This is a genomic window from Variovorax sp. M-6, assembly GCF_052114385.1.
Taxonomy (GTDB): Bacteria; Pseudomonadota; Gammaproteobacteria; order Burkholderiales; family Burkholderiaceae_C; genus Variovorax.
In genome coordinates this window covers 1-55,060 of sequence record NZ_JBFREQ010000038.1, presented here as the reverse complement: position 1 = coordinate 55,060, position 55,060 = coordinate 1, and the positions used below count along the sequence as shown (strand labels likewise).

Below are 55,060 nucleotides of genomic sequence, written 5' to 3'. Positions count from 1 at the left end.
CCGACGGGGCCGGCGAGGATGCGCGTGAGATCGAGCACGCGCACGCCGGACAGCGGCCGCGCGCCGTCGGCGAGAGGCGGCAGCGCGAGCGGCGGCGCGTCGCCGATGCGCTCGATCGTGAACAGGGGTTGCGCCTGCAGCGCCCTGCCCTGGGGCGTGGCATCCCATTCGTCGAAGCCCCGCAGCGCCGTGGCGACCAGGCCTTTGGCAGCGGCCGCATCCTCGAAGTCGAGCGACTTCCAGGCCAGCATCGCGGCCTCCGCATCGGCGCGCTGGGCGAGCTTCGGGTCCAGCCCCAGCAGCCGCAACGCGCCGTCCCGGTGATGGGCGAAATTGGCGTGGATCCGCACCCAGCCGTCCGCCGCGCGGTAGAGACCCGAGAACGGATCCCACAGGTCCGGCACCCGGCCATCGACGCTGAACCAGGCGGTGCACTCGAGCGCCGCATGCAGCATGTTGACGCCGACCTGCTGGCGCGGCGCGCCCCGCGCATGGCCCAGTTCGCAGGCGGCCAGCGCGGCGGCGGCGATGCTGCTCTGCGCCGCCGCGCCGACCGCGAAAGACGACGGCAGCACCGGATCGGCCCCGGCGAGCTGCGCGAACGCCAATGCCTCGGGCGGCAGCCCCGCGGCCTGCCAGATGCCCTTCAATGCCTCGGTCGCATCCATGTCATGCACTCCCAATGAAAAAGGCAGGGCGCGCTCGCACGGCCCTGCCCTTGGCGCGCGACCTCGCGCGGGCCGTCACTGGATCAGCTTGGCGCCGGTCTTGGACTGCAGCGTCTCGAAACTCACGCCGGGCGCCAGTTCGACGACCTTGAGGCCTTCGGGCACCACGTCCATCACCGCGAGGTCGGTGATGATGCGGTCGACCACGCCCACGCCGGTCAGCGGCAGCGTGCACTGCTCGAGGATCTTGAAGTCCTCGGTGCCGTCCTTCTTCCTGGCCACGTGTTCCATCAGCACGATCACGCGCTTGACGCCGGCCACCAGGTCCATCGCGCCGCCCATGCCCTTCACCATCTTGCCGGGGATCATCCAGTTGGCGAGGTCGCCCTTGGTGCTGACCTGCATGGCGCCGAGGATCGACAGGTTGATCTTGCCGCCGCGGATCATCGCGAAGCTGTCGTGGCTGCCGAAGATGGCCGAGCCCGGCAGGGTCGTCACCGTCTGCTTGCCGGCGTTGATCAGGTCGGCGTCGACCTGGTCCTCGGTCGGGAACGGGCCGATGCCGAGCATGCCGTTCTCGCTCTGCAGCCAGACTTCCTTGTCGCCGACGAAATTGGCGACCAGCGTCGGGATGCCGATGCCGAGGTTGACGTAGAAGCCGTCTTCGAGTTCTTGCGCCGCGCGTGCGGCCATCTGGTCCTGGGTCCAGGGCATGTCAGGCTCCTTTGCTGTTCTTGATGGGCGCGGGGACGTCGCTGCCGACCGCGGCTTGCGCGATCGCGGCCTGGGCCTCGACCTTCGCGGCGGCCGCATCGACCGGCGCCGCGGCGCTCACGGTGCGCTTCTCGATGCGCTTCTCGGGCGTGGCGTTCAGCACGATGCGGTGCACGTAGATGCCCGGCAGGTGGATGTCGTCGGGCGCGAGTTCGCCGACCTCGACGATCTTCTCGACCTCGACGATGCAGATCTTGCCGGCCATCGCGGCGGCCGGGTTGAAGTTGCGCGCCGTCAGACGGAAGCGCAGGTTGCCGGACTTGTCGGCCACGTCGGCCTTGACCAGCGCCACGTCGGGCACCAGCGAACGTTCCATCACGTAGGTCTCGCCGTCGAACTCGCGCAGCTCCTTGCCTTCGGCCACCTGCGTGCCGACACCGGTCTTGGTGAAGAAGGCCGGGATGCCGGCGCCGCCGGCGCGCAGCTTCTCGGCCAGCGTGCCCTGCGGCGTGAATTCGAGTTCGAGTTCGCCCGCCAGGTACTGGCGCTCGAACTCCTTGTTCTCGCCCACGTAGCTGGCGACCATCTTCTTGATCTGGCGCGTGCCGAGCAGCTTGCCGAGACCGAAGCCGTCGACGCCGGCGTTGTTCGAGATACAGGTCAGGTTCTTGACGCCCGAGTCGTGCAGCGCGTCGATCAGCGCCTCGGGAATGCCGCAGAGGCCGAAGCCGCCGACGGCGAGGGTCTGGCCGTCGGCCACGACGCCCTTGAGCGCCGCGTCGGCGGAAGGATAGATCTTGTTCGCCATGGTTCCTCGCTGGGTGATGGTTGAAATCCGAGCCGAGACGATACTACGTACTGGCATACGTAGTATTTCGTAATGGACACCCCCGACGCGCCCCTCCCCGCCATCGACTACCGGCTCGCCTTCGAGCAGGCGCCGGTGGGCATGGTGCTGTCGCGGCATCGCATCATCGTCGACTGCAATACGCGCCTGTGCGAAATGTTCGGCGCCACGCGCGGCGCGCTGGTCGGCCAGTCGTTTCGTGTCCTGTACCCGAGCGTCGCCGAATTCGAGCGCATCGGCAAGCGCATGGAGCCGATTCTGAACGCCAGCGGCCGCTACGCGGACAACCGGATGATGAAGCGGCTGGGCGGCCTGCACGGCGCCTTCGCGGGCGAGACCTTCTGGTGCCATGTGAGCGGCCAGGCGCTCAACCGCGAGGCGCCGCACGAGGCCGGCATCTGGGTCTTCGAGGACCTGGGCTCGCGCCGCGCGGCCAAGGCCGACCTGACGCCGCGCGAGCGCGAGGTGGCGGCGCAGGTGATGAAGGGGCTGACCTCGAAGGAGATCGGCCGCGCGCTGGCCATCAGCCACCGCACGGTCGAGATCCACCGCGCCCGCCTGATGCGCAAGTACGCGGCGGCGACCACGGCCGAGCTGGTGCAGAAACTGATCGCCGGATAGAGTCCGCACCCACCCGATGAACCCGTACCACGATCCCGACAAGCCCCATCACCGCCCGCGCGGCTTCCAGAACAACTACCTCGAGTTCCAGCCCAAGAGCCTCTCGGAGGTGCTGCGCTGGCGCCGCGAAGCCGCACGCCTGCACCTGCCGCCGCCGCCGCTGGCCGCGACGCCGCAGGTCGCGCCCGAGCTGGCCTGGCTGAACGCGAACGCGCGCGCCGGCGCGGCCATGGAACCGGCCGTCACCTGGATCGGCCACGCCACCGCGATGGTGCAACTGGGCGGGCTCACGCTGCTGACCGATCCGATGTTCTCGCAGCGCGCCTCGCCGCTGCCGCTGGTCGGCCCGAGGCGCCATGCGGCCCCGGGACTCACGCTGGCCGAGCTGCCGCATGTCGACCTGGTGCTGGTGTCGCACAACCACTACGACCATCTCGATGCCGCCTCGGTGACGGCGCTGGCCCGCCAGCCCGGCGGCTCGCCGCTGTTCGTGGTGCCGCTGGGCCTCAAGCCCTGGCTGGCGGCGCGCGGCATCGCGCAGGCGGTCGAGCTGGACTGGTGGGACCGCCATCGCGTGGCCGGCCCCCAGGGCGAGGTCGAGGTGGCGCTCGTTCCCGCGCAGCACTGGTCCTCGCGCGGCCCCGGCGATGCCATGGCCACGCTGTGGGGCGGTTTCGCGGTGCTGGCGCCGGACTGCCACCTGCTCTTCACCGGCGACACCGGCTACTCGCGCGATTTCAGCGACATCCGCGCGCACTTCCAGGACGTGCAGACGCCCGAACGCGGCGGCGGCTTCGACCTGGCGCTGATCCCGATCGGCTCCTACGCCCCGCGCTGGTTCATGCGCAACCAGCACGTGGACGTGGAGGAAGCGCTGCGCATCCATGCCGACCTCGGCGCCAAGCGCTCGCTCGGCATCCACTGGGGGGTCTTCCAGCTGACCGACGAGGCGCTGGACGAGCCGCCGCGCAAGCTGGCGGAACTGCGCGGCGCCCAGGGCGTGCTGGAGGAAGAATTTTTTGTGACGGCGATCGGAGAGACGCGCAGGCTCTCGCCCCGCAGCCGGATCAGCCCGCGCGCCGAAACGTCAGATTGAGCCGGCAGCCGCCGAGCAAGGGATGCTCGCCCTCCTTGACGGGGAGCACGCCGTGGAAACGCAATCGGGCCGGCCCGCCCCAGACCACCACGTCGCCGTGGGCGAGCGGCACGCGGCGCGCCTTGTCGTCCCGCTGCGCCCCGCCGAACAGGAACACCGCGGGCAGGCCCAGCGACACCGAGACGATGGGCTGTCCGAAGTCGCGCTCGTTGCGGTCCTGGTGCAGCGACAACCGGGTGCCGGGCGCGTAGCGATTGACCAGACAGGCATCGGGCACGAAGCCCTCGAAGCCCGCCGCGGCCGCAGCCTCGGCGGCCAGCAGCAAGAATGCATCGGGCATGCGCGGCCACCGCCGGCCGCTGTCGGGGTCGATGGCGTCATAGCGATAGCCCGTGCGATCGCTGACCCAGCCCAGCGCTCCGCAGTTGGTCATCGCCACCGACATCCGGAAGCCGCCCGGCGTCACCAGGAAGCGCAGCGGTGCCTGCTCGATCACGCCCTGCACGGCGGCAAGCAGGGCCGTCTCGTGCCGGCACGCGAATCGCCGCAGCACCATCGCGCCGGGCTCCAGCGGCTCCAGCGATGGCGCATCGGGTTCGAACAGGTCCAGGGTCATGGTTCAGGCCGCGTCGTGAAAGATGATGCCCAGCGTATGCCGCCGGCCGGAGCGCACGCGGCTCACGCCATGCCGCAGGTTGACCCGGTAGACCCCGCGCGTGCCCTGCACCGGCCGCTGGTGCACCGCGATCACCGCCGCATCACCCTGGCGCAGCGGCAGCACCATCGGCCTCGACTGCATGCGCGGCCGCTGCTCGGTCATGACGAATTCTCCGCCGGTGAAGTCGCGGCCCGGCTCGGACAGGAGGACCACCAGCTGCAGCGGAAAGACCTGGTCGCCGTAGAGGTCCTGGTGCAGGCAGTTGTAGTCCTGCGGCCCGTACTGCAGCAGCAACGGCGTCGGCCGCAGTTGCCCGGCCGCATGGCAGCGCGCGATGAACTCGGCGTGCTGCGGCGGATAGCGCACGTCGACGCCCATGGCCTGGTTCCATCGGTTGGCGATCGGCGCGAGCTGCGGATACACGGCTTCGCGCAGCCCCGCGACCAAGCCCGGCAAGGGATAGCCGAAGTACTTGTACTCGCCGCGCCCGAAGCCATGCCGCTCCATCACGACGCGGCTGCGGAACGGCGCTTCCTCGGCGTAGAGCGCGGCCATCGCGGCGCACTGCTCCGGCGTCAGCAGTCCCGGGATCAGTGCGCTGCCCTGCTCGTCGAGATCGCCGCCCACGCGCGACCAGTCGACCCTGTCCACTTCCCGTGCGCTCATGCCCGATTCGCCTCCCGCCGCAGCAGCGCCCCCTTGCGCTCCACGCCCCAGCGGTAGCCCGAGAGGCTGCCGTCGCTGCGCACCACGCGATGGCAGGGGATGGCCACCGCCAGCGCATTCGCGCCGCAGGCCTGCGCCACGGCGCGCACCGCCTTCGGCGCGCCGATGCGTTCGGCGATCTCGCCGTAGCTGGCGGTCGCCCCGACGGGGATCTCGCGCAGCGCCTGCCAGACGCGCAACTGGAAGGCCGTGCCGCGCAGGTCCAGCGGCAGATCGAGCCCCAGGCCCGGCGCCTCGACGAAGCCGACCACCTGGGCCACCAGCGCTTCGAAGCCGGCATCGCCCCCGATCAGGCGGGCCTTCGGGAACTGGTCCTGCAGATCGCGCGCCAGGGCGTCGGGATCGTCCCCCAGCGCGATCGCGCAGACACCGCGCGCGCTCCGTGCGACCAGGATGGCGCCGAGCGCGCACTCGCCGATGGCAAAGCGGATCTCGGTGTCGGCCCCGCCGTCGCGCCAGGCGGTGGGCGTCATGCCCAGCATCCCGTCGGCGTTCTCGTAGAAGCGCCCGTTGGAGTTGTAGCCGGCGTTGTAGATCGCGCTCGTCACCGTGTTGCTGCGGCCCAGTTCTTCGCGCACGCGGCTCGCGCGGTGCGCGGCCGCATAGGCCTTCGGCGTGAGCCCCGTGACTTCCTTGAAGAGCCGGTGCAGGTGCGAGCTGCTGAGCCCGGCCCGCTCGGCGAGCGCGTCCAGCGTGGGCGCCTGCTCGGCGCTCTCGATGAAACGGCACACATCGGCGATCCGTGCCGCCTCGCGCTCGGCGCGGGCCGGCTGGTCGGGCTTGCAGCGCATGCAGGGCCTGAACCCGGCGCGCTCGGCCTCGGCCGCGGTGGCGTGGAAGTCCACGTTCTCGGGCCGTGCCGGCCGCGCCGCGCAGGACGGCCGGCAGTACACGCCGGTGGTCCTGACCGAATAGAAGAAGCGGCCGTCCGCTGCCGGATCGCGCGCGGCGACGGCCGCCCAGCGCGGATCGCTCGCCGTGGCGAGCGCCCGCATTTCGTTGGTGTTGCTCATGTTCATCTGCGCCCTCGTGATGTTGCCGTGAATCGATGCGTCCACTGTAGGGAACGGCGAAAGACGACGCACTCCGTGTCTTGCTTTCGAATTCGGGCTGTAGGACACCGCCTGCATCACCGAATATTGTTTCAGGCCCCGGCCTACGGGCCGCGGGCCGGCGCCTCGTTACCATTTGGGCCACATGATCGACCGACGCTCACTCCTCACCGCCGGTGGCGCCTCGCTGGCACTCGCCGCCCTCGGACTGCCCGCCGAAGCCCTCGCGGCCAACGGCCTCAAGCTCAGCCAACCGAGCCCTTTCTCCTTCGAACGCCTGATCGCCCGGGCGAAGTCGCTGGGCGCCGCGCCCTTCGTCGGCGACACCTCGCTGCCGGCCGACGTACTGGAGCGGATCGACTACGACGCCCACGGCAAGATCAGGTTCAACACCGACAACGCGCTGTTCCGCGACGGCCCGGGCCCTTTCCCGGTGACCTTCTTCCATCTGGGGCGCTACTTCCAGGTGCCGGTCCACATGTACGTGCTCGAGAGCGCGAGCGGCGACGGCTTCGCGCGCGAAATCCTCTACGACCCGGCCTACTTCACGATGCCCGACGACAGCCCGGCGAAGAAGCTGCCCGACGGCGCCGGCTTTGCGGGCTTCCGGCTGCAGGAAAGCCGCCTCGGCGACCAGGCCAAGCTACCCTGGCAGAAGAACGACTGGGCGGCCTTCCTCGGCGCTTCGTACTTTCGGGCGATCGGCGAGCTCTACCAGTACGGCCTGTCGGCGCGCGGCATCGCGCTCGACGCCGCGATGCCCGACCGGGCGGAGGAATTCCCGACCTTCACGCGCTTCTACTTCGAGCCGCCGGCCCAGGGCTCGGATGCGATGACGATCTATGCGCTGCTCGAGGGGCCCAGCATCACCGGCGCCTACAAGTTCGTCCTGCAGCGCGGCAAGGGCGTGCTGATGGACATCGAGTGCCGCCTCTTCCTGCGCCGCGACGTCGGCCGCTTCGGGCTCGCGCCGCTGACCTCGATGTACTGGTACTCCGAAACCGTCAAGCCCACCGGCATCGACTGGCGGCCCGAAGTGCACGATTCGGACGGCCTGGCGATGTGGAACGGCGCCGGCGAGCGCATCTGGCGGCCGCTCAACAATCCGACCCAGACCCGCGCCTCGTCCTTCAGCGACAACAACCCGAAGGGCTTCGGCCTGCTGCAGCGCGACCGCGGTTTCGACCACTACCAGGACGGCGTCTACTACGAGAAGCGGCCCAGCCTGTGGGTCGAGCCGCTGGGCGCCTGGGGCGAGGGCTCGGTGCAGCTGATCGAAATTCCGACCGACGACGAGATCCACGACAACGTGCTTGCCTGCTGGGTGCCCAAGGCGCCGGCCACCGCAGGCTCGAGCGTGACGCTCAAGTACCGCCTGCACTGGACCGCGGAGGAGCCCTTCCCGTCGCCGCTGGCGCGCTGTGTCGCCACCCGCCTCGGGCGCGGCGGGCAGCCGGGCCAGCCGCGGCCGGCGGGCGTGCGCAAGTTCATGGTCGAGTTCATCGGCAAGCCGCTGGAGTCGCTGCCCTTCGGCGTCAAGCCCGAGCTGGTGCTGACCGCCTCGCGCGGCAAGTTTTCCTACATCTTCGCGGAAGCCGTGCCGAACGGCGTGCCGGGCCATTGGCGCGCGCAGTTCGACTTCACGGCCGAAGGCAACGAGCCGGTCGACATGCGGCTCTTCCTGAAGAACGGCGACCAGACCCTGTCAGAAACCTGGCTCTACCAGTTCCAGCCCTTCTGATTGTTGCTCGCCCCCAGGTTGGGCTCACTGCGTGTAGCCCGCCCACCCCCTACCGGGGGCAATACCAGCGGCCCGGCGAAGCCGGTTCCGCGGTATTCCTGGAAAGAAGGCCCTTACTTGCCTTTGATTGAGATCAGCTCGATCTCGAAGTTGAGGGTGGCGTTCGGGGGAATCACGCCGCCGGCGCCGCGCGTGCCGTAGGCGATCGCGGGCGGGCATGTGAGCTTGGCCTTGCCGCCCGGCTTCATCAGCTGCACGCCCTCGGTCCAGCACGGAATCACGCCATTGAGCGGGAACTCGGTCGGCTCGCCGCGCTTGTAGGAGCTGTCGAACTCCTTGCCGTCGAGGAAGGTGCCGCGGTAGTGCACCTTGACCACGTCGGTGGCGGCCGGCGAGGCGCCCTTGCCGTCGGTCAGCGACTGGAAAACCAGGCCGCTCGGCTTGGTGACCGGGGCCGATTGCGCGAAGGCGCTCGGCAGGACGAACAACGAAACGACGGCGGCACAAAGAACTGATCGCACGGCAAACCCTTGGTTGAATGGAAGAACGGGTTCATTATTGCCGCGGCGCTGCGCACCCGGCACTGCGCTTGCACACCGTTGCCATCGGCTTCCCTGTCCCATCCTCCACGATGCGCTATCGCACCACGATCGAATCCCAAGTCTTCGAATTCGACGATCTCAAGCAGGTCATGGCCATGGCCAGCCCCGCGCGCTCCGGCGACTACCTGGCCGGGATCGGCGCGGCCACCGCGCAGCAGCGCATGGCGGCGCGCCACGTGTTGGCCGAGACGCCGCTGAAGCAGTTCCTCACCGAGGCACTGATCCCCTACGAGTCGGACAACATCACGCGCCTGACCATCGACGGCCACGATGCGCAGGCCTTCGGGCCCGTGTCGCACCTCACGGTCGGCGACTTCCGCAACTGGCTCCTGTCCGAGCAGGCGAGCACCGACGCGCTGAGCGCGCTGGCGCCCGGCCTCACGCCCGAGATGGCGGCCGCCGTCTCGAAGCTGATGCGCAACCAGGACCTGGTCGCGGTCGCGCGCAGGTGCAGCGTGGTCACGCGCTTCCGGGACACCATCGGCCTGCCGGGCCACCTCTCGGTGCGGCTGCAGCCCAACCACCCGACCGACGACCTGCGCGGCGTCGCGGCCTCCACGCTCGATGGCCTGCTGATGGGCGCGGGCGACGCCGTGATCGGGCTCAATCCGGCGTCCGACAGCATGCCGGTGCTGGGCGAACTGCTGCGCCTGCTCGACGAGGTGATCCAGCGCTTCGAGATCCCGACGCAGAGCTGCGTGCTGACCCATGTCACCAACACGCTGAAGCTGGCCGATTCGGGGGCGCCGATCGACCTGGTGTTCCAGTCCATCGGCGGCAGCGAGAAGACCAACCGCTCCTTCGGCGTCACGCCCGAGCTGCTCGACGAGGCCCACGCCGCGGCGCAGTCGCTGAACCGCGGCACGGTGGGCCGCAACCTGATGTACTTCGAGACCGGCCAGGGCAGCGCGCTGTCGGCCGACGCCAACTTCGGTGTCGACCAGCAGACCTGCGAGGCCCGCGCCTATGCGCTCGCGCGGCGCTACCAGCCGCTCCTGATCAACACCGTGGTCGGCTTCATCGGGCCCGAGTACCTCTATGACGGCAAGCAGATCATCCGCGCCGGCCTCGAGGACCACTTCTGCGGCAAGCTCTTGGGCCTGCCGATCGGCTGCGACATCTGCTACACCAACCACGCCGAGGCCGACCAGGACGACATGGACACGCTGCTGGTGCTGCTCGGCACCGCCGGCGTCAACTTCATCATGGGCGTGCCCGGCGCCGACGACGTGATGCTCAACTACCAGAGCACCTCCTTCCACGACGCGCTGTTCCTGCGCGAGACGCTGGGCCTGAAGCGTGCGCCCGAGTTCGAGGCCTGGCTGCAGCGCATGCAGATCAGCGACGCTGCGGGCCGGCTGCATCCGCCGGCGGCCAACCGCCTGCTGGCGGACATGGGTGCCCTGGCGGCATTGACCCGATGAAGGACATCGTCACCTCCAGCCCCTGGGTCGACTGGCGCAGCGCCACGCCGGCGCGACTGGCGCTCGGCCGCGCCGGCACGGGCATGCCGACCGACGAGGTGCTGCGCTTCGGCTGGGCGCATGCGATGGCGCGCGATGCGATCCATGCGGCGCTCGATGTCCCGGCGCTCGAGTCCGCACTGCGCGACGGCGGCTGGCAGGTCGCGCAGGTGCGCAGCCGAGCGCCCGATCGCACCGCCTATCTGCGCCGCCCCGACCTGGGCCGGCAACTCGATGCCGAAGACGCGCAGCGGCTGCGTGCCGATGCGGGCCCGCCCGCCGACCTGTGCATCGTCATCGGCGACGGCCTGTCCTCGCTGGCGGTGGCCCGCCATGCCGTGCCGCTGCTGGCGGCGCTGCGAGAACAATTGCCCACCGACCTGTCGCTGGCGCCGGTGGTGATCGCCACGCAGGCGCGCGTCGCCCTGGCGGACGAAGTCGGCGAGGCCTTCGGTGCGCGGCTGTCGATCATGCTGATCGGCGAGCGCCCGGGCCTGAGTTCGCCCGACAGCCTGGGGATCTACATCACCCATGCGCCGCGGCGCGGCCGCCACGACGCCGAGCGCAACTGCATCTCGAACGTGCGCCCCGAAGGGCTCGCCTACGCGACGGCCGCCTTCAGGCTCGGATGGCTGCTGCGCGAGGCGCTGCGCCGCGGCTTGACGGGGGTCGAATTGAAGGACGACAGCGAACTCCATCTTCCCCATTCCCTATGATCGGGCCGATGCCCGAGAAACAAGGGAACAAGGAGACTTCATGACCGATCGCTACCCGCTGGCCGAACTCAAGGACCTGCCCGACGACATCCGCGCCGCGGTGCTCGAGGTGCAGGAAAAGGCCGGCTTCGTGCCCAACGTGTTCCTCGGCCTCGCACGCCGGCCGGCCGAGTGGCGAGCCTTCTTCGCCTACCACGACGCCCTGATGCTGAAGGAAGAAGGCTCGCTCACGAAGGGCGACCGCGAGATGATCGTCACCGCCACCAGCGCGGTGAACCAGTGCCTCTATTGCGTGGTGGCGCACGGCGCACTGCTGCGCATCTACGAAAAGAAGCCGTTGGTGGCCGACCAGGTGGCCGTCAACTGGCGCCGCGCCGACATCACGCCGCGCCAGCGTGCAATGCTCGAGTTCGCGATGAAGGTCTGCGAGCGATCGCACGAGATCGACGAGCGCGACTTCGCGCCGCTGCATGCCCACGGCTTCGACGACGAGGACATCTGGGACATCGCCGCCATCACCGCCTTCTTCGGCCTCTCGAACCGATTGGCGAGCTTCAGCGGCATGCAGCCTAACCCGGAGTTCTACCTGATGGGACGGCTGCCGCGCGAGAAGAAGTAGCGACCGCGTCGCGCCCGCGGCAGGCCGCCAGGGCGTCGAGCGCGGGCTGGTAGGTGGGCGTCGCCACGTCCATCACGCCCAGCACCGTGTGATAGAGGTTGTCGTGCGTGAGCGGCGTGTCCAGGCCCGACGCCATGCAGGCGCTCGACAGCTGGCGCCGTGCCTTCATCCCCTCGCTGAACCAGGTCACCATCGGCACGTGCTTCTGCACCTCGGGGGCGAAGCCATAAGGCACGCCGTGCAGGAACAGGCCGTACTCGCCCAGCGATTCGCCGTGGTCGCTCAGGTAGAGCAGCGCAGGATCGAACTGCCCGGACTGGCTCTTGAGCCAGTCGATGGTCTTGCCGAGGAAACGGTCGGTGTAGGCGATCGAGTTGTCGTAGCCGTTCAGCAATTCGGAGTGGCTGCATTCGGCCAGCGCATTGCTCTTGCACTCGGGCAGGAAGCGCTTCGCATCGGGCGAAGAACGCTTGAAGTAGGAGGGACCGTGGCTGCCCATCTGGTGCATCACGAGCACCACGCCCCTGGCGCGTCGCTCGGCCGGCAGCGCGGCCAGACGTTCGTCCAGGCCCTTGAGCATCACGTCGTCGAGGCATTCGTCGCCGTCGCACAGCGCGCTCTTGACGCCTTCGTCCAGGTGATCGAAAGCAGACGCATGGGGGATGCGGTCACACACGCCCTTGCAACCGCCGGCCTGGTTGTCGAGCCAGAACACGGCCAGGCCGGACGCCTGCAGCACATCCATCAGGTTCTCGTGGTCGTCCTTGCGGGCCTCGAAGGCCTGCTTGCCCAGCGGCGAGAACATGCAGGGCACGGATGCCAGCGTGTTGGTGCCGCAGGAGTGCACGTCGCGGTAGCTCAGCACCTGCCGCGCCGCGAGTTCCGGCGTGGTGTCGCGCGCATAGCCGTTGAGCCCGAAATGGTCCGCGCGCGCCGTTTCGCCCACCACCAGAACGAACAACGGCGGCTTCGCCTGTGCCGCGTAGCTGGCGCCCAGCGCGGTGCCCCCGGTCACCGGGATCAGTTTGCGGCTGTGCTGGAACATCGGCCTGACCGTGACCGCGGCCGCCGAGTAGAGGCTGGCCAGCGGATTCATCATGTAGCGCAGGTGAACGTTGTTGCGCATCAGCGGCGCCAGCTGCCGGTTCATCGCCAGCGCACCGCCGGCGGCGATGGCCGCCACCGCGAGCAGCAGCACGGCATTGCGCCAGGCCTGCGAAAGAACCGGCCGCCGCTCCACGCGCACGCGCCACAGCGCCCAGGCCGGCAGCGCGCAGATCAGGCACACCTGGAACGCCAGCCGCCAGCTCAGCAGGTCGCGCACCTCGTTGGCATCGGTCTGCACCGCGTTGGCCAGCATGCTGGGGTCCATGACCACGCGATAGCTCAGCATGTAGTGCTGAACCACGGCGGCCAGCACCACAATGCCGAACCAGATCGGTTTCATCCCGCGCGACCAGGCCGTGAACGACAGCAGTGCCACGGTGCCGCACACCGTGAGCAGCGCCATCGCTGCGATCGACGTCAGATAGACGCTCGGAGCGCCGCCGATGCGGGCGAGTTCGGCCCACAACGGCAGGTTGGCCACGATGGCGAGATAGAGACTCAGGCCGACGATGACCCGGCGCGCCGACCGGGGGCGCGCGAACCAGTCATCGAGGGCCCGCCAGGGCGTTGCGGCGGGGGCCCCGGAAGGCCTGGGGGTGGGGGAGCCTGCAGTGGCGTGGTCGCGAGAAAGGTAGACGGATTGCGTAGGGGAACCAAGCATCCGGCAAGACTAGGCAGCAGGACTTAAGACACCCTGAATGAACTGGTCAGGAATCGTTCACTTTCGCCTAAGCGGTCGGGACGGCACGCCGGGCGGCGCGGCGTGCGGAGACGGAATGCACCAGCGCATCGGTCGCAAAGGCGGCCACCCAGCACAGCCAGGCGGTCCACAGCGTATGGCTCATGTAGTGGGCGCCGCGAAGCTGCTGCGACAGGCCGAGCGCCAACCCGGCAATCAGCGTGCAGACGAGCCAGGCACGCGCCGTGGCAGGCGATGAACGCCGAAACACGAAGTACCCGCCCAGGTACGCGAAGGCGGCCGAGGCATGGCCGGCGGGAAAGCAGTGGCCCGATCCGCCGTCGCTCGTGCGCCACGCCCAGTGCGACACATGCCGTGCCACGCCGCCGAAGGTCTGCAGTTCCCAGGGGCAACTGGTGTTGCTCGTGTATTTGATGAGCGAGATGAGCAGGACGGACAGGAGCGCCGTCGCTGCAAGTTGCGTTCTTTCGCCGGGACTCAATCGGCGCAGCACGCCGAAAGGCCACCGGATGGCGGCGAACAGCGCGATCACCAGCACCCAGCTCAGGGACCTCGCGCCTTCGTGCATCACCTTGACCAGGAACCAGTGGTCGCGCCACGGAAAGCCCATCGGAGTGCCCGCCAGCCTCGCCAGCGCCAGGTCGAGGCCGCTCGCATCCCACAGGAGCAGCAGGGCCAAGGCGAACAGGGTCAGGGCGAGCGGACGGGCGGCAGCGAAGCGGATCATCCGGCGCGAGCCTAGGTTGCGCGGATGAACCCAGCCTGAAGCTGGCACTAGACTCCTTCTTTTCAAAAGGACGGAGCCCGTGCGCATTTTGCTGGTCGAAGACGATGCCGCCTTGGCGAGCGCGGTGTGCAGCTATCTCGAGGCGAAGGCCTTCGTGGTCGACGTGGCGCCCGGCCTGGCCGAAGCGCGTGCCGCGCTGGCCGCGGTTCAGTACGCCGCCGTGCTGCTCGACCTGCACCTCGGCGACGGCGACGGCCTCTTGCTGCTGCCCATCGTGCGCGCCCTGCGCGACCGCCCGATCGTGATCGTGCTCACCGCCCGCGACCAGGTGACGGACCGCATCCGCGGCCTCGACGCAGGCGCCGACGACTACCTGATCAAGCCCTACGACCCGGCCGAACTGCTGGCCCGGCTGCGCGCGGTCGAGCGCCGGCGCAGCACCAGCAGCGCCCCGGTGCTGCAACTCGGAACGCTGGAGATCGACCTGGCGCGCGACCTGGTGCGCAAGGACGGCTTCCCGGTCACGCTGACCCAGAAGGAATGGGCGCTGCTGCGCGTGATGGCGACCCGCCCCGACCGCATCCACACCCGCGAGAACCTGGCCGACGCGCTCTACGGCTTCGGCGACGAGGCCGACAGCAACACGCTGGAGGTCTTCATCAGCCGGCTGCGGCGCAAGCTCGGGCGCAACCACATCCAGACCCTGCGCGGCCTGGGCTACCGGCTCTCGTTCACGCCGGAAGAAGAAGAATGAATCTCAACCTGTTGCAGCAGGCCGGGCTCGAACAACTGGGCAGGAACGACTCGCTCGCGGGCCGGCTCACGCGCACCCTGATCGTCTGGGTCGGCGGCGTCTGGCTCCTGTGCGTGCTCGGCGTCGTCTGGTATGTGGACCGCGAGATCAACCACAACTTCGACAGCGAACTGATCGAGGTCTCGCACCGCATGTTCGACATGGCGGTGCAGGAACTCGACAAGCTGCAGCATGAACACCCCGATGCGCGAAGCCCGCTGACCGCCCCGCCGCAGTTGTTCCCGACCGACGCCGTCATCTACCAGGTGGTCAACCTGCATGAGCGCGTGCTGCTGCGCTCCGCCGAGGCGCCGATGAACGTCTTCGACGTGCCGCTGGCGCCCGGCTTCGCCAATTCCGACACATGGCGCATCTACACCTTGCGGCATCCCACGCTCGAACTGTTCCTGCAGGTCGCCGATCCGCTGGACGAGCGCCGCACCGCGCTCAACCGCACCCTGTTCGGCCTCATCATCCCGCTCGGCGCGGTGCTGCCCGTGCTGGCGCTGGTGCTGCGCAACGTGGCGCGCACCGAGTTGCGGGTACTGCAACAGCTGGCCGGGGAAATCGAGCAACGCAGCGGCGCCGACCTGCGGCCGATCCGGCTGCCAGGTCTGCCCAAGGAGCTGCAGTCGGTGGGAGACCACGTCAACCAGTTGCTGGAGCGCTTGTCGCAGTCGCTGGACGTCGAACGGGCGCTGGCAGCCAATGCGGCGCACGAACTGCGCACGCCGCTGGCCGCCGCACGGCTGCGACTGCAGACCGCGCTCGAACACGATCTCAGGCGCGCCGATGTGCTGGCCGCGCTCGAGGCGCTCCAGACGCTCGGCCACCGCGCCGAGAAGCTGCTGCAGTTGTCCCGGGCCGAATCCGGCGCCTCGCTCACGCGCGCCCCGATCGACCTGGTGCAACTGGCCGGCACGGTCGCGCAGGAGTTCTGGCAGGACCCGCGCGTGAATGCGCGCCTGACGCTCAAGGTGCCGGACAGCGCGGCGCCGATCGCGCTCGGCGATGTCGATGCCCTGGCGATCGCGCTGCGCAACCTGGTGGAGAACGCGCTGCGCTACGGCCGCGGCCGCGTCGTGGTCGAGGTGATGGCGCCCTGCACCCTGGCGGTGCGCGACTTCGGTCCCGGCGTCAGCCCGGATCAATTGAGCACGCTGCAGAACCGCCATGTGCGCCATGGCGCCGACCGCGCCGGCTACGGCCTCGGGATGTCGATCGTCGGCACCATCGTCGAGAAGCTCGGCGCCCGGCTCGACCTGGCCTCGCCGCCCCCGGGTGCCGCGACCGGCTTCGAGGCGCGCATCGTGCTGCGCCCGGCTTGAAATCAAACACCCCCGAAGCGCCTGCGGCGCCCGCGTCCATGTCGCCCGAGCGGATCGGGGCCGACATCCCGGACACGAGCTTTTTCTCTTCGGGGAGCTCGATCCTCACCGGTGTGCCCTGATGGAGGCCAGGATGCCGAGGACGAACAGCAGCGCGGCGGCCCATTCGCTCGCCACCGGCCAGCGGCCGTCCCACAGAAAAGAATAGAGCAAGGCGAACAGCGTCTCGCTCACGATCAGCTGGCCGCAGAGACTGGGGGAAAGTCGCTGGCTGGCGAGATTCCACAGCACCGTGGCCAGCCAGGAGGAGCCGATGCCGCCGGCCAGCGCCAGCAGCAGGAACAGCCCACCGTTCGGCTGGGCGCGCAGGGTCTGGGCATCGGAACCCGCGAGCAGCCACAGTGCGGCGGCGCCAACCCCGGTTGCGATGCCCAGCCAGTTCGCCCAGTCGGCGGCATGGACCTCGGGGTGGCGCTTCAGCCACGCGGCATTGAGAAGACCGAAGGCAGTCCAGCTGGCCATCGCCAGCAGCGCCAGCGACAGGCCCCAGCCGAAGCGGGCATCGGACGCGCCCTCGGCGCCGGCCTCGGGCCAGGCGTCCGCAACCATCAGCGCGATCCCCGCGGCGGTCAACGCCAGGCCCGGCAGCAGGGCCCGCATGCGCAAGCCCGCGGGCCGGCCCAGGAGCATCATCCAGACCGGGATGGTGCCGATGACCAGGCTCGGCACCGCGGTGCCCGCGGCTTCGATCGCAAAGGCCAGCAGCAGGTAGTAGCCCGTGAACCCCAGCACGCTGAGGCCGAGCGCCGAGGCGGCCTGGCGCGCACTCGGCCAGCGCCGCCCGGGCGGCCGCGTCGCGACGGCCAGCGCCGCGACCGCGCCGAAGACGACGAAGCGCGCGGCCGCGACGTCGACCATGCCGAAATGTCCCACCATGCGCGGCGCCACGAACACCAGGCCCCAAAGCGCACCCGCGCCCAGGCCGGCCGCGATGCCGACGACCGATTGCGGCGTCAGAGCGCGAATCCGTCGTCGGCCGCGATCACGGCACCGTTGACGAAATGGCTCTGCCCGCTGGCGAGCAGCACGATCAGGYCGTCGAGGTCCTCGGGCTTGCCGACACGCTTGCGCGGCAGCATTCCGACCAGCTTCTGGCCGCCATCGGTCACCCAGTGCTCCTCGTTGAGCTCGGTGGCGATATAGCCGGGGCACAGGGCGTTGACGTTGATGCCGAAGCGGCCCCATTCGAGGGCCATCGCCTTGGTCATCTGCACCACCGCGGCCTTGCTCATGCAGTAGACGCCGATCTGCGGCAGCACCTTGAGCGCCGCCACCGACGCGATGTTGATGATGCGCCCGCCCACGTAGGTGCCCGGCGCCGCGCCCCTGGCGCGCGCCAGCATGCGCTTGCCGACCTCCTGCGCGACGAAGAACGAGCCCTTGACGTTGGTATCGAAGATGAAGTCGTAGTCGTCGCCCGAGACGTCCTGCAGCCGCCGGGTGCTGCTGACACCGGAGTTGTTGACCAGCACATCGATGGCCCCGACCTCGGTCTCGGCGCGCGCCACGGCGGCCTTGATGCTGCCCAGGTCGGTGACGTCGAGCTCGACCACGTGGGCATCGCCGCCCTCGCCTTCGATGCGCGCGCGCAGTTCCTTGAGCCGGTCAGTGTTTCGGCTGGCCAGCACCACCGCGGCGCCGGCGCGAGCCAGCGTCCTGGCGAACTGCGCGCCGAGGCCGCTCGACGCCCCCGTGACGAAGGCCACGCGCCCCGAAAGATCGATGCTGTAAGCCATGGAAAGAGGTCCTGTTGGAGTCTCCGAGGCGACGGCCCGGAACGCATGCGGGCGACGCATAAAATGGCCCGGCCCGCCGCGGTGCCTCGCACCTTCAAAACATTATCGACGAGACCCACATGACGCATGACGAAATACTCGCCCAGTTCGGCCCCCGCGAAGCCATGGAATACGACGTGGTCGTGGTCGGCGCCGGCCCGGGCGGCCTCGCGACCGCCATCCGCCTGAAGCAGCTGGCCGCTTCGCACGGCAAGGACATCTCTGTGGTCGTGCTCGAGAAGGGTTCGGAGCCCGGCGCACACATTCTTTCGGGCGCGATCATGGATCCGCGCGCGCTGTACGAACTGCTGCCCGACTGGGAGGAACTCGGTGCGCCGCTGAACCAGCCGGTCACCCGCGACACCTTCCTGATGATGACCGAGACCGGCGCCACCCGGACGCCGAACTTCCTATTGCCGAAGAACTTCCACAACGAAGGCAACTACATCGTGAGCCTGGGCAACGTGGTGCGCTGGCTGGCGCAACAGGCCGAGGCGCTCGGCGTCGAGATCTTCGCGGGCTTCCCGGCCGCCGAGGTGCTCTACACCGAGGACGGCAAGGTGCGCGGCGTCGCCACCGGCAACCTCGGCATCGGCAAGGACGGCGAGCCGACCGAGAACTTCCAGCTCGGCATGGAGTTGCACGCCAAGTACACCATCTTCGCCGAAGGCGCACGCGGCCACCTGGGCCGCCAGCTGATCGCGAAGTACAAGCTCGACGCCGGCAAGGACCCGCAGAGCTACGGCATCGGCATCAAGGAGCTGTGGGAGATCGACCCGGCGCGCCACGAGCCGGGCCTGGCGGTCCACACGGCCGGCTGGCCCCTGCCCTCGGACACCTATGGCGGCTCGTTCCTGTACCACGCCGAGAACAACCAGCTGATCATCGGCTACGTGGTGGGCCTGGACTACCAGAACCCGTACATGAGCCCGTTCGAGGAGTTCCAGCGCTTCAAGACCCACCCCAACATCCGCTGGTACTTCGAAGGTCAGGACAAGGGCCTGAAGGCGCCCAAGCGACTGAGCTACGGCGCGCGCGCGATCACCGCGGGCGGCCTCCTGTCGCTGCCCAAGACCGTGTTCCCGGGCGGCGCGCTGGTGGGCTGCGAAGCCGGCTATCTCAACGCCAGCCGCATCAAGGGCAGCCACGCCGCGATCAAGACCGGCATGCTGGCCGCCGAAGCCGCCTACGAGGCCGTGATGGCGGGCCGCCAGCAGGACGAGCTCTCCGCCTATCCGGCCGCCTTCGAGAAGAGCTGGCTGCACACCGAACTGAACAAGGCGCGCAACTTCAAGCAGTGGTTCAAGAAGGGCCTGGCCGTCGGCACGGTGATGACCGGCATCGAGCAGCTCGTGCTGCGCGGTCACATCCCGTGGACCGTGCACCGCCACCAGGCCGACCACGAGCGCCTCAAGCCCGCGGCGTCGAGCAAGAAGATCGCCTACCCCAAGCCCGACGGCAAGCTCACCTTCGACCGGCTGTCTTCGGTGTTCATCAGCAACACCAACCACGAAGAGAACCAGCCGGCGCACCTGACGCTGAAGAACGCCGCCGTGCCGACCGAGATCAACCTGCCCGAGTACGCCGGCCCCGAGAGCCGCTACTGCCCGGCGGGCGTCTACGAGTTCGTGCCGGACAGCGAGGGCAAGGAACGCCTGCAGATCAACGCGCAGAACTGCGTGCACTGCAAGACCTGCGACATCAAGGACCCGACGCAGAACATCGTCTGGGTCACGCCCGAGGGCGGCGGCGGACCGAACTACGTCGGGATGTAGAAGAGGCGCCCTCGCCCCTGCCCGGGCCCCCTCGGCGAGCGGTGGGGCCCCCAGGCCGGCGCCGGGCCGCCCCAAGGCGGCCTGCGGCCCCCTCGGGGGGCAGCGACCCACACGCAGTGGGGGAGCGTGGGGGCCCTTTATTTGCCGATCAGTTGGGTCAGCCGCTCGGCCTCGAAGCACTCGTCGCGGGCCGCATCGCCCGGCACGCAATCCTTCTTGCCGGGCTGCGCCGACAGCGCCTCGATCGCCTTCCAGAGCAACGCGATCTGGTGGTCCTGGCTCGACGCACTGTCGATCAGCCCTTTCATGGCCTGGCTCAACGGATCGTCCTCGAGCGTGATGCCGTAGGCCGAGAACTTGGCCGCCGGACTGGCCAGGTCGGCGCTCTCGCCGGTCTTGGACGGGATGATCCGGGCCGGGATGCCGACGGCCGTCGCACCGGCGGGCACCGGCTTGATCACCACCGCATTGCTGCCGATCTTGGCGCCGTCGCCGACCAGGAAGCCGCCCAGCACCTTCGCGCCGGCGCTCACCACCACGTCGCGGCCCAGCGTCGGGTGCCGCTTGGCCCCCTTGTAGAGCGAGGTACCGCCCAGCGTCACGCCCTGGTAGATGGTGCAGCCGTCGCCGATCTCGGCGGTCTCGCCGACCACCACGCCCATCGCGTGATCGAAGAACACCCGGTCGCCGACGATCGCCCCGGGATGGATCTCGATGCCGGTGAACCAGCGCGAGCATTGCGAGATGAAACGGCCGACCCATTTGAGCCCATGTCCCCAGCACCAGTGCGCGAGGCGGTGCAGCACCACGGCGTGGAGGCCGGGATAGAGGGTCAACACCTCCCAGCGCGTGCGGGCCGCCGGGTCGCGGTCGAGGATGCACTGGATGTCGGAACGCAGGCGCGAGAACATGCGGGTTCTTGTTATATGGATAGGGGGTCGGCAGTCTAAATCCCCGACCCATCGCGCACGGGAGATGGGGTTTTCGGATCGTCCTTCGCCGCATCGGCCATCGCCTTGGCGATGCCGCGCAGGATGTGGATCTCCTCCGGCGTCGGCTGCGCCCGGTTGAAGAGCTGCTGCAGCCGCGGCATCAGCTTCTTGGGCGCCTCGGGGTCGAGAAAGCCGATCTTGACCAGCGAGCGCTCCCAGTGCTCGAGCATGCCCGCCACCGACTGCGCGTCGGCCGCGCGGGGCGGCGGCGTGGCGTCGCGCACGGCGTAGCCGCCCAGGGCCAGCCGCCATTCGTAGGCGACCACCTGGATCGCCGCGCCCAGGTTCAACGAACCGAAGGCCGGATCGGTCGGGATGCTGAGCGCGACATTGCAGCGGTAGACGTCCTCGTTGCGCATGCCGAAGCGCTCGGAGCCGAACAGGAAGGCGACGTGCTGCTCTTCGCCTTTGGCCAGCGGCTCCAGGTGCTCGCGCGGCGTGCGGGTCGGCGGGCCGAAGTCGCGCGGGATCATCGCGGTCGCGCACAGATGGGTGACGCCGTCGAGGGCCTCGTCCAGGGTCTCGACGATGCGCGCGTTGTTCAGCACGTCGAGCGCCCCGCTGGCGCGCTGGATGGTTTCCTCGCGCCGCAGCACGTTGGCCCAGCGCGGCGCCACCAGCACGAGGTCGTCGAAGCCCATGGTCTTCATGGCGCGGGCGGCGGCGCCGACATTGCCGGCATGGCTGGTCTGGATCAGGATGAAACGGGTACGCATGGAGGGCTCGGCCAGGGGTTCGGGACGCCGGCTTCGCGGAGCCGGTAAAATCCCCCGATTCTCGCCGCCCGCATCGCCGGGCCGCTTTCCAGGGGGCCACCGCATCCACCGATCGCCCCTTTTTCGTTCTTCACACAATTCATGTCGTCCCCCAACCTGCACCCCATGCTCAACGTGGCCGTCAAGGCCGCCCGCGCCGCCGGCGCCATCATCAATCGCGCCGCGCTCGACGTCGAAGCGGTGCGCATCTCGCAGAAGCAGGTCAACGACTTCGTGACCGAAGTCGATCATGCGAGCGAGCACGCGATCATCGAGACGCTGCTCACCGCCTACCCGGGGCACGGCATCCTGGCCGAGGAATCGGGCTCCCAGCACGGGGCCAAGGACTCGGACTTCGTCTGGATCATCGATCCGCTGGACGGCACCACCAACTTCATCCACGGCTTCCCGGTCTACTGCGTCTCGATCGCGCTGTCGGTGCGCGGCAAGATCGAGCAGGCGGTCATCTACGACCCGAGCCGCAACGACCTCTTCACGGCCACCAAGGGCCGCGGCGCCTTCATGAACGACCGCCGCCTGCGCGTGAGCAAGCGCACCCGGCTGTCCGAGTGCCTGATCTCGACCGGCTTCCCGTTCCGCACCGGCGACAACTTCAAGCAGTACCTGGCCATCATGGCCGACCTGATGCCGCGCGCGGCCGGCCTGCGCCGCCCCGGCGCGGCGGCGCTCGACCTGGCCTATGTGGCGGCCGGCTTCACCGACGCCTTCTTCGAGACCGGCCTCAACATCTGGGACGTGGCAGCCGGCTCGCTGATCGTCACCGAGGCCGGTGGCCTGATCGGCAACTTCACCGGCGAGCCGGAGTTCCTCGACCAGCGCGAGTGCCTGGCGGGCGCGCCGCGCATCTATGGCCAGCTGGTGCCGCTGCTGGCCAAGTATTCCAAGTTCGCGGGCCTGGACGACAAGCTTCGCGCCAGCGACCGCGTGCGCGCGGTCGATCCCTCGGCCCACGCGGGCGACACCTACGCCCGCAGCACCATCGAGGCCACGCCCGAGCCGGCTTCCGGCGTCGAAGCCGCCGCCGCGGCCACCGTGCCCGCGGCGCCGCGCAAGCTCACGCGCATCCGCCGCGAGCCGCCCGCCACGCCCGCCGAAGGCGACGCCGCCGCGAAGTGATGCACTCGCCGAGCGCGGCCGCCGTCCGCAGCCGCGCCGCGATGCGCGTGGCACTGGGCCACTACATCGCCAACGGCCTGTCGGTGGCGCTCGGGCTGCTGCTGATCTCGGGCGGCGTGCACCTGGTGCTGGGCACCCTCGCGGCCACCGCCGCCTCGGTCGGCGTCATCGTGACCGCCCCGCCCGACCTGCCCGCGCCGCGCCGCGGCAAGTTCCTGCAGATGCTGCCGGCACCGCTGATCGGGCTGCCGCTGTTCTTCCTCGTGCAGATGCTGCACGCGGCGCCGCTGCGGCTCGGCCTGGTGCTGGTGCCGGCCACCTTCCTGGCCTTCCTCGCGATGGCCTGGGGCAAGCGCGGCATCCCGATCGCGATCGCGGTGATGTTCTCGATGATCTTCTCGATGTCGACGCCGAAGCCCGTCGACATGGCCGAGGCCGTGCAGCGAACGCTGTATTTCGGTCTCGGGGCCGGGCTCTACGTGATCTACGCGGTGCTCGCCAACCTGGCGCTCAACGCCCGCTACCGGGTGCAAGTGATGGCCGACCTGCTGCTCTCGCTGGCGGCGCTGATGCGCACCGAGGCCCGCCAGTTCACGCCGCGCGACGATTCCGGCGACATCCGCGAAGTGCCGGCCTCCCTGCTCGGCCAGCTGCTGGGGCAGCAGGCCGCGCTGGCCGACCAGTTGCAGGCGGCCCGCGACATCGTGCTCGAATCGCCGCGCACGCCCCACCGGCAGCGGCTCGCCGGCATGCTGATGACGGTGCTCGAACTGCGCGACCTGCTGCTGGCCAGCGAGCTCGACCTGGATGCGCTCAAGACGCACCCGGGCCACGCGGCGGCGCTGGTGGAAATGCGGCGCATCCTCGAGGCGCTGGCCGGCGACACCACGGCGCTGGCCGATGCGTTGCTGCTGGGACGCCAGCCCCCGACGGTGGTCGACCGCCGCCGCGAACTCACGGCCATCCACCTCGAACAGGAAGCCCTGCCGGCGCGCAGCTACGTCGGCCCGACACCGGCCATGCTGGCGCGCGGGCTGGCCAGCCGCATCGGCCACATCAACGACGAGATTCTGCGGCTGTCGGCGCTGGCCCGCGGCGACCGCGAGCCCGACCTCGCGGTGGTACGGGCCAGCTGGCAGATGTTCGTGAGCCCCACCGAATGGTCGTTGCGGCCCTTTCTCGCGCTCTGGCGCTGGGACGCACCGCCGCTGCGCCACGCCATCCGGGCCGCGCTGGCGATCGCGGCCGGCTACGGCGTCGCGCTCGCGCTGCCCTGGGGCTCGCACGACTACTGGATCCTGCTGACCATCGTGGTGGTGCTCCGGGGCAGCCTGTCGCAGACCCTGGAGCGGCGCAACAGCCGCGTCGCCGGCACGCTGCTGGGCTGCGTCTTCGCGGTGGCCCTGCTGTCGGCGCATCCGTCGCCGCTGGCGCTTCTCGCCGGGATGACGCTGGCGCAGGCGATCGCCCACGGCTTCGCGGTGCGGCGCTACCTGATCACCGCGGTGGCGGCCACCGTGCTCGGACTGGTCCAGGCCCACATGCTCAACACCGGCATGAGCACCACCTTCGCGCTGTTCGAACGCGTGGCCGACACCCTGATCGGCGCCGCGCTGGCCTGGGCCTTCTGCTACGTGCTGCCGTCCTGGGAGCGCGGCCAGATCCCGGCCCTGGTGGCGCGCGTGCTGGGCGCCCAGGCGCGCCATGCGCGGCTGGCACTGGGGCTGGGCCAGCTGCGCTCGGTGGGCGTCAGCCCCGAACTCGAATGGCGGCTGGCGCGCCGCGAGGCCTACGACAGCCTCTCGGCCCTGGTGCAGGCGACGCAGCGCTCGCTGTCGGAACCGCGCGCGGTGCAGCCGCCGCTCGAACCGCTGGAGCACCTGCAGGCCCACAGCTACCAGCTGCTGGCCCAGTTGAGCGCGGTCAAGTCGATGCTCGTGCTGCGGCGCGACCGGCTCACGCCCGCCGAGATCGAAGGCCCGCTCGCGCGCACGGCCCAGCGCATCGACGCCATGATCGGCACGGCACCGACCGGGGGCCCCGCGATGCCGGACAGCGCCCCCGCGACCACCCTGGCCGGCCGGGTTCCGCTGCCCGACCCCTTCGACAACGACGTCACGCCGTGGCTGCTGCGCCGGCTCGACCTCGCCACGGGCATCGCGGCGCAACTGCGCGACGATGCGGCACGCATCCTGCAACCCCTCTCGGAGGACAGTCCCCGGACCGCCTGATGCTCCTGAAACTGATCGCCTATCCGTGGTTCGGCCCCCTGCTGGCCGCGCTGCTCGCCGTGCCGCTGGCGCTGCTGGCCCACCGGGTGGCCGGGCTGGTGCTCGAACGCGTCACCCGCTCGGTGCCGGCGCTGCACGCAATGCTGCTCGCGATCAAGCGGCCGGCCCAGGTCGTGCTGCCCCTGATCGCGCTGCAACTGGTCTGGCAGGCCGCGCCCGACGACCTGCGCTTCATCGGCAACGTCCGCCATCTCAACGGTCTGCTGCTGATCGCGGCGGCGACCTGGCTCGCGGTCGACGCGGTCAGCGGCTTCGCCGAAGGCATGGTCAAGCAGCATCCCTCGGACATCCGGGACAACCTGGAGGCCCGCCGCGTGCTGACCCAGGCGCGGGTGCTGGCGCGCACCGCCAACTCGGTGCTGCTGGTGGCGGGCGCCGCGCTGATGCTCATGACCTTCCCGGGGGCGCGCCAGGTCGGCGCCAGCCTGCTGGCCTCGGCCGGCGTGATCGGCATCGTCGCCGGCCTGGCAGCCAAGCCGGTGTTCAGCAACCTGATCGCCGGCCTGCAGATCGCGCTGGCGCAGCCGATCCGGCTCGACGACGTGCTGGTGGTCGAGGGCGAATGGGGGCGGGTCGAAGAGATCACCGGCACCTTCGTGGTGCTGCGGATCTGGGACGACCGGCGGCTCATCCTGCCGCTCACCTACTTCATCGAGAAGCCGTTCCAGAACTGGACCCGCCACGACTCCCAGCTGCTCGGCTCGGTCTTCGTCTTCGCCGACTACGGCATGCCGCTGGCGCCGCTGCGGGCCGAGGTCGAGCGCATCGTGAAGGCCGCGCCAGAATGGGACGGCCGCTTCTTCAACCTGCGCGTGACCGACGCCACCGAACGCACGATGCAGATCCGCGTGCTGTGCACCGCGGCGTCGTCGGCGCTGGCGTTCGACCTGCGCTGCACGGTGCGCGAGGGACTGATCGACTTCATGCAGCGCGAGTACCCGCAGTTCCTGCCGCGGATGCGGATCGAGGGCGACGCGGCGCGACCGCCCGCTGCGGCGCGGCCGGAGCAGCCCTGAGCCGAAGCACCCCGCGGATCGCCTCGATCAGCAGGCGCGCGCCTTCGCCGACCTCGCCGGTGCGGCGCATGGTGAGGCCGACCGCCCCCTCGGTGCTTGCGGTGTCGATCGCCAGCCGCGCGAGTTCGCCGCGCGCCAGATGGCCTTCCACGGCCCCCTGCGGCGCGAACCAGACGGCATCGGTGCGCTGCAGCAGGCCGAGGGCGAAGCTGGTATCGGTCGTCTCGACCTGGCAGCGCGGCGGCGCCATGCCCTGCGACAGCAGGAAGGCGTCCACCGTGTGGCGGATCAGCGTGCCCGACACCGGAACCACCATCGGAAATGGCGCCAGCGCCTCGAGCGCCAGCCGCGGCTGCGCGGCGAGCGGATGGCCGGGCCGCACGGCCAGCAGCAGCGGCTCGCTGTAGAGCTGCTCGAACGCCAGATCCGCCATCGCCGACGCCTGGGCGATGCGGCCCAGCACGAGGTCGATCTCGCCCTGGCGCAGCTGGGTCATCAATTGCGCATTGGTGCCGCTGGCCACCCGTACGCGCAAGGCGGGGGCGGCGGCGTGCAGGGCCGCGATGGCGGCGGGCAGCAGGTTGGCGGCCATGTTCGGCAAGGCGCCGACCGCCACGCTGACCTGGTCCCGCTCGGGTTGATCGAGCGCGAGGCCGAAGCCCTCGCGCAGTCCGCGCAGGGCGGCGACCGCATGACGCACCAGCACCTCGGCCGCCGGCGTCAGCTCGACGCCGCGGCGACGCCGCAGCAGCAACTGGCGGCCGACGATGTCCTCGAGTTCGGCGACGGTCTTGGAGACCGCCGGCTGGGTCAGCGCGAGCGCCTTGGCCGCGCGCACCAGGTTGCGCTCCTGCGCGACCATCACGAGGCACTGCAGGTGGCGCAGCTTGAGGCGAGCAAAGTTCATGGCTGACACGGTCACGCCCTCCTGACTTGAATGCTCCAAATATAACTAGCCGGAATAGCTGACGGAACAGCTTTCAGTTGTGCCGCTGCGGCGCAGCTCCTAGAGTGGGCGCCACGGACATCGCCGAAGCGGCCCCATCCCGACGCCGCAGGCCCCGATCACGGAGACCCGACCCCATGACTCGCCACCCTTTCCCGGGCGCACTGCGCCGTCTCGGCCACGCGGCCGCCTGCGTCCTGCTGGCCCTGGGCCCCGGCGCCACGATCGCGCATGCCGATGCGGCCTACCCCACCAAGCCGGTGAAGCTGATCACCAACTTCCCTCCGGGCGGCCCGCTCGACATCCTCGGCCGCGCGCTCGCCAAACCGCTGCAGGCGGACCTCAAGCAGCCCTTCATCGTCGACAACCGGCCCGGCGCCGGCGGCAACATCGGGGCCGACCTGGTCGCGAAGAGCCCGGCCGACGGCTACACGGTGCTGCTGACGATCGACACCACCTTCACGATCAATCCGCACCTCTACGCCTCGATGCCCTTCGCGACGAAGGACCTGAAGCCGTTGATGATCTTCAGTTCCTCGGGCCTCGCCTTCGGCGTCGGCAGTTCGGTCGGCGCCAGGACGCTGCCGGAGTTCGTGACGCAGAGCAAGGCCGAACCCGCCACCTTCGGCTCCGCGGGCAACGGCAGCCCGGGCCACATCGCCGCCGAGATCTTCTCCAACGCGACCGGCGCGAAGATCACGCACGTGCCCTACAAGGGCAACGCACCGGCCGTGATGGCGCTGCTGTCGAACGAAGTCCAGGCCGGCATCCTCGCCACGCCGGGCCTGTTGCCGCATCTGCAGGCAGGCAAGGTGCGGGCCCTGGCCGTCACCGGGCGCCAGCGCTCGCCGCTGCTGCCGCAGGTGCCCACGGTCGGCGAACTGGGGCTCAAGGACCTCGAGTTCGAAGTGCTCTACCTGGCGATGGTGCCCGCGGCCACGCCCGACGCCGTGGTCCAGACGCTGCGCGAAGCCTTGCAGTCCGCACTCGCCCAGCCCGAGGTGAAATCGCGCCTGGCGACGCTGGACATGGTCGCGCTCGGCGAGGTCGGCAGCGCGGCGTCGGAACGCCTGAATGCTGCCCAGTTGCGCTATGGCCGGATCGTCAAGACAACCGGCATGAAAGTGGATTGATGCTGTGCTGGCGAACGATTCAAGCCTGCGCCGCGCCACGCCGGCCGCGGTCCGCCTTGGGCAGCACGGCTTCGCCGGCCATGCGCTCGGCGCGGGCCTGCAGGCGGCGAAGCGCATCGTCCAGCCCGCAGGCGGCGTCGGCGTCCAGCGCCTCCATCAGCTCGGCATTGATCTGCGTCACCAGCGGGAACAGCTCGTCGTACAGCCCGTGCCCGCGCGCCGTGAGGCCCAGCAGCACCTGGCGGCGGTCGCCCGCCGGGTGCGCGCGCGACAACAGGCCCTTGGCGACCAGCGAACCTACCGCCTTCGAGGTGCGGGCCCGATCGAGCTGGGCGTGCTCGGCCAGTTGCGAGGAGCTCAGCTCGCCGCGGCTGGCGAGCGTGGCGATCAGGCGCCACTCGCGCCGCGTGATGCCGAAGCGTCCCTCGCAAAGCCGGATGACCATGCTCCCGCCGACCGCGATCAGGCGCGACAGCCGGTACAGCAGCAGGTCGTCCAGCGGGCGGCGTGGCGGCGAGCTCATCTAGTGGTTTGTCCTTGGAATGGTTGATTTGATCAATCGGATGCCGCGACTCTAAAGTCAATCCAAAGGAAACCAGGACCCCATGCACCCCAGAATCGACCGCCGCCGCGTCCTCGCCGCCCTGGGCGGCCTCGCATTGACGCCGCTGGCCCGCGCCCAGGCCTTCACGCCGGGCCAACCCATCAAGGTCCTGATCGGCGTGCCGGCCGGCGGCACCCAGGACGTGCTGACCCGCGCCATCGCGCACGAGGTGCGCGATTCGCTCGGCCCGCTGATCATCGACAACCGCTCGGGCGCCGCGGGACGCATCGCGGTCGAGGCCGTGAAGACCGCGGCCCCAGACGGCCGCACGCTGCTGCTGGGCACGGCCAGCATGATGACCATGTTCCCGAGCGCCTACCGCAATCTCTCGTACGACCCGATCAAGGACTTCGTGCCGATCGTCAACGCGGCCCGCTTCGAGCTCGCGCTGGTGGTCGGCAAGGACGTGCCCGCGAACACGCTGCCCGAGTTCCTGGCCTGGGCCAAGGCGCAGGGCGACAAGGTGAGCTTCGCCTCGTACGGCGCCGGGACGCCGTCGCACTTCCTCGGCGAGATGCTCAACCGCTCGGCCGGGCTCAGGATGGTCCACGTGCCGTATCGCGGCTCGACGCCGGCCCGCCAGGACGTGATGGGCGGCACCGTCCCGGTGTACTTCGACACGATCGGCGGCGCACTCCAGATGCTGCCCACCGGCCGCGTGAAGGTGCTCGCGACCAGCGGCGACAAGCGCTCGCCGCTGATGCCCGACCGGCCGACCTTCACCGAAGCGGGCCTGAAGGACGTGGTCGCGACCGCCTGGTTCGCCTACTACGCGCCCCTGAAGACACCGCAGCCGATCGTCGACAAGCTGCGCGCCGAATTCACCCGCGCCGTGAATTCGCGCGAGGTGCGCCAGCAGTTGCTGCAGAACGGCATGTACCCGGTGGGCGATGGCCCCGAAGCCCTGTTGAAGACAATGCGCGAGGACACCGCCCGCTGGGGCGCCATCATGGCGGCCGTGAACTTCCAGGCCAACGACTGACCTCGCACATCGGAGCACCCATGTTTTCTCGTCGACTCATTCCCCGCCTCGCCGCCGCCCTCGCCCTCGCCGCCGCGACACTGTGCGCCCATGCCCAGGCCCTCGAAGGCGGCCCGCTGCACATCGTGGTCGGCTATGCCGCCGGCGGCGCCACCGACCGCGTGGCGCGCATCGTCGGCGACAAGCTGCAGGCCAGGCTGGGCGTACCGGTGATCGTCGACAACAAGCCCGGCGCGGGCGGACGGCTGGCAGCGCAGCAGGTCAAGGCGACGCCGGCGGGGCAGAACGTGCTGATGCTCGCCAATCCGGCCGTGATGGTGGTCGCGCCGCTGGTCTTCAAGGACAACGGCTACGACGCCGAGCGCGACTTCGTGCCGGTGTCCCACGTGAACGACTACGAGTTCGCGCTGGCCGTGTCGACCGCGGTGCCGGTGCGCGAACTGCCGCACCTGCTGGCGTGGATGCGCGCCAACCCCGAGAAGGCCAACTTCGGCGTTCCGGCGACCGGCAGCCTGCCGCATTTCTTCGGTCTCATGATGGGCGAGAAGGCCAAGGTGCGGGCCGAGGTGGTCGGCTACCGCGGCTCGGGCCCGCTGCTCACCGACCTGATCGGCGGCCAGGTGCCGATCGCCTTCGACACCTTCGACGTCGACCTGCCGCAGCACCAGGCCGGCAAGATCCGCATCCTGGCCGTGTCGGGCGCCAAGCGCTCGCCCTTCGCGCCCGAGATCCCGACCTTCAAGGAAGCCGGCCTCGACCTGGTCGCCACCGGATGGAACACCTTCTTCGCCCCCGCGACCATGCCGAAGGACAAGGTCGAGCGCCTGTCGCAGGCGATCCGCGAAGTCATGCAGGACCCGGACACCCAGCGCCGCTTCAAGGACACGCTGATGACACCCGTGGTCAGCACCCAGGCCCAGACCGAGGCCATGCTCAAGGCCTACCGGGCGCAATGGGCGCCGGTGGTCCAGAAATCCGGCTACCAACCCTGAGAAAAATGCAACGACCCAACATCATCTTCATCGTGGCCGACGACCTCGGCCACGCCGACCTCGGCTGCTACGGCGGCCGCGACGCATCGTTCGGACCGGTGTCGCCGGTGCTCGACGGCCTCGCGGCGAAGGGCATGCGCTTCACGCAGGGCTATGCCAATTCGCCCGTCTGCTCGCCGACGCGTTTCGCGATGATCACCGCGCGCTACCAGTACCGGCTGCGCGGCGCGGCCGAGGAGCCGATCAACAGCAAGAGCCGCGGCAGCGCCACGCTGGGCCTGCCCACCGACCAGCCCACCCTGCCCTCGCTGCTGCGCGGCGCCGGCTACCGCACGGCCCTGATCGGCAAGTGGCACCTGGGTTATCCGCCGACTTTCGGCCCGCTGCGCTCGGGCTACGAGGAGTTCTTCGGCCCGATGTCGGGCGGCGTCGACTACTTCACGCACTGCGACTCCAGCGGCCGGCACGACCTGTGGTCCGGCGAGGAGGACTGCCCGCAGGAGGGCTACCTCACCGACCTTCTGTCGCGCCGCGCGGTCGACTACGTCGAGCGCATGGCGCAGCAGGAAGCGCCCTTCTTCCTGAGCCTGCACTACACGGCGCCGCACTGGCCCTGGGAAACGCGCGAGGATGCCGCGAAAGCGCCGGCGGTGAAGGACAACCTGTTCGACCTTTCGGGCGGGAACATCCATACCTATCGCCGCATGATCCACCACATGGACGAAGGCATCGGCTGGATCATGGCGGCGCTCGAGAAGCACGGCATGGCCGACAACACGCTGGTGGTCTTCACCAGCGACAACGGCGGCGAGCGCTTCTCCGACAACTGGCCGCTGGTCGGCGGCAAGATGGATCTGACCGAGGGCGGCATCCGGGTGCCGTGGATCGCGCACTGGCCGAAGGTGATCGTTGCCGGCGGCGTGAGCGGACAGCAGTGCATGACGATGGACTGGTCGGCCACGATGCTGGAGGCGGCGGGCGCGGCGGCCGATCCGGCGTTCCCGCTCGACGGGGTGTCCCTGCTGCCGGTGCTGCGCGACGCCACCAGAACCTTCGCGCGCCCGCTGCACTGGCGCATGAACCATCGCGGCCAGCGCGCGCTGCGCGACGGCGATTGGAAGTACCTGCAGGTCGACGGCAACGAGTACCTGTTCAACATCCCGGCCGACGAGCGCGAACGGGCCAACCAGGCCCACAAGGAGCCCGCACGGCTGGCCGCGATGCGCGAGTCCTGGCTGGCCTGGAATGCGACGATGCCGGCGATTCCGGAGGACGCAACCGTCAGCCTCGGTTACTCCGTCAAGGACATGCCGAGTAGGTAGGCTCGCCCCCAGGTTGCCCGCACTTCGTGTCGGGCGCCCACCCCCTACCGGGGGCAACACCGGCGGACTGGCAAAGCCAGATCCGCGGTGTTTCACGAACGGGCCTGGCTGCGCCGGCCCTGAAACAGAAAAAGCCCCTCGCGAGGGGCTCTTTTGTGGGGCCGCTTGGCTTAGCTGGCCTGGATGCGCAGGGCTGGGCGCTGCGCGGAGGCGCGCAGGAAGTGCACGGTACGCACCAGCGCGCGGAAGCCTGCGCCGAGGCGCTTCAGGGCCGGCGCGAAGACCGACGGCTCGTCGCGGCCGATGTGGCGCGCATCGTCGTTGGCCAGCTCACGCTCGAACGTGTCGGTGAACTTGGGGTTGCGGGGGAAATAGGAGGTCGATGCGGTCATGCCTGCTATTTTAGGGGTTTACCCTAGTTTTCAAGACCCTCTGCCCGATACACCCACGCCCGGACCGGTATTTCGTCACGTTTTGCCGCCGGCCTCCGGACTGGCGGCCCATTGCACGGCCAGGATGCTGCCGAGCACCATCAACAACCCGACCAGCGACAGGCCCGTCATCGACTGGCCCAGCAAGGCCCAGCCCAGGATCACGGCCGTCAAAGGGCTCAGGAGACCGAGGGACGACACGGCCACCGACGGCAGGCGCGCGATGCCGCGGAACCACAGCGCATAGGCGAGCAAGGCGCCAACCAGCGACAGGTAGAGATAGCCCAGCAATTGCAAGGCGCTCAACGCCGGCAGCGGCGGATCGATCGCCCAGGCCATCGGCAGCAGGATCAAGCCGCCCGCCAGCAACTGCCACCCGGTGAAGGCCAGCACCGGCACATCGGGCCGCCAGCGCCGCGCCAGGAAGGTGCCGGCAGCCATGCAGGCCGCCCCGGCCAGGGCCGCCGCGATACCGACCGGGTCCCAGGCGGCGCCCGGCGACAACAGCAGCGCGGCCATGCCGACGATTCCCAGCAGAGCGGCGCCCACGGCCAGGCGCGCAGGCCGGCGTTGGTCCAGGGCCCAGGCCAGCCCCATCACCAACAGCGGCTGGATCGCGCCCACCACCGCCGCCAACCCACCGGGCAGCCGGTACGCGGCGACGAACAGCAGCGCCTGGAAGAAACCGATGTTCAGTGCCGAGAGCAGCGCCAGCCGGCCCCAGTCGCGCCGCGCCGGCAGACGCCGGACGAACAGCGTCAGCAGCAGGCCCGCCGGCAGGCAGCGCAGCAACGCCGCCGTGAACGGCCGGTCCGGCGGCAGCAGTTCGGTGGCGACGATGTAGGTGGAGCCCCAGATGGCGGGCGCGAGGGCGGTCAGGAGCACCTCGGTCCAGCGGGTGGATGTGTGTTCGGCCATCATCAAATTATCTTCAAATCAAGATAAGTAGCGTAGCAGATAATCTTGAACTCAAGACAAATGAGGATTTGCAGATGGGAACGGAACGACAGCCGGACGCGGTGGACGTCATCCTCGGTCAATGGCACCGGGAGCGGCCCGACCTCGATGTCGCCCCGATGGGACCGATCGGGCGCATCAACCGCTGCTCCGCCCTGCTGCAGCGCAGGCTGGACGAGGCCTTCGCGGCCTTCCAGCTGACCCATTGGGAGTTCGACGTGCTGGCCACGCTGCGGCGCTCGGGCGCACCCTTCCGGTTGGCACCGACGGCGCTGTTCTCGGCGCTGATGGTCAGCTCGGGCACCATGACGCATCGGCTCAAGGGCCTGGAAGCGCGCGGCCTGGTGCAGCGCCTGCCGCACCCCGAGGACGCACGCAGCATGCTGGTGCAGTTGACGCCGGACGGGCTCGCGCTGATCGACCGCGCAGTGGAGGCGCATGTCGAGAACGAGCACCGGATCCTTGCCGCCCTCAAACCTTCGGAGCTGGCGGCGCTGGACGCCCGCCTGTCGCGGCTGCTCGCCGTGCTGGAGCCGGCCGGCGACTGACTACAGCGGCCGCACCGGCATGCACAAGGTGCAGCGGAAGGCGCCGGTCTGCTCGTCGAGCGTGACGTCACAGCCATAGACCTCGACCGGCGGCGCGTCGTCGGCCTGGTAGCCGCTGTCGGGCAGCCAGTCGCACAGCCTCACCCAGGCGGCATGGATCTCGGCCGAGGTGCCGTGGAAATCCGTGCAGGCGTAGCGGCCACCGCGAAGCTCCTCGACGCCGATCTCGCCCACGGGCCGGAAACCGGCGTCGACCTCGATGCAGGCGTCGTACCGGCACTGCGCCGGCGGCGTGAGGTCCGCGTTGTCGTGGGCGATGCCATACATCACGCGGCGCGGCTGCATCAGCCCATGCTGGGCGCACCGAGCGGCGAAGCGCTGCCAGGTGCGCGTGATGCCGGAACTGCCATAGGGCCCGACGTGCCGCAGGAAGGCCACATGGGCCGGCGCCAGGGTTTCGAGCACGACCTTCATTCGCTCGTCCCCCGCCACCGGATCCGCCGTGCGTTCGGCTCGATGGATCTTGCCGAGCTCGGCGCGGCGGCGCTCGGCCCAGGCCCGGGAGCCGCCGCGCCGCCACGCGGTCGGCGTGACGCCGAAGTGGGCGCTGAACGCGCGCGTGAACACCGCCGCCGAACCGAAGCCGACGTCGAACGCGATCGTCAGCACCGGCTCGGGCGGAACGAGCAGCAGCCGGGTCGCCGCCACCTCCAGCCGGCGCCGCCGGACGCGATCGGCCAGCGTCTCGCCGGTCATGGCCTGGAACACCCGGTGGAAATGCCAGGCCGAAAAGTGCGCCACCGAGGCCAGCGTGGCGAGATCGAGCGGCCCCGCCAGATGGCTGTCGATGTGGTCGGTCACGCGGTGGATGCGCGCAACGTAGGTATGGCGCGGTGTGCTCAAGCCTTGACTCCGACTCTATTTAGATATATCTTTAATCAATCAGATAATGGCATCGAGGACGATCATGCGACCTTTCAAGGGCTTTTTACACGGCAGTCGGCACGGTGAACATCCCGACGGCCTCGGCGGCGGGCGTGCCGATGGCGATCCCCACCGCGGCGGCAGCCGCGGCGGCGGCGGGGGCCGGGTCTTCGGCCATGGCGGGCTGCGCTTCGTGCTGCTGCAGCTCATCGCCCACAAGCCGAGCCACGGCTACGAACTGATCAAGGCCATCGAGGAGCGCCTCGGCGGCCGCTACAGCCCGAGCCCGGGCATCGTCTACCCCACGCTCACGCTGCTCGAGGAACTGGGCTACGTCAGCGTCGACGCGGCCGACGGCGGCGGGCGCAAGCGCTACAGCATCACCGCCGGCGGGCTGGATTTCCTCGCCGCCAACCGGGCGACCACCGACGAGATGATGGCCCGCATGGACGGCGGCGTCGACGGCGCCGGACCGCGCGCCGGCCGGCCGCCGCAGGTGGTCCGCGCCATCGAGAACCTCAAGCTCGCGATGCGCCTGCGCCTCGCCGGCGCCCCGCTCACCGAACAACAAGCCCACGAATTCGCCGCGGTGCTCGACAGCGCCGCCCAACAGTTGGAACGCATCTGAATCACATGACCGAAACCTCTTCCTCCGCCACACCCTCCTCCCCCGACCGCCTGCCGCGCCGCGTGCGCCACGACCTGCGGTTTCGCAAGCTGCAGGTGCAGACCGTGCAACGCCTCACGCCGCACCTGATCCGCATCACGCTCGGCGGCGACGAACTGGCGGGCTTCACCAGCCCCGGCTTCGACGACCACGCGAAGCTCTTCTTCCCCGACACGGCGACCGGGCGGCTCACCGTGCCGACGGTCGGACCCGAAGGCCCGGTCTGGCCGGCCGGCCCGAAGCCCACCATGCGCGACTACACGCCGCGCCGCCACGACCCGGTGGCCGGCACGCTCGAGATCGACTTCGCGCTGCACGACGCCGGTCCGGCGACCCAATGGGCCGAAGCGGCCCGTCCCGGCGACGTGGTCGGTGTCGGCGGCCCGCGCGGCTCCTTCCTCATCCCGACCGCCTTCGACTGGCACCTGCTGATCGGCGACGACACGGCCCTGCCCGCGATCTACCGCCGCCTGGCCGAACTGCCGCCCGGCGCCCGCGCCGTGGTGCTGGCGGAAGTCGACAGCGAAGCCGACGAAATCGCCTTCGACACGAAAGCGTCGCTCAGCCTTCGGTGGGTGCACCGTCACGGGGCCGAGCCGGGCGCAGGCACCGCGCTGCTCGACGCCCTGCGCCAGCTGGCGCTTCCCCAGGGCGATTTCCACGCCTGGGTGGCCTGCGAGTCCGTTGCCGCCAAGTCGATTCGAGCCCACCTGGTGGCCGAGCGCGGCGCCCATCCGAAGTGGGTCAAGGCCTCCGGCTACTGGCGCCGCGGCGCGATCGCCACGCACGACACCCACGAGGACTGAGCCCCCTCGCCCCCCCTGAACGCCGTATGCCACGCGGCCGTTTGACACTCACCGGTCAGCTGCCGAGAATTCCGCCTTTGAGGCAGTAGAAGGCGAGAGCGCCAAGGAGGCAGGCCATGAGCATCGGACTGGCGCAATGGCAGTTCTTGATTGCCACGCTGGGAGGCGTGCTGTTGCTGTTCGGCGTGATGTGGGCCTGGCGCCGGGTCGCGGTGCGCCGCGAGGCGGAACGCCGCATCGAAGCCGCGCGGGTGCGATCGGGCCACGTGCCGCTGGAGATTCCGACCGTGCGCGGCGGGATCGGCCCCTCGGACGACTCGGTGCCCGACACCCTTCCCGAATGGTTCATCCAGGGCAAGGGTGAACATGCGATCGTCGACGAGACGCCCCGGATCCGGGTCCGCTACGTCGACGCCCACGACCGGAAGGTCGAGTGCACGCTGCAGGTCGATCATCTGGACCTGCAAAAGAAAATGATCGTCGGCCACGGCGAACTGCCCGGCGATGCCCGACGGCTGCACCTGCATCGCATCACGTCGGCGCGCATCGCGGATTCGGGCCAGCGTTTCAACATCGACACCTGGGTCGACGCGGTGCGTGTCGCCCGCCGGCGCCGCGGCCAGGTCTGAGCGTCCGGCATGACGGCGAATCCAGCCAGAAACCAGCCCAGGTCCTGGCCATCACGCAGAAGGGTCGCGAGGCGTTGAAAGGTCGCGTGGAAGCGTAGGAATCCGCACAGCGGCTTGCATGCGCCGCCTGCGCTCGAGCTTGCCCAGGGTTTTCCCTGATTTATGGGGACAACGCTGTGGAGAACCGTACTGGCTTCAGCCGGGATCGTTGCCTGGCGGGGCCTGCAACGCGGTGCCTCCAAAAAAGGCACTCGGTTTCGGGTCGTGAAACGCCCCGCCTGACTGAACGCGGCCCCTTTCAGACGCGGGCTTGTTGTCGTCCGACACTTCCGTCCGAGATCAATTCGCCTTGCTCACGCGGCTTGGAGCCTTGTCATTGGTCGCCACAATCGGCTGCGTATCGCGGCAGTTCCCGAACTCGCAACGGACTGTCAAAGTCTGCCCGCCCGAGCACGGGACCGAGTAGGTCTCGAAACCCGGTCCGCGCTGAACAAGGGCCGCCAGAGGCGTAGCGCTGCAGCTTGCTGCCTTTGCGAACTTCTCCGCGTTGTAGGTGTCGCGCCCAGTCGCCCTCACCTCTACGGCCTGCGCGTTGGGCTTCGCCCACGTGAGCTTGACGGAGGGGTCGATGTTGACGTAGCCGTCCCGCGTCATGCAGTTCATCATGAGGGTTTCCTGGCTTTCGAACCAGGCTTGCGTCTGCGAATCGTGAACCCAGCGATGCATGGCAATGTGCCCTGTCGTTCCGACGCCAACGGCTGCCACCTGCGCGGCAAGCGCCATCGGTCCGACGCCGATGGCCCACCCGGCACCAAAGGCGATGGTCGCCAAAGCGGCATCGTGTTCCGGCTCGCCGGGGAACGGCAGTTCCCGAGCCCATCGTTGACACTTCGTCACGCTCGCGGCGTACGTCTCTGGCGCCACAGTCGTGGGCTCTACAGCAGGCACGTAGTCGGAGCCGCAACCCGAGCCTGGCCCCGTTGCCGGCCGGTCCTTGCAGTTCTTCACCATGTAGCCGCCGATGCCATTCGGGGGCGTGCTGCAAGCCGAAACCAGCAGCGCGACGAAAACGATCGCGATCAATCTCATGTCTTCTCCGAGGGTCCTACTCCTCTAAACATTTAAACACATAGTTCTCTTGATTGTTACAGGCCGTAAGATTTTTCGTCGCGCCTGTGCGAAATCGGGAGGGATCTGGACCACCGTCCTCTTTCCATCCGCCTGGCCCGAGGCTCCCGTCCGTGTCAAGGCGATGCAGGCGATCATGCCGTCGTGCCGCATGGCGAACTGCGCGCGCTTTTCCGAGCCCAATCCCCAGGCAACCGTCCACCATAATGTGCTGGCCCGGGCTGCAGGAGCTTTGCATCCCGGGCGTCGAAGTGCACAGAAGTGGCCCGGCCGCGCAGCGTAGGTTTCCCGACAAGCCGTTGCGCCGTCCGGCGCAATTTTCAAGGCCAAAACCTACGCTTGCGCCGCAAGTGCAGCTACCTTTCGTTAGGTCCCAGTACGTTGAAGCAACTAGAAGTCGATCGTGAAAATCCCAATGAAATCAAAGGGATAGTTGAGAAAAGCCTTGCGGATCGAGGTTCTGCGAAAGCCACGCTTTCCGGTCACACGCCCATGATGACCCAATACCTGGGCCTCAAGGCGGACCACCCGGACACCCTGCTGTTCTACCGGATGGGCGACTTCTACGAGCTGTTCTACGGCGATGCCGAGAAAGCCGCGCGCCTGCTCGACATCACGCTGACCCAGCGCGGCCAGTCGGCCGGCCAGCCGGTCGTCATGTGCGGCGTGCCCTTTCATTCGGTCGACACCTACCTCGCACGGCTGATCAAGCTCGGCGAATCGGTCGCGATCTGCGAGCAGGTCGGCGAGGTCGGCGCGGCCAAGGGGCCGGTCGAGCGCAAGGTGGTGCGGGTGGTGACGCCCGGCACGCTGACCGACGCCGAGCTGCTCAACGACAAGAGCGAATCCCTGCTGCTGGCGGTGCATGCCGGCTCGCGCAACTTCTGCGGGCTCGCCTGGCTCAGCGTCACCGGCGCCGAACTGCGGCTGGCCGAATGCCCGGCCGACGCGCTCGAAGCCTGGATCGCCCGCATCGCGCCCAGCGAGCTGCTGTACAGCGCCGAAGTCACGCCAGGCTTCGAACAGCGGCTGAAGGCCGCCCGCGGCGCCACGCCCTTCACGCTCTCGGTGCGGCCGGCCTGGCAGTTCGACGGTGGCCTGGGCGAGCGCAAGTTGTGCGCGCAGATGGGCAGCGCCAACCTGGCCGCCTGGAATGCCGAAGGGCTGGCCAACGCGCATGCCGCCGCCGCCGCGCTGCTGGGCTACGCCGAGCACACCCAGGGCCGCGCGCTGTCGCACGTGCAGCGGCTCGCGGTCGAGCGCGACGGCGAGCTGATCGAGCTGCCGCCGACCACCCGGCGCAACCTCGAGCTGGTCCAGACCCTGCGCGGCGAGGAATCGCCGACGCTCTTCTCGCTCATCGACACCTGCATGACCGGGATGGGCAGCCGGCGACTCAAGCGCTGGCTGCTGGCGCCGCGGCGCGACCGCGGCGACGCCCAGGCCCGGCTCGAAGCCATCGAGGCGCTCCAGGCCACCGCACCCGGCGGCACCTCCTCGCCCTGGCGCACGCTGCGCGAGCAGCTCAGGAACACCAGCGACGTCGAGCGCATCGCGGCGCGTATCGCCCTCGGGCAGGTGCGCCCGCGCGAACTGGTGGCGCTGCGGATGGCGCTGGCCAAGGCCGAGCACCTGGCACCCGCATTGCCCGGCTCGGCGCCCCTGCTGGCCGAGATCGCCGGCCGGCTCGCGCCGCCGGCCGGCTGCGTGGAGCTGCTGGTGGCCGCGGTCCATCCCGAACCCTCGGCCCTGGTGCGCGACGGCGGTGTCATCGCCGGCGGCCACGACGCCGAACTGGACGAGCTGCGCGCGATCAGCGAGAACTGCGACGACTTCCTGCTGAAGCTCGAAGCCAGCGAGCGCGAGCGCACCGGCATCAGCAACCTGCGGGTGCAGTTCAACCGCGTGCACGGCTTCTACATCGAGGTCACGCAGAGCGCGCTGGCCAAGGTGCCCGACAACTACCGCCGCCGCCAGACGCTGAAGAACGCCGAGCGTTTCATCACGCCCGAGCTCAAGGCCTTCGAGGACAAGGCGCTGTCGGCACAGGATCGCGCCCTGGCGCGCGAGAAGTGGCTCTACGAGCAGTTGCTCGATGCCCTCCAGCCCTCGGTGGCGGCCCTGACCCGGCTGGCCGCGGCATTGGCCGCGCTGGATGCCCTGTGCGCGCTGGCCGAGCGCTCGCACACGCTGCACTGGCGGGCGCCGAGCTTCGTCGCCCATCCCTGCATCGAGATCGACCAGGGCCGCCATCCAGTGGTCGAGGCGCGCCTCGCCGAAAAATCGGCGGGCGCCTTCATCGCGAACGACACCCGGCTCGGGCCGCAGCAGCGCATGCAGGTGATCACCGGTCCCAACATGGGCGGCAAGTCGACCTACATGCGGCAGGTCGCGATCATCGTGCTGCTGGCTTCCATCGGCTCGCACGTGCCGGCCGCGAGCTGCCGGCTCGGGCCCATCGACGCCATCCATACCCGGATCGGCGCGGCCGACGACCTGGCCAACGCGCAATCGACCTTCATGCTCGAGATGACCGAGGCGGCGCAGATCCTGCACGGCGCCACGGCCCACTCGCTGGTGCTGATGGACGAGATCGGCCGCGGCACCAGCACCTTCGACGGCCTGGCGCTGGCGGCCGGCATCGCGGCCCAGCTGCACGACCGCACCCGCGCCTTCACCCTCTTCGCCACCCACTATTTCGAGCTCACCGAATTCCCGGCGACGCACCATGGCGCGGTCAACATGCACGTGAGCGCGACCGAAGCCGGTCGCGACATCGTGTTCCTGCACGAGATGCAGCCCGGCCCGGCGAGCAAGAGCTACGGCATCCAGGTGGCGCGGCTGGCCGGCATGCCGGCGGCCGTGGTCAACCACGCCCGGCAGGCGCTCGAGGCGCTGGAGTCCCAGCAGACGAAGACACGCGCCCAGGTCGACCTGTTCGCGCCGCCGCCAGCGGCCGAGACGCCGCTGGCCAGCGCCGTAGAATCCGCGCTGAGCGCGCTCGATCCTGACGCGATGAGCCCCCGCGACGCGCTCGAAGCGCTCTACACACTGAAGAAACTCCAGGCGCGCGACATCGGCTGATGGTCCGATTCGTGCAAGAAGACCTCATGACCTACTGCGTCGGCATCAAACTCAACGCCGGACTGGTGTTCCTGTCCGATTCACGCACCAATGCGGGCGTGGACCACATCAGCACCTTCCGCAAGATGATCGTCTACGAGCAGCCGGGCGACCGCGTCATGGTGCTGCTGTCGGCCGGCAACCTGAGCATCTCGCAGTCGGTGCGCGAGATCCTGCAGATCGAGGAACTGCGCGAGGTCAAGGAGAGCGGCGAGGAGAGCCCGCCGATCACCATCTGGAACGCGAAGAGCATGTTCGACGCTGCGCGCGTACTGGGCTCGGCGGTGCGCCACGTCTACGACCGCGATGCCGAGGCGCTCAAGCACGCCGGACTGGACTTCAACGTCTCCTTCGTGTTCGGCGGCCAGGTCAAGGGCGAGGGCATGCGCCTGTTCCTGGTCTATGCGGCCGGCAACTTCATCGAGGCGACCACCGAGACGCCCTACTTCCAGGTCGGCGAGTCGAAGTACGGCAAGCCGGTGCTCGACCGCGTCCTGACGCCCGAGACCCCGCTCGACGAAGCCGCCAAGTGCGCGCTGGTGTCGATGGATTCGACCATGAAGTCGAATCTCTCGGTCGGCCTGCCGCTCGACCTCGTGGTGTACGAGGCCAACAGCCTGCGCACCGACAAGGTGGTCTGCATCGACGCCGACAACCCCTACTACCGGATGATGCACAACAGCTGGGGCCAGAAGCTGCGCGAGGTGTTCGACAGCATCGAGGACCCGGTCTGGGACGATGCCTACACCGAGCATCCGCTGAAGATGCCGGCGACGCGGCACAGCCCGCTGCGCAAGATCACGACCCCCGAAGAGAAGCTGATCTGAGCGCCGCGATGGGTATGCCGCCAGTCATCTTCTCGCACGGGAACAGCTTTCCCGCGAGCACCTACCGCGTGATGCTCGACAGCCTGCGCAATCGCGGCTTCGACATCGATGCGCTCGAGAAATTCGGCCACGACCCGAAGTATCCGGTCACCGACAACTGGCCGCACCTGGTGCAGCAACTCGCCGACTTCGCGCAGGAACGGGCCGAACGCGCGGGCTCGCCGGTGTTGCTGGTCGGCCATTCGCTCGGCGGCTTCCTGAGCCTGATGTGTGCCGCGCGCCACCCCAAGCTCGCCCGCGGCGTCGTGCTGCTCGACTCGCCGCTGATCGGCGGCTGGCGCGCCGGCACCATCAATCTCATCAAGCGCACGCCGCTGATGAAAAGCGTGTCGCCCGGCACGGTGAGCCGCAAGCGCCGCAACACCTGGGAGCACCGCGAGGCCGTGTTCGAGCACTTCCGCACCAAGAAGGCGTTCGCGAAATGGGACCAGCGCGTGCTGCGCGACTACATCGAGCACGGCACCTTCGACGTCGACGATGCGAGCGACGCCGGGCCGCCCCAAGGCGCGAGGGCCCCCTCGGGGGGCAGCAAGGACACGTCGGTGCCGAGCGTGGGGGCCAATTCGCGCGCCTTGAGCTTCGACCGCGACGTCGAGACCGCGATCTACGAAACCATCCCGCACAACCTGGGCGCCCTGCTGCGCGCCCATCCCCTGAAATGCCCCGCGGCATTCGTCGGCGGGCGCCAGTCGGTCGAGATGCGAAAGGTCGGCATGGCGATGACCCAGCTGGTCACCAAGGGCCGCATCATGATGCTCGACGGCACCCACCTGTTCCCGATGGAGAAGCCGATCGCCACCGCGGCCGCGGTGGAAGCCTCGCTGCGCAACCTGCTGGGCTGACGTTCCGCGCGCCGTGAACCGACCGCCGATCCGCCGGACCTGGCGTGCGGCATTGATCGGCGCGTGCCTGTGCATCTTCATGGGCCTGGCCACGCAAGAACTTGCGCGGGCCTCCGACGCCGCCTCGCCCGTGCAACTGATCGAAGCCGAAGCCGCGCGCGGCGCCTGGAATGACGAAGCTCCGCCGGCCAGCGGCTGGACGCCGGTCCGCCTGCCCGACAACTGGGACGTGCGATGGCCGGACTTCGACGGCGTCGTCTGGTATCGCGTGACCTGGGAGCAGGCGACGCCGCCGCAACCCACCGGTCTCATGCTTCGCTATCTCGCCATGGCTGGAGCGGTCTACTTGAACGGCACGCCGATCAGCCGCGACGCCCAACTCGTCGAGCCGCTCACCCGTTCGTGGAACACGCCGCGCCACTGGCTGCTGGCGCCGCCGCTGCTGAGGCCCGGCCGCAACACGCTGCTGGTGCGCGTGTCGGGCATCGCCGCCTACCAGCCGGGCCTGGGGCCCTTCACGCTCGGTGACCCGGCGGCCGTGCGAACGCTCTACGAACGCGAGCGCTTCGTGCGCCGCGACCTGCAGATCCTGGGCCTCGCCGTGGCGTCCACGCTGGTCGTGGATGCCGCGAAGACGGCGTTGAGGGCAACGCTCGAGGAACAGCATCGGCTGCAGGTGACGCATGCACGCATCGGGGAACGCGTGAACCTCGTCAGCGATCTGCACGACGGGCTGGGCGGCATGCTCGTGGGCAGCATCGCGACGCTCGAACAGGATCCCGACAAGCTGTCGGCTCGCCAGTTGCTGCACATGCTGAAGAGCCTGCAGGAAGACCTCCGACTCATCATCGACGCCTCGGTGCAGCGCGACGACGAGCGGGCGCTCGCCGACATGCTCGCGCCGCTGCGCCATCGCATGACGCAAGTGCTGGAAGCCAACGGCATCGAGTGCCGCTGGCAACTGTCGAACATCGCGACGCTCGAACTCACGCCTTCGCAGAACCTCGATGTCCTGCGCTTCCTGCTGGAAGCGTTGACCAACGCGCTCAAGCACAGCCGCGCGCGCCACGTCGACATCGCCTTGCAGCACGATGGCGGCGAACTGCTCGTCACCGTGCGCGACGACGGCCGCGGCTTTGCCATGGACGCTGTCGGCCGGACCCACGGCACGGGCCTGCGCAGCATGCGCACGCGCGCCCGTCGCCTGGGCGCCGAGCTGGAGCTGCACTCGGCGCCGGGCGACACCCGCGTAGCGCTACGGCTCGGCCTTCAGGGGCAAGGCGGCAGCGACGACTCGAAGTGAGTGAGCGGGGGAGCACTCATATGAGTGGCCTACCACGCTGTCGCGTGACCTGCGACACGTGAAACCGGCGCAACCCGATACCAGGGATACCGCGGAACCGGCTTTGCCGGGCCGCTGGTATCGCCCCCTTGAGGGGGAGGCGCCGCAGGCGCTTCGGGGGTGTTTCCCCTTATTCTGCCCAGACCACCAGGCCGCTCCATGCGGTCGCCAGGACCACGATGCCGAAGGCGATCCGGTACCAGGCGAACGGCACGAAGTCGTGGGTGCTGATGTAGCGCAGCAGCCAGCGTACGCAGAGCCAGGCGCTCAGGAACGAGAACACCAGGCCGACCGCGAACAGCGGGATGTCGGCCACCGACAGCAGCGCGCGCTCCTTGTAGAGGCTGTAGACGCCGGCGCCGATCAGGGTCGGGATCGCGAGAAAGAAGGAGAAATCGGTCGCCGCCTTGCGCGACAGTCCCAGCAGCATGCCGCCGATGATGGTCGAGCCGCTGCGGCTGGTCCCCGGGATCATCGCGAAACACTGCACCAGGCCGACCTTGAGCGCGTCCCACGGCGTCATGTCGTCCACATGCTCGACGCGCACCGAGCCCGGCGGCCGCTTCTCGGCCCACAGGATGATGAAGCCGCCGATGATGAAAGTGCTGGCCACCACGGTCGGCGTGAAAAGGTGCGCCTTGATCGCCTTGCCGAACAGCAGGCCCAGCACCACCGCCGGCAGGAAGCCGATCAGCACATTGAGCGCGAAGCGCCGCGCCTTGGGCTGGCGCGGCAGCGCGACGATGGTCGAGTGGATCTTCTGCCAGTAGACCAGGATGACCGCGAAGATCGCGCCGGTCTGGATCGCGATGTCGAAGACCTTGGCCTTGTCGTCGTCGAAACCGAGCAACGACCCCGCGAGGATCAGGTGGCCGGTCGACGAGATGGGAAGAAATTCAGTCAGGCCCTCGACGATGCCCATGACGGCGGCCTTGGCCAGCAATACGATATCCACGCGCACTCCTTGAAAGAGCGTCGATTATCGCGATGGCCGCGGTCAGGATCCGTTCAGCTCAGCACTGCGAAATCACGCGAACGACCGCCTCGCGATGGTCGCGGAAACCCATCCGGGCGTAGAGCCGGTGGGCGCTCTCGTTGTCCCGCATGACGTGCAGGAACGGCGTTTCTCCGCGCTGCAGCTGGCGGCGAATCAGCTTCGCGGCCAGCCGGCGCGCGAGGCCTCGGCCCTGGAAGTCGGGATGCGTGCACACGCCGCTGATCTCGCGCAGCGCGCCGGCGCACATGCGCTCGCCCGCCATGGCGATCAGGCGGTCCCCTTCGAAGCAGCCGAAGTAGTCGCCGAGCTCGGGGGTCCTCGGACCGAAAGGGCCGGGACGGGTCAGCGCGGCCAGCGCGACCGCTTGCGCCGCGTGCTCCGGCCGCAACGCAAGGGCGTCGAAGGCCTCGTCGTCGTCGGGCATCGAGCCCCCCGCCCATACCATCCTGAACATGGTCGAATCCAGGTCGATCCGCCAGCCCGCGGGAGCCGCGCCCGACCAGTCCATGCAATAGAAATGATCGCCCGGCTCGCAGTACGGCGTCAGCGCATCGAGATCCGGGTGTTCGGCATTCGCGAAGCCGACGATCGGAGAAAAGCCGGGGGCGTATCGGCGCGCCCGGTCGGTGCCCGTGGCGTACTTCGCATGAGGGCCCGAGAGGGTGTTCCAGGCGATGTTGTCGAGGAGATGGTGCATCGTGGATTCGATCCTACCTGCTCGACTCGCCGCGGCACGCGCTCGAGCGCGCCCTCTATTTCTTTGACTCGGAAAGGGCGCGCCGCAAAGCCCGCACCGCACTGTCGACCGTGGTCAGCACCTCCAGCCCCGACGCGGCCTCGCAGGCGGCCCGGGCGCGTGCCATGCTGAACTGGGTCAGCGCGATGCGCGTGCAGCCACGCTCGCGCAAGGCCCGGGCCGCGCCGGCAATGCGCTCGTCGTGCGCCTGCGCGTCACCGCGATTCAGCGCATCGAGCGCCCCCTCGGCCAGCGCGAGTTCGAGCTCGACGCCTTCGGGAAACTCGGGCGGCATCGATTCCAGCGTGGGCTGGAACGTGGCGATCAACCCCAGCTTGCCGGTCCCGGCCGCCGCCTCGGCCACCATCGCCTCGTTGGGCTTGAGCACGGGAACGCCCGCATGCCGCCGCGCCACCGCCTCGATGCAGGGGCCGAAGGCCGAGCAGGTGAAGAGAACGCCCTGCGCCCCGGCATCGACGGCGTACTGGGCGAGGCGCTGGAAGCGCTCGTGCATCGCCTCGTCGAGCCCTCGCCCGCCGCGTGCGAGATCGGCCGACAGGCTGTCGTCCAGCAGGTTCATGCGAACGGCTTCGGGCCAGTCGCGCGCCATCGCCTCGTTGATCGGAGCGACCGAATGCGCCAAGGCGTGGATGAGGGCAATGCGGGTCATGGTCAAGGGTGATCAGATGCCCTTCGACGAAGGATTCGCGAACGCGTCTTTCGTCTCGGCATTGAGCGGGTAGTTGATGTTGATGTTCTTCGGCGGGATGGGCGACATGAACCAGCGGTTGTAGAGCTTGTCCATCTCGCCCGATTTCATCATGCCGCCGACCACGCGGTCCACCAGCGCCTTGAACTCGGGGTCGTCCTTGCGCAGCATCAGCGACTGGTTTTCGGTGCGCAGGCTCTCGCCGGTGATCAGGAACTCCTTCGGGTTGCGTGCATTGGCGATCTGGCCCGCCAGCAGGATGTCGTCGAGCACGAAGGCCTGGGCGCGGCCGTTCTCGACCAGCAGGAAGGACTCGGTATGGTCCTTGGCCGCGACGTTGACGACTTCGAGGTTCTTGCCCTTGTCGGCCTCGCGCAGCAGCCGGAACGAGGTCGTGCCGGTGGTCGTCACCACCGTCTTGCCCTGCAGGTCGGCGATGCTCCGGATCCCGGAATCGGCCTTGACCAGCATGCGCACGTTGTAGCGGAAGATGTCCGGCGAAAACGCCACCTGCTTCTGCCGCTCGACCAGGTTGGTGGTCGAGCCGCACTCGATGTCGACCGTGCCGTTGGCCACCAGCGGAATGCGGTTGGCCGAGGTCACGGCCTGGTAGCGGATCTCGATGGCCGGCATCTTCAGCTCGGTCTTCACGGCCTCGACGATGCGGTTGCAGATGTCGATGCTATAGCCGACCGGCTTCAGGTTGCTGTCGAGGTAGGAGAAGCCGAAGGACGACTCGCGGTAGCCGAAGGTGACCGCGCCGCTGGCCTTGATCTTGGCCAACGTGCCGCCCTCCTGGGCCTGCACGGACGTGAGCGGAACCAGCGCACAGGCGGCAGCCAGCGCGGCGCCGGCAAGGATGGACGGACGAAGGAAGGCCATGGCGCAGCTCCTGGGAACAGGTTGAAGAACGGGAACGGGGAAATTCGGTGGGCGCGTCAACGCGCCCGTGGTGCATCGACCGCGCGCGTGACGGAGTCGATCGCAGAGGCCAGCCGGGCTGCGATCTCCTGCAGGTCCTGCCGCGTGGCGACGAAGGGCGGGGCCAGCAGCACGTGGTCGCCCTGCCGGCCGTCGACCGTGCCGCCGAAGGGGTAGCACAACAGGCCCCGCGCCATCGCCTCCTTCTTGACCCAGGCGTGCAGCCGCAGGCCGGGCGGGAACGGCGCCTTGGTGGCCCGTTCGGCCACCAGCTCGACGCCCCAGAAGAAGCCGCGGCCACGGATGTCGCCCACGTGCGGATGGCTGCCGAGCGCCTGGCGCAGCATCGCGCCGAAAACTTCGCCGTCGTCGCGCACCTTGGCCAGCAGGCCGTCGCGCCGGATCACCTGTTGCACCGCGAGCGCGGCCGCGCAGGCCACCGGATGGCCGAGGTAGGTATGGCCGTGCTGGAAGAAGCCGCTGCCCTGCGACATCGCCTCGACGATGCGGCGCTGTGCGAGCACCGCACCGATCGGCTGGTAGCCGCCGCCGAGCCCCTTGGCGACCGTGACGAGGTCGGGCACCACGCCCTCCTGCTCGCAGGCGTAGAGCGTGCCGCAGCGGCCCATGCCGCACATCACCTCGTCGAGGATCAGCAGCACGCCATGGCGGTCGCAGACCTCGCGCACGGCCTTGAAATAGCCCGGCACCGGCGTCAGCACGCCGGCGGTGGCGCCGCCCACGGTCTCGGCCACGAAGGCGATCACGCGGTCGGCGCCCTGCGCCAGGATCGCCGCCTCGAGTTCGGCGGCGAGCCGCAGTCCGTACTGCTCGGCGGTCTCGCCGTCGCGTTGCTCGCGGTACGGGTAGCACGGCGAGACGTGCGTGGCCGGGACCAGGAGGGGGGCGAAGGGCTCGCGCCGCCAGGCGTTGCCGCCGACCGCCAGCGCTCCCAGCGTGTTGCCGTGGTAGCTCTGGCGGCGGGCGATGAAGTGGGTGCGCTGCGGTTGCCCGATCTCGACGAAATACTGGCGCGCCATCTTGAGCGCCGACTCCACGGCCTCCGACCCGCCGCTCACCAGATAGACATGGCTCATGCCCTCGGGCGCGGTGCGGATCAGCTCGTCCGCGAGCTGCTCCGCCACTTCGGTGGTGAAGAAACTGGTGTGGGCGTAGGCCAGCTTGTCGATCTGGGCGTGCATCGCGGCGATCACGTCCGGATGCCCGTGCCCCAGCGACGAGACCGCGGCGCCGCCCGAGGCGTCGAGGTAGTCGCGGCCCGCGGCATCGCGGATCGTCATGCCGCTGGCGGAAACGGCGACCGGGGGCGTGTGGCGGAGATGGCGATGGAAGACGTGCGTCATGGCGTTCTGAGCTTGGAACCAATGTACCGGTCGAATTATTGTTTGGAACATTTGTTCCGTCAAGAGATGCTGGAACACCTTTGTTCCATCCGGTACATTCGTTCCAAATCGAGAGGAATCCCATGGGCGTCAAGGACGATCTCCGCCAGCGCTACGCCGGCCTCAGCCCTGCCCTGCAGCAGGTGGCCAAGTACGTGCTCGACCATCCGAACGACGTGGTCACGCATTCGATGCGCACCGTCGGCACGCGCGCCGGCGGCACCCCGGCCACGCTGGTGCGCTTCGCGCAGCACCTGGGCTATGCGGGCTGGCCGCAGTTCAAGGAAGCCGTGGCCTCGGAGATGGGACTCGGTCCGGAGGCCTACGGCGAGCGCGCCCGCACGCTGGTCGGACGTGCCGCCGACCGCAACCTGGTCGAGGAGATGTTCGAGGTCCAGCGGCACAACCTCGAGGCCACGCAGCGCCAGAGCGCCGCTTCGCTGCAGAAGGCCTGCGCCCTGCTGGAGAAGGCGGTCACGGTGCACGCGGCCGGCTTCAGGGCCTGCTTCCCCATCGCCTTCTCGTTCGTCTATGTCTATCGGATGTTCCGCACCAGCGTGCAGTTGATCGACGGCCAGGGCGGCTCGCTCGAGATGCAGCAGCGCGCGCTGGGCAAGGGCGATGCGCTGCTGGTCGCCAGCTTCGCCCCCTACTCGCGCGAGGCGCTGCAGGTGGCCGAAGCCGCCAAGGCGGCCGGCTGCAAGGTGCTCGCATTGACCGACAGCGTGGCCTCGCCGCTGTCGCTGCTGGCGGACGAGACGCTGCTGTTCGCGATCCAGAGCCCGTCGTTCTTTCCCTCGATCGCCGCCGGCACGGCACTGACCGAGGCCTTGCTGGAGCTGCTGGCGAGCCGTGCCGGCAAGCCGGTGGTCAAGCGCATCGACCGGGCCGAGACCCAGCTGTTCGAGTCAGGCGCCTACCTGCAGGCGCCGCGCCTGCGCGGCGGCTGACTCAGGAGCTGGCCGGCGTGGCCGCCGCGAGGGGCTTGGGCGAAGGCGCCATCCACTCGGCATGCCAGCCGCCGCCCAGCGACTGGATCAGCGCCACGGCCGCGGTCTGCCGGTTGACCTGCACCTGCAGGAGCGCGCGCCGCCCATTGAGCGCCGAAACCTGCGCCACCACCACGCTGGTGTAGTCGATGGTGCCAGCGCGGTAGCGGTTGAGGAACTGCTGCTCGGTGCGGTCGGCCGCGGCCGAGCCCTGGCGGCGCAGCACCTCCTGCTGCGCCAGGCTGTTGCCGGCAGTGAGCTGGTCTTCAACGCTCTGGAAGGCGGCCAGCACGGTCTGGCGATAGCGCGCCACCGAGGCTTCGTGCCCGGCCTTGGCCGCATCGACGCTGGCGCCGATCGCCCCGCCGTCGAACACCACCTGCGCCACCGAGAGCCCGAGCGACCAGAGCATGGTCGAGGCGTTGAACAGATCGCCCACGCGCGAGGCGTTGCTGCTGACGCTTCCGCTCAGGTTGAAGTTCGGGTAGTAGGCCGAGCGCGCGATGCCGATCTGGGCATTCGCCGCCGCGACCTGCCGCTCGGCCGCAGCGATGTCGGGCCGCCGCTCGAGCAGGGTCGACGGCAGTTCGGCCGGCACGCCGGGTACCGTCGCCTTCCACTCCGCCACGGGCAGGTCGAAGTCGGCCGGCGCGACGCCGACCAGCACCGCGATCGCGTGCTCGAGCGCATCGCGGTTGCGCTGCAATGCGGCGCGCTCGGCCTGGGTGTTGACATACAGCGTCTCGGCCTGCAGCACGTCGCTCTGGGCCGCGATGCTGGCCGCATAGCGGTTGCGCGTGATCTGCAGGCTGCGCTGGTAGCCCTCGAGCGTTTCGTCGAGGATGCGCAGTTCGGCATCGGCTTCGCGCAGCGAAAAGTAGTTGGTCGCCAGTTCGCCCACCGTGGACAGGCGCGCCGACGCCAGGTCGGCCTCGCTGGCCTGGGCACTGGCCTGGGCACTGTCGACCGCCTGGCGCAGGCGGCCCCAGACGTCCGGCGCCCAGTCGACGCCCAGCGCGGCGGCCGTGGCGGTGCTGGCCGAGACGTCGCGCCCGCCGGTGCGGCGCGCGCTGCCGTCGAGCGTGACCTGCGGGAACAGCGCCGCCCGCTGGCCGCGCACCAGCGCCTGGGCCTGCGCGTAGTTGGCGACCGCGGCGGCGATGTTCTGGTTCGACACCTGCACGCGTGCGGCGAGCCCGTCGAGCGTGGCGTCGCCGAAGAGCTTCCACCATTCGCCGCGGTCGAAGGCATCGGCCGGCGCGGCCGGCTGCCAGCCGGCGGCGGCCGGGGCCGACTTCCAGGCCGCCGGCGCGGCCATGGGCGGCCGCTCGTAGGCCGGGCCGACGGCGCAGCCCGCGAGCAACGCCGCCAGGGCCAGTGCCACGGGTCGGCTGGGGAAAAAGCGTTTCGATGCGGTCATGGGTGCGATGCAATGTCGGGCGCGCGGGCCAGGGGGGACTCGGCCGCGCGGCTCAGGTACTTTTCGTTGGCCGGCCGTCGGCGCAGCTTGTCGAGCAGCACGTAGACGACCGGCGTGGTCAGCAGGGTCAGCAGCTGGCTGGCGATCAGCCCGCCGATGATGGCGACGCCCAGCGGCTGGCGCAGCTCCGAGCCCAGGCCGAAGCCGATCGCCAGCGGCAGCGCGCCGAGCGCGGCCGCCAGCGTGGTCATCAGGATCGGGCGGAAGCGCAGCAGGCAGGCCTCGCGCACCGCCTCGGTCGCGCTGAGCCCGCGCGAGCGCTCGGCCTCGAGCGCGAAGTCGATGATCAGGATCGCGTTCTTCTTGACGATGCCGATCAGCAGGAAGACGCCGATCAGCGCGATGATCGAGAACTCCATGCGGAACAGCAGCAGCGCCAGCACCGCGCCGACGCCGGCCGAGGGCAGCGTGGTCAGCACCGTGATCGGATGCACCAGGCTCTCGTAGAGCACGCCCAGCACGATGTAGATCACGATCAGCGCCGCGACGATCAGAAACCACTGCTGCCCCTGCGACTGCTGCGCCGCCAGCGCCGTGCCCTGGAAGCTGCCGCGCACGTTGATCGGCATCGCGATGTCGGCCTCGGCCTGGGCGACGATGCGCTTGGCATCCGACAGGCTCACGCCATCGGCCAGGCTGAACGACACCGTGCTCGCGAGTTCGGTGTCCTGGTGGTCGATCGAGGTCGGCACGGCCCGCTCGCTGAGCTTGGCGAAGGCCGCGAGCGGCACCATGAGCGTGGTGTCGGTAGCGATCTGCTGGCCGGTGGAGGCGGTGCGCAGGGCCGGATTGGCCGACACCGTGGTCGAGGTGCCGGTGTTGGCGTCGGTCGTGTTCTTGATCGAGCTGGTGATCGACTGGCCGCTGGCATCGGTGGTGGTCTGCAGCGTCGAGGGCACGTACAGGTCCTTCAGCACGATCGGCGAGCGCTGGAAGCGCGGCGCCCATTCCATGACCACCGAGTACTGGTTGAGCTCGTCGTAGATGGTCGCCACCGAGCGTTGGCCGTAGGCGTTGTAGAGCGCGTTGTCGACCGCCGCCGAGGTCACGCCCAGCCGGGCGGCGGCGTCGCGGTCGACCTCGACGAAGGTCTCGACGCCGTTGTCCGCATCGTCGCTGTCGACGTCGGTGAGCGCGGTCTCCTGGCGCAGCCGGTCGGCCAGCTTGGTCGACCAGGCACGCAGGTCGGCCAGGTTGTCGCTCTTGAGCGTGTACTGGTAGCTCGAGTTGCTCGAGCGCCCGCCCATGCGCAGGTCCTGCACCGGGCTCAGGAACACGCGCAGGCCGGTCAGCTGGTTGAGCTGAGGGCGCAGCCGGTCGATCACCGCCTGCGTCTTCTCGCTGCGCTGCGACAGCGGCTTGAGGTTCACGAACATGAAGCCGCCGCCCGAGCGGCCGCCGCCCGAGAAGCCGACCACGGTATCGACCGCCGGATCCTTGCGGATGATGTCCACCGCCTGGCGCAGCTTGTCGGCGATCGCCGCCGAGGAGATGCTCTGGTCGGCGCGCAGCCCGGCATTGAGCTGGCCGTTGTCCTGCTGCGGGAAGTAGCCCTTGGGGATGGCGTTGAACAGGTAGACGTTGAGCCCGATCACCGCCAGCAGCACCACCATCACGACGCCCTTGCTCGCCAGCGCCCAGTCGAGGCTGTGGGCATAGGCGCGCAGCGTGCCGTTCCAGGCCCGTTCCGCTTGCCGGCTGAACCAGGCGCGCAGGCGCCCGGGCGTCTTGCCGCCCTCCTCGGCCTCGCTGCGCAGCAGCATGGCGCACAGCATCGGCGTGGTGGTCAGCGAGATCACGAGCGAGATCAGCACCGCGGCCGACAGCGTGACCGCGAACTCGCGGAACAGCCGCCCGACCTGCCCGCCCATGAACAGCAGCGGGATGAACACCGCCACCAGCGACAGGCTGATCGACAGCACCGTGAAGCCGACCTCGCGGGCGCCGCGCAGCGCCGCCTCGACCCGGTTCATGCCGGCCTCGACGTGGCGGGTGGTGTTCTCGAGCACCACGATCGCGTCGTCGACCACGAAGCCGGTGGCGACCGTGAGCGCCATCAGGCTCAGGTTGTTGAGGCTGTAGCCCAGCAGGTGCATGACGCCGAAGGTGCCGAGCAGCGACACCACGGTCGCCACCGCCGGCACGATGGTGGCGCGCGCCTTGCGCAGGAAGAGGCCGACCACCAGCACCACCAGCACCACCGAGATCATCAGCGTGGCCTCGATCTCGCGCAGCGAGGCGCGGATCGTGTTGGTGCGGTCCGAGGCGACCTGGACGTCGATGTCCTGCGGCAGCTGCGCGCGCAGTTCGGGCAGCAGCTCGCGCACGCCGTCGACCGTCTCGATGATGTTGGCGCCGGGCTCCTGCGTCACCAGCACGATCACCGCGGGCTCGCCGTTGAAGAGCCCCAGCGTGCGCGTGTTCTCGACGCTGTCGATCACCCGCGCGACGTCGCCCAGGCGCACCGCGGCGTTGTTGCGCCAGGCGATCACCATGTCGCGGTACTCCGAGGCATGGCGGCCCGGCGCCGGCGTGTAGATCTGCAGCCGGCGGTCGGCGCTCTCGATCGCGCCCTTGGGCCGGTTGGCGTTGTTGGCCTGGATCGCGGCGCGCACGTCCTCGCTGCTGATGCCGAAGCGGTTGAGCGCGAAGGGCTCCAGCTCGACCCGCACCGCGGGCAGCGAGCCGCCGCCGATCTCGACCTCGCCGACGCCCTCGACCTGCGACAGCCGCTGGCTCACGATGTTCGAGACCGCCTCGTAGATCTGGCCCGGCGTACGGGTCTTGGAGGTCAGCGCCAGGATCACGACCGGCGCCGCGGTCGGGTTGCGCTTGCGATAGGTCGGGTTGCTGCGCAGCGTGGCCGGCAGGTCGGCGCGGGCGGCGTTGATCGCGGCCTGCACCTCGCGCGCGGCGCTGTCGATGTTGCGGCTGAGGTCGAACTGCAGCGTGACGCGCGCCGAGCCGTTGGAACTGGTCGAGGTCAGCTCGTTGACGCCGGGGATGATGCCGAGCCGCCGCTCCAGCGGCGTGGCGACGCTCGAGGCCATGGTGCTGGGGCTCGCGCCAGCCAGGCTGGCCTGCACCGAGATCGTCGGGTAGTCCACCTGGGGCAGCGGCGAGACCGGCAGCACGAGGAAGGCGACGATGCCGGCCAGCGCGATGCCGATGGTGAGCAGCATCGTGGCGATGGGGCGCTCGACGAAAGGCTTGGAGAGGTTCATGCGGCCTCCCTTTACTTTGCACCGTGGCAGTGGGGGCGGCGGCGGTCGGTATACCCCGGGCCGGCCGACGTCACCGGCCCTTCGGGCTTCCCTGCGCTGCTCGCGGTACGCGGGGTCTCGCTCAAACTCGCCTTCGGCTCAAACAGTCGCGAGCCCTGATCCGCGTACCGCTGCGCTGCTCGGCGGTGCCTCAACGGCCGGCCCGGGGCATACCGCCCACCGCCGTGGACAGGTTGGGGTTGCATTGCAACGCTGGAAGCGCAGGGGCGGCTCGCACACCCCCGAAGCCCGGCATGCGGTGCGGGACCGGCGATCCCCTCTGCGCCGCTGAGGAGCGCAGCTTCAGGCGGAAAAAGGGC

The 55,060-nt window shown here is 69.4% G+C and carries 51 protein-coding genes (1 of these 51 cut by a window edge); 25 read left to right on the top strand and 26 right to left on the bottom strand.

Annotation, left to right across the window (positions count from 1 at the left end):
• From AB4Z46_RS30190 to AB4Z46_RS30180, 3 genes are all read right to left on the bottom strand, one after another.
• Positions 1 to 668: the beginning of a CoA transferase gene (locus AB4Z46_RS30190; protein WP_442287244.1), read on the bottom strand. 733 nt of this gene lie to the left of the window's left edge; only the first 668 of its 1,401 coding nucleotides appear in the window; its start codon is at positions 666 to 668; the stop codon falls past the left edge of the window.
• Between the two features lie 75 nt (positions 669 to 743).
• Entirely contained in the window at positions 744 to 1,382 is a 639-nt protein-coding gene (locus tag AB4Z46_RS30185) for a CoA transferase subunit B (protein ID WP_442287243.1), read from the bottom strand.
• A gap of 1 nt (position 1,383) precedes the next feature.
• Positions 1,384 to 2,190 (bottom strand): CoA transferase subunit A, encoded by an 807-nt coding sequence (locus AB4Z46_RS30180; protein ID WP_442287242.1) that lies wholly within the window; start codon positions 2,188 to 2,190, stop codon positions 1,384 to 1,386.
• Positions 2,191 to 2,262: 72 nt separating this feature from the next.
• Between AB4Z46_RS30180 and AB4Z46_RS30175 the strand changes: the two genes are divergently transcribed.
• Positions 2,263 to 2,850 carry a LuxR C-terminal-related transcriptional regulator gene (locus AB4Z46_RS30175; RefSeq protein WP_442287241.1) on the top strand — a complete coding sequence of 196 codons (588 nt, stop codon included), beginning with the start codon at positions 2,263 to 2,265 and terminating at the stop codon, positions 2,848 to 2,850.
• A gap of 16 nt (positions 2,851 to 2,866) precedes the next feature.
• Positions 2,867 to 3,946 (top strand): MBL fold metallo-hydrolase, encoded by a 1,080-nt coding sequence (locus tag AB4Z46_RS30170; protein WP_442287240.1) that lies wholly within the window; start codon positions 2,867 to 2,869, stop codon positions 3,944 to 3,946.
• On the opposite strand, the gene alkB is transcribed toward AB4Z46_RS30170, so the two are convergent.
• Genes alkB through ada form a run of 3 tightly spaced genes read right to left on the bottom strand, consistent with a single transcriptional unit; the run spans position 3,918 to position 6,349 of the window.
• The gene (gene alkB, locus AB4Z46_RS30165; RefSeq protein ID WP_442287239.1) at positions 3,918 to 4,562 is read right to left on the bottom strand and encodes a DNA oxidative demethylase AlkB; all 645 of its coding nucleotides are present in this window, start codon (positions 4,560 to 4,562) and stop codon (positions 3,918 to 3,920) included. The genes AB4Z46_RS30170 and alkB overlap by 29 nt on opposite strands.
• 3 nt (positions 4,563 to 4,565) lie before the next feature.
• Positions 4,566 to 5,270, bottom strand: coding sequence for a 2OG-Fe(II) oxygenase (locus tag AB4Z46_RS30160; protein ID WP_442287238.1), 705 nt, complete (start codon positions 5,268 to 5,270; stop codon positions 4,566 to 4,568).
• Positions 5,267 to 6,349 (bottom strand): bifunctional DNA-binding transcriptional regulator/O6-methylguanine-DNA methyltransferase Ada, encoded by a 1,083-nt coding sequence (gene ada / locus AB4Z46_RS30155; protein WP_442287237.1) that lies wholly within the window; start codon positions 6,347 to 6,349, stop codon positions 5,267 to 5,269. Before ada ends, AB4Z46_RS30160 begins: the two co-directional genes overlap by 4 nt.
• A 178-nt stretch (positions 6,350 to 6,527) precedes the next feature.
• Here ada and AB4Z46_RS30150 point away from each other — a divergent pair, with 178 nt between their 5' ends.
• Positions 6,528 to 8,123, top strand: a complete 1,596-nt coding sequence (locus AB4Z46_RS30150; protein ID WP_442287236.1) for a glucan biosynthesis protein — start codon at positions 6,528 to 6,530, stop codon at positions 8,121 to 8,123.
• A gap of 113 nt (positions 8,124 to 8,236) precedes the next feature.
• Here AB4Z46_RS30150 and AB4Z46_RS30145 read toward each other — a convergent pair whose 3' ends face one another.
• Complete coding sequence (locus AB4Z46_RS30145; protein WP_442287235.1) at positions 8,237 to 8,644, bottom strand: FKBP-type peptidyl-prolyl cis-trans isomerase; 408 nt, start codon at positions 8,642 to 8,644, stop codon at positions 8,237 to 8,239.
• Between the two features lie 110 nt (positions 8,645 to 8,754).
• Here AB4Z46_RS30145 and AB4Z46_RS30140 point away from each other — a divergent pair, with 110 nt between their 5' ends.
• Genes AB4Z46_RS30140 through AB4Z46_RS30130 form a run of 3 tightly spaced genes read left to right on the top strand, consistent with a single transcriptional unit; the run spans position 8,755 to position 11,523 of the window.
• Positions 8,755 to 10,149 carry an ethanolamine ammonia-lyase subunit EutB gene (locus AB4Z46_RS30140; RefSeq protein WP_442287234.1) on the top strand — a complete coding sequence of 465 codons (1,395 nt, stop codon included), beginning with the start codon at positions 8,755 to 8,757 and terminating at the stop codon, positions 10,147 to 10,149.
• Positions 10,146 to 10,904, top strand: coding sequence for an ethanolamine ammonia-lyase subunit EutC (eutC, locus tag AB4Z46_RS30135; RefSeq protein WP_442287233.1), 759 nt, complete (start codon positions 10,146 to 10,148; stop codon positions 10,902 to 10,904). The genes AB4Z46_RS30140 and eutC overlap by 4 nt, the downstream gene beginning before the upstream one ends.
• A gap of 40 nt (positions 10,905 to 10,944) precedes the next feature.
• Positions 10,945 to 11,523, top strand: a complete 579-nt coding sequence (locus tag AB4Z46_RS30130) for a peroxidase-related enzyme (protein ID WP_442287232.1) — start codon at positions 10,945 to 10,947, stop codon at positions 11,521 to 11,523.
• Here AB4Z46_RS30130 and AB4Z46_RS30125 read toward each other — a convergent pair.
• Positions 11,474 to 13,291 (bottom strand): phosphoethanolamine transferase, encoded by a 1,818-nt coding sequence (locus AB4Z46_RS30125; RefSeq protein ID WP_442287231.1) that lies wholly within the window; start codon positions 13,289 to 13,291, stop codon positions 11,474 to 11,476. The two genes, AB4Z46_RS30130 and AB4Z46_RS30125, sit on opposite strands and share 50 nt — an antisense overlap.
• A gap of 67 nt (positions 13,292 to 13,358) precedes the next feature.
• Positions 13,359 to 14,057: a phosphatase PAP2 family protein gene (locus AB4Z46_RS30120; RefSeq protein ID WP_442287230.1), complete on the bottom strand. Its 699-nt coding sequence runs from the start codon at positions 14,055 to 14,057 to the stop codon at positions 13,359 to 13,361.
• A gap of 79 nt (positions 14,058 to 14,136) precedes the next feature.
• Here AB4Z46_RS30120 and AB4Z46_RS30115 point away from each other — a divergent pair, with 79 nt between their 5' ends.
• Positions 14,137 to 14,811 carry a response regulator gene (locus AB4Z46_RS30115; protein ID WP_442287229.1) on the top strand — a complete coding sequence of 225 codons (675 nt, stop codon included), beginning with the start codon at positions 14,137 to 14,139 and terminating at the stop codon, positions 14,809 to 14,811.
• Positions 14,808 to 16,178, top strand: a complete 1,371-nt coding sequence (locus AB4Z46_RS30110) for an ATP-binding protein (protein WP_442287228.1) — start codon at positions 14,808 to 14,810, stop codon at positions 16,176 to 16,178. The genes AB4Z46_RS30115 and AB4Z46_RS30110 overlap by 4 nt, the downstream gene beginning before the upstream one ends.
• Before the next feature lie 105 nt (positions 16,179 to 16,283).
• Here the strand turns inward: AB4Z46_RS30110 and AB4Z46_RS30105 are convergent, their stop codons facing one another.
• Together AB4Z46_RS30105 and AB4Z46_RS30100 are read right to left on the bottom strand one after the other, a co-directional pair.
• Entirely contained in the window at positions 16,284 to 17,114 is an 831-nt protein-coding gene (locus AB4Z46_RS30105; protein WP_442287227.1) for a DMT family transporter, read from the bottom strand.
• 77 nt (positions 17,115 to 17,191) lie between these two features.
• Complete coding sequence (locus tag AB4Z46_RS30100) at positions 17,192 to 17,974, bottom strand: SDR family oxidoreductase (RefSeq protein WP_442287226.1); 783 nt, start codon at positions 17,972 to 17,974, stop codon at positions 17,192 to 17,194.
• Between the two features lie 119 nt (positions 17,975 to 18,093).
• On the opposite strand from AB4Z46_RS30100, the gene AB4Z46_RS30095 reads away from it, so the two are divergent.
• Complete coding sequence (locus tag AB4Z46_RS30095; RefSeq protein ID WP_442287225.1) at positions 18,094 to 19,788, top strand: electron transfer flavoprotein-ubiquinone oxidoreductase; 1,695 nt, start codon at positions 18,094 to 18,096, stop codon at positions 19,786 to 19,788.
• A gap of 137 nt (positions 19,789 to 19,925) precedes the next feature.
• On the opposite strand, the gene cysE is transcribed toward AB4Z46_RS30095, so the two are convergent.
• Together cysE and AB4Z46_RS30085 are read right to left on the bottom strand one after the other, a co-directional pair.
• The gene (cysE, locus tag AB4Z46_RS30090; protein WP_442287224.1) at positions 19,926 to 20,699 is read right to left on the bottom strand and encodes a serine O-acetyltransferase; all 774 of its coding nucleotides are present in this window, start codon (positions 20,697 to 20,699) and stop codon (positions 19,926 to 19,928) included.
• 35 nt (positions 20,700 to 20,734) lie between these two features.
• Positions 20,735 to 21,496: an RNA methyltransferase gene (locus AB4Z46_RS30085; protein WP_442287223.1), complete on the bottom strand. Its 762-nt coding sequence runs from the start codon at positions 21,494 to 21,496 to the stop codon at positions 20,735 to 20,737.
• A 141-nt stretch (positions 21,497 to 21,637) separates the two neighbouring features.
• Here AB4Z46_RS30085 and AB4Z46_RS30080 point away from each other — a divergent pair, with 141 nt between their 5' ends.
• Genes AB4Z46_RS30080 through AB4Z46_RS30070 form a run of 3 tightly spaced genes read left to right on the top strand, consistent with a single transcriptional unit; the run spans position 21,638 to position 25,979 of the window.
• Positions 21,638 to 22,672, top strand: coding sequence for an inositol monophosphatase family protein (locus AB4Z46_RS30080; RefSeq protein ID WP_442287222.1), 1,035 nt, complete (start codon positions 21,638 to 21,640; stop codon positions 22,670 to 22,672).
• A complete protein-coding gene (locus AB4Z46_RS30075; RefSeq protein ID WP_442287221.1) occupies positions 22,672 to 24,903 on the top strand; it encodes an FUSC family membrane protein in 2,232 nt (743 codons plus the stop codon). The genes AB4Z46_RS30080 and AB4Z46_RS30075 overlap by 1 nt, the downstream gene beginning before the upstream one ends.
• Positions 24,903 to 25,979 carry a mechanosensitive ion channel family protein gene (locus tag AB4Z46_RS30070; RefSeq protein WP_442287220.1) on the top strand — a complete coding sequence of 359 codons (1,077 nt, stop codon included), beginning with the start codon at positions 24,903 to 24,905 and terminating at the stop codon, positions 25,977 to 25,979. The genes AB4Z46_RS30075 and AB4Z46_RS30070 overlap by 1 nt, the downstream gene beginning before the upstream one ends.
• On the opposite strand, the gene pcaQ is transcribed toward AB4Z46_RS30070, so the two are convergent.
• Complete coding sequence (gene pcaQ / locus AB4Z46_RS30065) at positions 25,885 to 26,886, bottom strand: pca operon transcription factor PcaQ (RefSeq protein WP_442287219.1); 1,002 nt, start codon at positions 26,884 to 26,886, stop codon at positions 25,885 to 25,887. The genes AB4Z46_RS30070 and pcaQ overlap by 95 nt on opposite strands.
• A gap of 176 nt (positions 26,887 to 27,062) precedes the next feature.
• Between pcaQ and AB4Z46_RS30060 the strand changes: the two genes are divergently transcribed.
• Complete coding sequence (locus AB4Z46_RS30060; RefSeq protein ID WP_442287218.1) at positions 27,063 to 28,058, top strand: Bug family tripartite tricarboxylate transporter substrate binding protein; 996 nt, start codon at positions 27,063 to 27,065, stop codon at positions 28,056 to 28,058.
• Between the two features lie 19 nt (positions 28,059 to 28,077).
• Here AB4Z46_RS30060 and AB4Z46_RS30055 read toward each other — a convergent pair whose 3' ends face one another.
• A complete protein-coding gene (locus AB4Z46_RS30055) occupies positions 28,078 to 28,581 on the bottom strand; it encodes a MarR family winged helix-turn-helix transcriptional regulator (protein WP_442287217.1) in 504 nt (167 codons plus the stop codon).
• An 82-nt stretch (positions 28,582 to 28,663) separates the two neighbouring features.
• Here AB4Z46_RS30055 and AB4Z46_RS30050 point away from each other — a divergent pair, with 82 nt between their 5' ends.
• The 3 genes from AB4Z46_RS30050 to AB4Z46_RS30040 are packed head-to-tail and all read left to right on the top strand — an operon-like array spanning position 28,664 to position 31,958.
• The gene (locus AB4Z46_RS30050) at positions 28,664 to 29,644 is read left to right on the top strand and encodes a Bug family tripartite tricarboxylate transporter substrate binding protein (RefSeq protein ID WP_442287216.1); all 981 of its coding nucleotides are present in this window, start codon (positions 28,664 to 28,666) and stop codon (positions 29,642 to 29,644) included.
• Between the two features lie 20 nt (positions 29,645 to 29,664).
• Positions 29,665 to 30,636 (top strand): Bug family tripartite tricarboxylate transporter substrate binding protein, encoded by a 972-nt coding sequence (locus AB4Z46_RS30045; RefSeq protein ID WP_442287215.1) that lies wholly within the window; start codon positions 29,665 to 29,667, stop codon positions 30,634 to 30,636.
• A gap of 5 nt (positions 30,637 to 30,641) precedes the next feature.
• Complete coding sequence (locus AB4Z46_RS30040; RefSeq protein WP_442287214.1) at positions 30,642 to 31,958, top strand: sulfatase family protein; 1,317 nt, start codon at positions 30,642 to 30,644, stop codon at positions 31,956 to 31,958.
• A gap of 170 nt (positions 31,959 to 32,128) precedes the next feature.
• Here the strand turns inward: AB4Z46_RS30040 and AB4Z46_RS30035 are convergent, their stop codons facing one another.
• Both AB4Z46_RS30035 and AB4Z46_RS30030 read right to left on the bottom strand, forming a co-directional pair.
• A complete protein-coding gene (locus AB4Z46_RS30035; protein ID WP_442287213.1) occupies positions 32,129 to 32,350 on the bottom strand; it encodes a hypothetical protein in 222 nt (73 codons plus the stop codon).
• A gap of 75 nt (positions 32,351 to 32,425) precedes the next feature.
• Entirely contained in the window at positions 32,426 to 33,307 is an 882-nt protein-coding gene (locus tag AB4Z46_RS30030; RefSeq protein WP_442287212.1) for an EamA family transporter, read from the bottom strand.
• A gap of 74 nt (positions 33,308 to 33,381) precedes the next feature.
• On the opposite strand from AB4Z46_RS30030, the gene AB4Z46_RS30025 reads away from it, so the two are divergent.
• Positions 33,382 to 33,894, top strand: coding sequence for a MarR family winged helix-turn-helix transcriptional regulator (locus tag AB4Z46_RS30025; protein ID WP_442287211.1), 513 nt, complete (start codon positions 33,382 to 33,384; stop codon positions 33,892 to 33,894).
• Here the strand turns inward: AB4Z46_RS30025 and AB4Z46_RS30020 are convergent, their stop codons facing one another.
• Complete coding sequence (locus tag AB4Z46_RS30020) at positions 33,895 to 34,797, bottom strand: AraC family transcriptional regulator (protein ID WP_442287210.1); 903 nt, start codon at positions 34,795 to 34,797, stop codon at positions 33,895 to 33,897.
• Positions 34,798 to 34,861: 64 nt separating this feature from the next.
• On the opposite strand from AB4Z46_RS30020, the gene AB4Z46_RS30015 reads away from it, so the two are divergent.
• The 3 genes from AB4Z46_RS30015 to AB4Z46_RS30005 all read left to right on the top strand — a co-directional run bounded on the left by AB4Z46_RS30015 (position 34,862) and on the right by AB4Z46_RS30005 (position 36,920).
• The gene (locus AB4Z46_RS30015) at positions 34,862 to 35,446 is read left to right on the top strand and encodes a PadR family transcriptional regulator (RefSeq protein ID WP_442287209.1); all 585 of its coding nucleotides are present in this window, start codon (positions 34,862 to 34,864) and stop codon (positions 35,444 to 35,446) included.
• 5 nt (positions 35,447 to 35,451) lie between these two features.
• Positions 35,452 to 36,291, top strand: a complete 840-nt coding sequence (locus AB4Z46_RS30010) for a siderophore-interacting protein (RefSeq protein ID WP_442287208.1) — start codon at positions 35,452 to 35,454, stop codon at positions 36,289 to 36,291.
• 116 nt (positions 36,292 to 36,407) lie between these two features.
• Positions 36,408 to 36,920 carry a hypothetical protein gene (locus AB4Z46_RS30005; protein ID WP_442287207.1) on the top strand — a complete coding sequence of 171 codons (513 nt, stop codon included), beginning with the start codon at positions 36,408 to 36,410 and terminating at the stop codon, positions 36,918 to 36,920.
• Between the two features lie 339 nt (positions 36,921 to 37,259).
• Here AB4Z46_RS30005 and AB4Z46_RS30000 read toward each other — a convergent pair whose 3' ends face one another.
• Positions 37,260 to 38,009 carry a hypothetical protein gene (locus AB4Z46_RS30000; protein WP_442287206.1) on the bottom strand — a complete coding sequence of 250 codons (750 nt, stop codon included), beginning with the start codon at positions 38,007 to 38,009 and terminating at the stop codon, positions 37,260 to 37,262.
• Between the two features lie 531 nt (positions 38,010 to 38,540).
• Here AB4Z46_RS30000 and mutS point away from each other — a divergent pair.
• The 4 genes from mutS to AB4Z46_RS29980 are packed head-to-tail and all read left to right on the top strand — an operon-like array spanning position 38,541 to position 44,203.
• Entirely contained in the window at positions 38,541 to 41,132 is a 2,592-nt protein-coding gene (gene mutS / locus AB4Z46_RS29995) for a DNA mismatch repair protein MutS (RefSeq protein WP_442287205.1), read from the top strand.
• Positions 41,133 to 41,158: 26 nt separating this feature from the next.
• Entirely contained in the window at positions 41,159 to 41,998 is an 840-nt protein-coding gene (locus tag AB4Z46_RS29990; RefSeq protein ID WP_442287204.1) for a peptidase, read from the top strand.
• Positions 41,999 to 42,012: 14 nt separating this feature from the next.
• Positions 42,013 to 42,900, top strand: a complete 888-nt coding sequence (locus AB4Z46_RS29985) for an alpha/beta hydrolase (protein ID WP_442287248.1) — start codon at positions 42,013 to 42,015, stop codon at positions 42,898 to 42,900.
• A gap of 13 nt (positions 42,901 to 42,913) precedes the next feature.
• Positions 42,914 to 44,203: a sensor histidine kinase gene (locus AB4Z46_RS29980; protein WP_442287203.1), complete on the top strand. Its 1,290-nt coding sequence runs from the start codon at positions 42,914 to 42,916 to the stop codon at positions 44,201 to 44,203.
• A 169-nt stretch (positions 44,204 to 44,372) separates the two neighbouring features.
• Here AB4Z46_RS29980 and AB4Z46_RS29975 read toward each other — a convergent pair whose 3' ends face one another.
• From AB4Z46_RS29975 to AB4Z46_RS29955, 5 genes are read right to left on the bottom strand one after another with little or no spacing between them, the layout of a single operon-like run.
• Positions 44,373 to 45,197, bottom strand: a complete 825-nt coding sequence (locus tag AB4Z46_RS29975) for an undecaprenyl-diphosphate phosphatase (RefSeq protein WP_442287202.1) — start codon at positions 45,195 to 45,197, stop codon at positions 44,373 to 44,375.
• A 58-nt stretch (positions 45,198 to 45,255) separates the two neighbouring features.
• Positions 45,256 to 45,936 (bottom strand): GNAT family N-acetyltransferase, encoded by a 681-nt coding sequence (locus AB4Z46_RS29970; protein ID WP_442287201.1) that lies wholly within the window; start codon positions 45,934 to 45,936, stop codon positions 45,256 to 45,258.
• 55 nt (positions 45,937 to 45,991) lie between these two features.
• On the bottom strand, positions 45,992 to 46,645 hold the full coding sequence (locus AB4Z46_RS29965; RefSeq protein WP_442287200.1) for an aspartate/glutamate racemase family protein: 654 nt from the start codon (positions 46,643 to 46,645) through the stop codon (positions 45,992 to 45,994).
• A 12-nt stretch (positions 46,646 to 46,657) separates the two neighbouring features.
• A complete protein-coding gene (locus AB4Z46_RS29960) occupies positions 46,658 to 47,566 on the bottom strand; it encodes a transporter substrate-binding domain-containing protein (protein ID WP_442287199.1) in 909 nt (302 codons plus the stop codon).
• Between the two features lie 56 nt (positions 47,567 to 47,622).
• On the bottom strand, positions 47,623 to 48,969 hold the full coding sequence (locus AB4Z46_RS29955) for an aspartate aminotransferase family protein (RefSeq protein ID WP_442287198.1): 1,347 nt from the start codon (positions 48,967 to 48,969) through the stop codon (positions 47,623 to 47,625).
• Between the two features lie 122 nt (positions 48,970 to 49,091).
• Between AB4Z46_RS29955 and AB4Z46_RS29950 the strand changes: the two genes are divergently transcribed.
• Positions 49,092 to 49,958, top strand: a complete 867-nt coding sequence (locus tag AB4Z46_RS29950; RefSeq protein ID WP_442287197.1) for a MurR/RpiR family transcriptional regulator — start codon at positions 49,092 to 49,094, stop codon at positions 49,956 to 49,958.
• A gap of 1 nt (position 49,959) precedes the next feature.
• On the opposite strand, the gene AB4Z46_RS29945 is transcribed toward AB4Z46_RS29950, so the two are convergent.
• Positions 49,960 to 51,417, bottom strand: coding sequence for an efflux transporter outer membrane subunit (locus AB4Z46_RS29945; protein WP_442287196.1), 1,458 nt, complete (start codon positions 51,415 to 51,417; stop codon positions 49,960 to 49,962).
• Complete coding sequence (locus AB4Z46_RS29940; RefSeq protein WP_442287195.1) at positions 51,414 to 54,701, bottom strand: efflux RND transporter permease subunit; 3,288 nt, start codon at positions 54,699 to 54,701, stop codon at positions 51,414 to 51,416. Before AB4Z46_RS29940 ends, AB4Z46_RS29945 begins: the two co-directional genes overlap by 4 nt.
• Positions 54,702 to 55,060 lie beyond the last annotated feature (359 nt).

Excerpts from the sequence above, each read along its gene's own strand:
- AB4Z46_RS30185 (WP_442287243.1), bottom strand. The coding sequence starts at position 1,382 with ATGCCCTGGACCCAGGACCAGATGGCCGCACGCGCGGCGCAAGAACTC.
- AB4Z46_RS30180 (WP_442287242.1), bottom strand. The coding sequence starts at position 2,190 with ATGGCGAACAAGATCTATCCTTCCGCCGACGCGGCGCTCAAGGGCGTC.
- AB4Z46_RS30175 (WP_442287241.1), top strand. The coding sequence starts at position 2,263 with ATGGACACCCCCGACGCGCCCCTCCCCGCCATCGACTACCGGCTCGCC.
- AB4Z46_RS30170 (WP_442287240.1), top strand. The coding sequence starts at position 2,867 with ATGAACCCGTACCACGATCCCGACAAGCCCCATCACCGCCCGCGCGGC.
- alkB (WP_442287239.1), bottom strand. The coding sequence starts at position 4,562 with ATGACCCTGGACCTGTTCGAACCCGATGCGCCATCGCTGGAGCCGCTG.
- AB4Z46_RS30160 (WP_442287238.1), bottom strand. The coding sequence starts at position 5,270 with ATGAGCGCACGGGAAGTGGACAGGGTCGACTGGTCGCGCGTGGGCGGC.
- ada (WP_442287237.1), bottom strand. The coding sequence starts at position 6,349 with ATGAACATGAGCAACACCAACGAAATGCGGGCGCTCGCCACGGCGAGC.
- AB4Z46_RS30150 (WP_442287236.1), top strand. The coding sequence starts at position 6,528 with ATGATCGACCGACGCTCACTCCTCACCGCCGGTGGCGCCTCGCTGGCA.
- AB4Z46_RS30140 (WP_442287234.1), top strand. The coding sequence starts at position 8,755 with ATGCGCTATCGCACCACGATCGAATCCCAAGTCTTCGAATTCGACGAT.
- eutC (WP_442287233.1), top strand. The coding sequence starts at position 10,146 with ATGAAGGACATCGTCACCTCCAGCCCCTGGGTCGACTGGCGCAGCGCC.
- AB4Z46_RS30130 (WP_442287232.1), top strand. The coding sequence starts at position 10,945 with ATGACCGATCGCTACCCGCTGGCCGAACTCAAGGACCTGCCCGACGAC.
- AB4Z46_RS30125 (WP_442287231.1), bottom strand. The coding sequence starts at position 13,291 with ATGCTTGGTTCCCCTACGCAATCCGTCTACCTTTCTCGCGACCACGCC.
- AB4Z46_RS30120 (WP_442287230.1), bottom strand. The coding sequence starts at position 14,057 with ATGATCCGCTTCGCTGCCGCCCGTCCGCTCGCCCTGACCCTGTTCGCC.
- AB4Z46_RS30110 (WP_442287228.1), top strand. The coding sequence starts at position 14,808 with ATGAATCTCAACCTGTTGCAGCAGGCCGGGCTCGAACAACTGGGCAGG.
- AB4Z46_RS30105 (WP_442287227.1), bottom strand. The coding sequence starts at position 17,114 with ATGGTGGGACATTTCGGCATGGTCGACGTCGCGGCCGCGCGCTTCGTC.
- AB4Z46_RS30095 (WP_442287225.1), top strand. The coding sequence starts at position 18,094 with ATGACGCATGACGAAATACTCGCCCAGTTCGGCCCCCGCGAAGCCATG.
- cysE (WP_442287224.1), bottom strand. The coding sequence starts at position 20,699 with ATGTTCTCGCGCCTGCGTTCCGACATCCAGTGCATCCTCGACCGCGAC.
- AB4Z46_RS30085 (WP_442287223.1), bottom strand. The coding sequence starts at position 21,496 with ATGCGTACCCGTTTCATCCTGATCCAGACCAGCCATGCCGGCAATGTC.
- AB4Z46_RS30080 (WP_442287222.1), top strand. The coding sequence starts at position 21,638 with ATGTCGTCCCCCAACCTGCACCCCATGCTCAACGTGGCCGTCAAGGCC.
- AB4Z46_RS30075 (WP_442287221.1), top strand. The coding sequence starts at position 22,672 with ATGCACTCGCCGAGCGCGGCCGCCGTCCGCAGCCGCGCCGCGATGCGC.
- AB4Z46_RS30070 (WP_442287220.1), top strand. The coding sequence starts at position 24,903 with ATGCTCCTGAAACTGATCGCCTATCCGTGGTTCGGCCCCCTGCTGGCC.
- pcaQ (WP_442287219.1), bottom strand. The coding sequence starts at position 26,886 with ATGAACTTTGCTCGCCTCAAGCTGCGCCACCTGCAGTGCCTCGTGATG.
- AB4Z46_RS30060 (WP_442287218.1), top strand. The coding sequence starts at position 27,063 with ATGACTCGCCACCCTTTCCCGGGCGCACTGCGCCGTCTCGGCCACGCG.
- AB4Z46_RS30055 (WP_442287217.1), bottom strand. The coding sequence starts at position 28,581 with ATGAGCTCGCCGCCACGCCGCCCGCTGGACGACCTGCTGCTGTACCGG.
- AB4Z46_RS30050 (WP_442287216.1), top strand. The coding sequence starts at position 28,664 with ATGCACCCCAGAATCGACCGCCGCCGCGTCCTCGCCGCCCTGGGCGGC.
- AB4Z46_RS30045 (WP_442287215.1), top strand. The coding sequence starts at position 29,665 with ATGTTTTCTCGTCGACTCATTCCCCGCCTCGCCGCCGCCCTCGCCCTC.
- AB4Z46_RS30040 (WP_442287214.1), top strand. The coding sequence starts at position 30,642 with ATGCAACGACCCAACATCATCTTCATCGTGGCCGACGACCTCGGCCAC.
- AB4Z46_RS30035 (WP_442287213.1), bottom strand. The coding sequence starts at position 32,350 with ATGACCGCATCGACCTCCTATTTCCCCCGCAACCCCAAGTTCACCGAC.
- AB4Z46_RS30030 (WP_442287212.1), bottom strand. The coding sequence starts at position 33,307 with ATGGCCGAACACACATCCACCCGCTGGACCGAGGTGCTCCTGACCGCC.
- AB4Z46_RS30025 (WP_442287211.1), top strand. The coding sequence starts at position 33,382 with ATGGGAACGGAACGACAGCCGGACGCGGTGGACGTCATCCTCGGTCAA.
- AB4Z46_RS30015 (WP_442287209.1), top strand. The coding sequence starts at position 34,862 with ATGCGACCTTTCAAGGGCTTTTTACACGGCAGTCGGCACGGTGAACAT.
- AB4Z46_RS30010 (WP_442287208.1), top strand. The coding sequence starts at position 35,452 with ATGACCGAAACCTCTTCCTCCGCCACACCCTCCTCCCCCGACCGCCTG.
- AB4Z46_RS30005 (WP_442287207.1), top strand. The coding sequence starts at position 36,408 with ATGAGCATCGGACTGGCGCAATGGCAGTTCTTGATTGCCACGCTGGGA.
- AB4Z46_RS30000 (WP_442287206.1), bottom strand. The coding sequence starts at position 38,009 with ATGAGATTGATCGCGATCGTTTTCGTCGCGCTGCTGGTTTCGGCTTGC.
- mutS (WP_442287205.1), top strand. The coding sequence starts at position 38,541 with ATGATGACCCAATACCTGGGCCTCAAGGCGGACCACCCGGACACCCTG.
- AB4Z46_RS29990 (WP_442287204.1), top strand. The coding sequence starts at position 41,159 with ATGACCTACTGCGTCGGCATCAAACTCAACGCCGGACTGGTGTTCCTG.
- AB4Z46_RS29985 (WP_442287248.1), top strand. The coding sequence starts at position 42,013 with ATGCCGCCAGTCATCTTCTCGCACGGGAACAGCTTTCCCGCGAGCACC.
- AB4Z46_RS29970 (WP_442287201.1), bottom strand. The coding sequence starts at position 45,936 with ATGCACCATCTCCTCGACAACATCGCCTGGAACACCCTCTCGGGCCCT.
- AB4Z46_RS29965 (WP_442287200.1), bottom strand. The coding sequence starts at position 46,645 with ATGACCCGCATTGCCCTCATCCACGCCTTGGCGCATTCGGTCGCTCCG.
- AB4Z46_RS29960 (WP_442287199.1), bottom strand. The coding sequence starts at position 47,566 with ATGGCCTTCCTTCGTCCGTCCATCCTTGCCGGCGCCGCGCTGGCTGCC.
- AB4Z46_RS29955 (WP_442287198.1), bottom strand. The coding sequence starts at position 48,969 with ATGACGCACGTCTTCCATCGCCATCTCCGCCACACGCCCCCGGTCGCC.
- AB4Z46_RS29950 (WP_442287197.1), top strand. The coding sequence starts at position 49,092 with ATGGGCGTCAAGGACGATCTCCGCCAGCGCTACGCCGGCCTCAGCCCT.
- AB4Z46_RS29945 (WP_442287196.1), bottom strand. The coding sequence starts at position 51,417 with ATGACCGCATCGAAACGCTTTTTCCCCAGCCGACCCGTGGCACTGGCC.
- AB4Z46_RS29940 (WP_442287195.1), bottom strand. The coding sequence starts at position 54,701 with ATGAACCTCTCCAAGCCTTTCGTCGAGCGCCCCATCGCCACGATGCTG.